Source organism: Candidatus Zixiibacteriota bacterium (assembly GCA_022865345.1).
Classification (GTDB): domain Bacteria; phylum Zixibacteria; class MSB-5A5; order MSB-5A5; family RBG-16-43-9; genus RBG-16-43-9.
On sequence record JALHSU010000261.1, the window covers coordinates 1 to 53,415 of the forward strand.

The 53,415-nt window shown below is 43.7% G+C and carries 49 protein-coding genes and 1 tRNA gene; 39 read left to right on the forward strand and 11 right to left on the reverse strand.

Annotated features, from left to right (window positions below; translation table 11 throughout):
- The 6 genes from MUP17_12375 to MUP17_12400 all read right to left on the reverse strand — a co-directional run.
- Positions 1 to 273 (reverse strand): hypothetical protein (locus MUP17_12375; GenBank protein MCJ7459767.1); only part of this gene is annotated, 273 nt, incomplete at its 3' end.
- 359 nt (positions 274 to 632) lie between these two features.
- Positions 633 to 1,400, reverse strand: a complete 768-nt coding sequence (locus tag MUP17_12380) for a glucose 1-dehydrogenase (protein MCJ7459768.1) — start codon at positions 1,398 to 1,400, stop codon at positions 633 to 635.
- A gap of 234 nt (positions 1,401 to 1,634) precedes the next feature.
- On the reverse strand, positions 1,635 to 3,800 hold the full coding sequence (locus tag MUP17_12385) for a prolyl oligopeptidase family serine peptidase (protein MCJ7459769.1): 2,166 nt from the start codon (positions 3,798 to 3,800) through the stop codon (positions 1,635 to 1,637).
- A gap of 66 nt (positions 3,801 to 3,866) precedes the next feature.
- Entirely contained in the window at positions 3,867 to 4,415 is a 549-nt protein-coding gene (locus MUP17_12390; protein MCJ7459770.1) for a hypothetical protein, read from the reverse strand.
- 331 nt (positions 4,416 to 4,746) lie between these two features.
- Complete coding sequence (locus tag MUP17_12395; protein ID MCJ7459771.1) at positions 4,747 to 5,229, reverse strand: pyridoxamine 5'-phosphate oxidase family protein; 483 nt, start codon at positions 5,227 to 5,229, stop codon at positions 4,747 to 4,749.
- 191 nt (positions 5,230 to 5,420) lie between these two features.
- Positions 5,421 to 6,071, reverse strand: a complete 651-nt coding sequence (locus MUP17_12400) for a lactate utilization protein (protein MCJ7459772.1) — start codon at positions 6,069 to 6,071, stop codon at positions 5,421 to 5,423.
- 357 nt (positions 6,072 to 6,428) lie between these two features.
- Here MUP17_12400 and MUP17_12405 point away from each other — a divergent pair, with 357 nt between their 5' ends.
- The 15 genes from MUP17_12405 (at position 6,429) to MUP17_12475 (ending at position 19,982) form a co-directional block, all read left to right on the forward strand.
- Positions 6,429 to 6,632, forward strand: coding sequence for a cold-shock protein (locus MUP17_12405; GenBank protein ID MCJ7459773.1), 204 nt, complete (start codon positions 6,429 to 6,431; stop codon positions 6,630 to 6,632).
- A 623-nt stretch (positions 6,633 to 7,255) separates the two neighbouring features.
- Positions 7,256 to 7,765: a DUF177 domain-containing protein gene (locus tag MUP17_12410; protein MCJ7459774.1), complete on the forward strand. Its 510-nt coding sequence runs from the start codon at positions 7,256 to 7,258 to the stop codon at positions 7,763 to 7,765.
- A gap of 60 nt (positions 7,766 to 7,825) precedes the next feature.
- Complete coding sequence (gene rpmF / locus MUP17_12415; protein ID MCJ7459775.1) at positions 7,826 to 8,011, forward strand: 50S ribosomal protein L32; 186 nt, start codon at positions 7,826 to 7,828, stop codon at positions 8,009 to 8,011.
- 51 nt (positions 8,012 to 8,062) lie between these two features.
- Positions 8,063 to 9,079, forward strand: coding sequence for a phosphate acyltransferase PlsX (plsX, locus tag MUP17_12420; GenBank protein MCJ7459776.1), 1,017 nt, complete (start codon positions 8,063 to 8,065; stop codon positions 9,077 to 9,079).
- A gap of 2 nt (positions 9,080 to 9,081) precedes the next feature.
- The gene (locus MUP17_12425; protein MCJ7459777.1) at positions 9,082 to 10,074 is read left to right on the forward strand and encodes a ketoacyl-ACP synthase III; all 993 of its coding nucleotides are present in this window, start codon (positions 9,082 to 9,084) and stop codon (positions 10,072 to 10,074) included.
- 244 nt (positions 10,075 to 10,318) lie between these two features.
- On the forward strand, positions 10,319 to 11,266 hold the full coding sequence (fabD, locus tag MUP17_12430) for an ACP S-malonyltransferase (GenBank protein ID MCJ7459778.1): 948 nt from the start codon (positions 10,319 to 10,321) through the stop codon (positions 11,264 to 11,266).
- 3 nt (positions 11,267 to 11,269) lie between these two features.
- Complete coding sequence (gene fabG, locus MUP17_12435) at positions 11,270 to 12,013, forward strand: 3-oxoacyl-[acyl-carrier-protein] reductase (GenBank protein MCJ7459779.1); 744 nt, start codon at positions 11,270 to 11,272, stop codon at positions 12,011 to 12,013.
- Between the two features lie 142 nt (positions 12,014 to 12,155).
- Positions 12,156 to 12,401 (forward strand): acyl carrier protein, encoded by a 246-nt coding sequence (acpP, locus tag MUP17_12440; protein MCJ7459780.1) that lies wholly within the window; start codon positions 12,156 to 12,158, stop codon positions 12,399 to 12,401.
- Between the two features lie 59 nt (positions 12,402 to 12,460).
- Positions 12,461 to 13,702, forward strand: coding sequence for a beta-ketoacyl-ACP synthase II (fabF, locus tag MUP17_12445; protein MCJ7459781.1), 1,242 nt, complete (start codon positions 12,461 to 12,463; stop codon positions 13,700 to 13,702).
- Between the two features lie 19 nt (positions 13,703 to 13,721).
- Positions 13,722 to 14,471, forward strand: a complete 750-nt coding sequence (gene rnc / locus MUP17_12450; GenBank protein MCJ7459782.1) for a ribonuclease III — start codon at positions 13,722 to 13,724, stop codon at positions 14,469 to 14,471.
- Between the two features lie 2 nt (positions 14,472 to 14,473).
- A complete protein-coding gene (locus MUP17_12455; GenBank protein MCJ7459783.1) occupies positions 14,474 to 15,631 on the forward strand; it encodes an acyl-CoA dehydrogenase family protein in 1,158 nt (385 codons plus the stop codon).
- 309 nt (positions 15,632 to 15,940) lie between these two features.
- Positions 15,941 to 16,014: transfer RNA gene (locus MUP17_12460), tRNA-Arg, on the forward strand.
- Between the two features lie 68 nt (positions 16,015 to 16,082).
- On the forward strand, positions 16,083 to 16,424 hold the full coding sequence (locus MUP17_12465; GenBank protein MCJ7459784.1) for a hypothetical protein: 342 nt from the start codon (positions 16,083 to 16,085) through the stop codon (positions 16,422 to 16,424).
- A 588-nt stretch (positions 16,425 to 17,012) separates the two neighbouring features.
- Positions 17,013 to 17,840 carry a DUF1848 domain-containing protein gene (locus MUP17_12470; protein MCJ7459785.1) on the forward strand — a complete coding sequence of 276 codons (828 nt, stop codon included), beginning with the start codon at positions 17,013 to 17,015 and terminating at the stop codon, positions 17,838 to 17,840.
- 225 nt (positions 17,841 to 18,065) lie between these two features.
- Positions 18,066 to 19,982 (forward strand): tetratricopeptide repeat protein, encoded by a 1,917-nt coding sequence (locus MUP17_12475; protein MCJ7459786.1) that lies wholly within the window; start codon positions 18,066 to 18,068, stop codon positions 19,980 to 19,982.
- A gap of 172 nt (positions 19,983 to 20,154) precedes the next feature.
- Here the strand turns inward: MUP17_12475 and MUP17_12480 are convergent, their stop codons facing one another.
- Both MUP17_12480 and MUP17_12485 read right to left on the reverse strand, forming a co-directional pair.
- Complete coding sequence (locus MUP17_12480; protein ID MCJ7459787.1) at positions 20,155 to 20,988, reverse strand: methyltransferase domain-containing protein; 834 nt, start codon at positions 20,986 to 20,988, stop codon at positions 20,155 to 20,157.
- 27 nt (positions 20,989 to 21,015) lie between these two features.
- Entirely contained in the window at positions 21,016 to 21,453 is a 438-nt protein-coding gene (locus tag MUP17_12485; protein ID MCJ7459788.1) for a chromate resistance protein, read from the reverse strand.
- A 528-nt stretch (positions 21,454 to 21,981) separates the two neighbouring features.
- Here MUP17_12485 and MUP17_12490 point away from each other — a divergent pair.
- The 8 genes from MUP17_12490 (at position 21,982) to MUP17_12525 (ending at position 28,792) form a co-directional block, all read left to right on the forward strand.
- Complete coding sequence (locus tag MUP17_12490; GenBank protein MCJ7459789.1) at positions 21,982 to 22,455, forward strand: universal stress protein; 474 nt, start codon at positions 21,982 to 21,984, stop codon at positions 22,453 to 22,455.
- Positions 22,456 to 22,690: 235 nt separating this feature from the next.
- On the forward strand, positions 22,691 to 23,326 hold the full coding sequence (locus MUP17_12495; protein MCJ7459790.1) for a DUF2953 domain-containing protein: 636 nt from the start codon (positions 22,691 to 22,693) through the stop codon (positions 23,324 to 23,326).
- A gap of 5 nt (positions 23,327 to 23,331) precedes the next feature.
- On the forward strand, positions 23,332 to 23,709 hold the full coding sequence (locus tag MUP17_12500) for a sporulation protein (GenBank protein MCJ7459791.1): 378 nt from the start codon (positions 23,332 to 23,334) through the stop codon (positions 23,707 to 23,709).
- A 151-nt stretch (positions 23,710 to 23,860) separates the two neighbouring features.
- Positions 23,861 to 24,778, forward strand: coding sequence for a GNAT family N-acetyltransferase (locus MUP17_12505; protein MCJ7459792.1), 918 nt, complete (start codon positions 23,861 to 23,863; stop codon positions 24,776 to 24,778).
- A gap of 200 nt (positions 24,779 to 24,978) precedes the next feature.
- Complete coding sequence (locus MUP17_12510; protein ID MCJ7459793.1) at positions 24,979 to 25,125, forward strand: hypothetical protein; 147 nt, start codon at positions 24,979 to 24,981, stop codon at positions 25,123 to 25,125.
- A complete protein-coding gene (locus MUP17_12515) occupies positions 25,122 to 25,739 on the forward strand; it encodes an outer membrane beta-barrel protein (protein ID MCJ7459794.1) in 618 nt (205 codons plus the stop codon). Before MUP17_12510 ends, MUP17_12515 begins: the two co-directional genes overlap by 4 nt.
- A 183-nt stretch (positions 25,740 to 25,922) precedes the next feature.
- Positions 25,923 to 28,547: an insulinase family protein gene (locus tag MUP17_12520; GenBank protein ID MCJ7459795.1), complete on the forward strand. Its 2,625-nt coding sequence runs from the start codon at positions 25,923 to 25,925 to the stop codon at positions 28,545 to 28,547.
- 23 nt (positions 28,548 to 28,570) lie between these two features.
- Complete coding sequence (locus MUP17_12525; protein MCJ7459796.1) at positions 28,571 to 28,792, forward strand: DUF2892 domain-containing protein; 222 nt, start codon at positions 28,571 to 28,573, stop codon at positions 28,790 to 28,792.
- Between the two features lie 149 nt (positions 28,793 to 28,941).
- Here the strand turns inward: MUP17_12525 and MUP17_12530 are convergent, their stop codons facing one another.
- Positions 28,942 to 29,370 (reverse strand): hypothetical protein, encoded by a 429-nt coding sequence (locus MUP17_12530; protein ID MCJ7459797.1) that lies wholly within the window; start codon positions 29,368 to 29,370, stop codon positions 28,942 to 28,944.
- On the opposite strand from MUP17_12530, the gene MUP17_12535 reads away from it, so the two are divergent.
- From MUP17_12535 to guaA, 16 genes are all read left to right on the forward strand, one after another.
- Entirely contained in the window at positions 29,324 to 30,133 is an 810-nt protein-coding gene (locus MUP17_12535) for a DMT family transporter (GenBank protein ID MCJ7459798.1), read from the forward strand. The genes MUP17_12530 and MUP17_12535 overlap by 47 nt on opposite strands.
- A gap of 145 nt (positions 30,134 to 30,278) precedes the next feature.
- Complete coding sequence (cysK, locus tag MUP17_12540; GenBank protein MCJ7459799.1) at positions 30,279 to 31,199, forward strand: cysteine synthase A; 921 nt, start codon at positions 30,279 to 30,281, stop codon at positions 31,197 to 31,199.
- 392 nt (positions 31,200 to 31,591) lie between these two features.
- Positions 31,592 to 32,287 carry a cytidylate kinase-like family protein gene (locus MUP17_12545; protein ID MCJ7459800.1) on the forward strand — a complete coding sequence of 232 codons (696 nt, stop codon included), beginning with the start codon at positions 31,592 to 31,594 and terminating at the stop codon, positions 32,285 to 32,287.
- A 284-nt stretch (positions 32,288 to 32,571) separates the two neighbouring features.
- Complete coding sequence (locus tag MUP17_12550; GenBank protein MCJ7459801.1) at positions 32,572 to 33,972, forward strand: bifunctional UDP-3-O-[3-hydroxymyristoyl] N-acetylglucosamine deacetylase/3-hydroxyacyl-ACP dehydratase; 1,401 nt, start codon at positions 32,572 to 32,574, stop codon at positions 33,970 to 33,972.
- 37 nt (positions 33,973 to 34,009) lie between these two features.
- Entirely contained in the window at positions 34,010 to 34,780 is a 771-nt protein-coding gene (lpxA, locus tag MUP17_12555) for an acyl-ACP--UDP-N-acetylglucosamine O-acyltransferase (GenBank protein ID MCJ7459802.1), read from the forward strand.
- Between the two features lie 263 nt (positions 34,781 to 35,043).
- On the forward strand, positions 35,044 to 36,111 hold the full coding sequence (locus MUP17_12560; GenBank protein ID MCJ7459803.1) for a cytochrome-c peroxidase: 1,068 nt from the start codon (positions 35,044 to 35,046) through the stop codon (positions 36,109 to 36,111).
- An 11-nt stretch (positions 36,112 to 36,122) separates the two neighbouring features.
- Positions 36,123 to 37,397, forward strand: coding sequence for a hypothetical protein (locus MUP17_12565; protein MCJ7459804.1), 1,275 nt, complete (start codon positions 36,123 to 36,125; stop codon positions 37,395 to 37,397).
- A 584-nt stretch (positions 37,398 to 37,981) separates the two neighbouring features.
- Positions 37,982 to 38,980: a Gfo/Idh/MocA family oxidoreductase gene (locus tag MUP17_12570; GenBank protein MCJ7459805.1), complete on the forward strand. Its 999-nt coding sequence runs from the start codon at positions 37,982 to 37,984 to the stop codon at positions 38,978 to 38,980.
- A complete protein-coding gene (lpxB, locus tag MUP17_12575) occupies positions 38,977 to 40,110 on the forward strand; it encodes a lipid-A-disaccharide synthase (GenBank protein MCJ7459806.1) in 1,134 nt (377 codons plus the stop codon). Before MUP17_12570 ends, lpxB begins: the two co-directional genes overlap by 4 nt.
- A gap of 8 nt (positions 40,111 to 40,118) precedes the next feature.
- Complete coding sequence (locus MUP17_12580) at positions 40,119 to 40,775, forward strand: lysophospholipid acyltransferase family protein (GenBank protein ID MCJ7459807.1); 657 nt, start codon at positions 40,119 to 40,121, stop codon at positions 40,773 to 40,775.
- 1 nt (position 40,776) lies between these two features.
- Positions 40,777 to 42,054: a 3-deoxy-D-manno-octulosonic acid transferase gene (locus MUP17_12585; GenBank protein ID MCJ7459808.1), complete on the forward strand. Its 1,278-nt coding sequence runs from the start codon at positions 40,777 to 40,779 to the stop codon at positions 42,052 to 42,054.
- Positions 42,041 to 43,114: a tetraacyldisaccharide 4'-kinase gene (lpxK, locus tag MUP17_12590; protein MCJ7459809.1), complete on the forward strand. Its 1,074-nt coding sequence runs from the start codon at positions 42,041 to 42,043 to the stop codon at positions 43,112 to 43,114. Before MUP17_12585 ends, lpxK begins: the two co-directional genes overlap by 14 nt.
- Positions 43,115 to 43,191: 77 nt before the next feature.
- Positions 43,192 to 43,923, forward strand: a complete 732-nt coding sequence (locus tag MUP17_12595; GenBank protein MCJ7459810.1) for a hypothetical protein — start codon at positions 43,192 to 43,194, stop codon at positions 43,921 to 43,923.
- Positions 43,923 to 44,192 carry a hypothetical protein gene (locus MUP17_12600; protein ID MCJ7459811.1) on the forward strand — a complete coding sequence of 90 codons (270 nt, stop codon included), beginning with the start codon at positions 43,923 to 43,925 and terminating at the stop codon, positions 44,190 to 44,192. The genes MUP17_12595 and MUP17_12600 overlap by 1 nt, the downstream gene beginning before the upstream one ends.
- A 180-nt stretch (positions 44,193 to 44,372) precedes the next feature.
- Positions 44,373 to 46,004 (forward strand): L-aspartate oxidase, encoded by a 1,632-nt coding sequence (gene nadB, locus MUP17_12605; GenBank protein MCJ7459812.1) that lies wholly within the window; start codon positions 44,373 to 44,375, stop codon positions 46,002 to 46,004.
- A gap of 15 nt (positions 46,005 to 46,019) precedes the next feature.
- Positions 46,020 to 47,561: a glutamine-hydrolyzing GMP synthase gene (gene guaA / locus MUP17_12610; protein MCJ7459813.1), complete on the forward strand. Its 1,542-nt coding sequence runs from the start codon at positions 46,020 to 46,022 to the stop codon at positions 47,559 to 47,561.
- Between the two features lie 75 nt (positions 47,562 to 47,636).
- Here guaA and MUP17_12615 read toward each other — a convergent pair whose 3' ends face one another.
- Complete coding sequence (locus tag MUP17_12615) at positions 47,637 to 50,561, reverse strand: protein kinase (protein ID MCJ7459814.1); 2,925 nt, start codon at positions 50,559 to 50,561, stop codon at positions 47,637 to 47,639.
- 21 nt (positions 50,562 to 50,582) lie between these two features.
- Positions 50,583 to 53,415 (reverse strand): protein kinase (locus MUP17_12620; GenBank protein ID MCJ7459815.1); only part of this gene is annotated, 2,833 nt, incomplete at its 5' end.

A 53,415-nucleotide genomic window follows, 5' to 3' on the forward strand; every position in this document is an offset into this window, starting at 1 on the left:
GAAAAGGTCATTCGAGACCAGTCTCCAGTTTCTCTTCTTCATAATAAGCTGGAGTTTGTGAAAATCGATACAGACAGTGAACAAAAGGGGAGCCCTGAAAGGATTTTTCTTTTGATTCCGTGAGAGTAACAGACTATAAACCTGCGAAGAGAAAGGAGCCTGCTGTCCTGCCCGAACGATTGTCCTTATTATCTCATTCGTGGGGGATTTCGGTTTAAACCGGCGAATAGATTTGTGATTGATTATGGCTTTGATTACCTGATTTTTCTTCATTGATTCTCCTTGTCTAAGAGTATAGTCAAGCTGTAGGGGCATCCCGCCGCAGAAGGTGATGGGTGGAGGCAAGCTCCACCCCTACGCGATATCTGTTTAAATAACAACACCTTCTTAAATATGATTGCGATTTCATTGTTCTCCACCTTATTTCCAATTTCTTTCTTAGAGCATTTTTTATAATAAACCGTTACCGAAATACTGAAAAACTACACGCGCGGGACTGTACCCCTACAAATTTCTTCTCGTTCAGGTTATCAACGTACAAATTTTGTCAAGCAAAAATGCAGAGGAAACCTTCAGGTTTCCCTGAGTCAGACAGGGCGAGGGGACCTCGCCCCTACTGAGCCCTAATTGCGTTACCTGGCGGTATATCCGCCATCGATGACCAGTTCGCTGCCAGTGATAAATTTGGATTCATCTGATGCCAGGTAGATAATCCCGTAGGCAATATCCTCCGGTTCGCCTATATGTCCAACCGGCTGTAAGCTGTCTAACATTTTTCTACCTGCTTCGAAATCTCCCTGGGATTTTAGGTAGTTTTCTACCATTGGTGTCCAGATGAAACCGGGATGAATTGAATTTACCCTTATTTTATCCTGCGCATAAAGGAAAGCATCGGTTTTGGTCATTATCCTGACCGCACCTTTGGAAGCATGATATGGCGGTACATCCGGTGCACTCACGATGCCGTAAATAGAGGAAAGATTGATTATGCTTCCGCCTCCGGCTTTTCTCATATAGGGTATTACGTGTTTGGTACAGAAGAATACTCCTTTGACATTGACAGCCATAACCCGATCCCACTCCTCTTCAGTGATCTCGTGGGTTGGCTTGCTTACTCCGGCTATGCCTGCATTATTAACTAAGACATCGATTTTCCCGAAGGTTTTCTGAATATCTGCAAAAACTTTCTGGATTTCTTTTTCATTTGAGACATCCAGATGCCAGAACTTCGCAATGCTGCCAGATTTTTTTATCTGGTCTGATACACCTTGTCCTTCTCTGTCTAAAATATCGGTCACTGCAACCTTTGCTCCCTCTTCTGCCAGGTAAATACAGGCTGATTTGCCGATTCCCAAAGCCCCACCGGTTACGATGGCAACCTTATTCTCTACTCTACCCATTTTTGTCTCCTTGAATTTTAGATTTTTTGTCAAGCAGTAGCCCCACCTTGCCCTCAAGGCGGGATATTCACCCACTTTGAGGCAACGTGGGTCCACCGGTTAGGAAAGATCATGGTAGGCGCAAGCTTCAGCTTGCGAAGTGTAGGGGCTGGGTTGCCCAGCCCAAAATCACTGGGCGAGGGGACCTCGCCCCTACAGGTCAGACAGGGATGTCTGGCCTACCGAATGTTATCTTTACTGTGACTGACCCATCCCGAATATCTTGAATAAAAAAGCATAGATATCGGACTGTTCATCAATAACTTTTGACGTCGGTTTTCCACCGCCGTGCCCGGCTTTGGTTTCCACCCGTAGTAGAATTGGATTATTGCCTGCATTTACGGCTTGCAGGGCAGCGGCGAATTTCTTAGCATGCAAAGGTGCGACCCGGTCATCAGTATCTGCGGTGGTGATTAGAGTTGGAGGATAAACCGTTCCCTTTTTGACGTTTTGCAGAGGAGAATAAGCATAAATGTAGGTGAACTCCTCCGGGCTTCTGCTCGCATCCCCATATTCAGGTATCCAGTAGCGACCCACTGTGAATTTCTGATACTTTAACATATCGGTAAGTGGCACCTGACAGATGACTGCTCCGTATAATTCCGGGCGCTGGGTCATACAGGCAGCTACTAAAAGTCCGCCATTGCTTCCTCCAATGAGAGCTAACTTGTCAGTGCTGGTGAAACGGTTCTGAATCAGCCACTCGCCTGCGGAGATAAAATCATCAAACACATTCTGCTTTCGGTTAAGCATCCCTGCCTGATGCCAGGCTTCGCCATATTCGTTCCCCCCGCGCAGATTGGCTAAAGCAAACACACCGCCGTTTTCCAGCCAGACCAAACGGGAAATAGAGAAATAAGGTTGCATGCTCGCGTTAAAACCTCCATAACCAGTAAGCAGAACTGGATTGGAGTAGTCAAACTTCAGCCCTTTTTTATGAACGATGAACATCGGCACTTTGGTCCCGTCTTTTGAGTCATAGAATATCTGCTGGCTTTCATAAGCTGAGAAAATGAAATTGATCTCTGGCTGGTAAAAAGTCGAGACTTCCCCTTTCTCAAAGTCATAGCGTAAAATGGTTGTGGGATAAAGAAAAGAGGTAAACTCAAAAAACATCTCCTTATCAGTGCGTCTGCCAGAGATGTAGCCAACTGAGCCTAAATCAGGCAAATCGATTTCCTTTTTGAATTTTCCGTTAAAGTCATACAGTTTAAGCTTGTCGTGTGCATCCTGCATGGAAACGACCACAAGCTGGCCATCCACCATTCTGGCGTCTGAGAGTACCTCGGTTGTCTGAGGAATGACCTCCTTCCAGTTCTTCGGGTCTGGATTTTTGATATTGATCTGAATGATCTTGCCATGCGGGGCATCTAAATCGGTGCGGAAATAGAAGAGAGTATCTAAATTACCAACAAAGGCATAATTGGCATCTGCTTTATCTAAGAGTTTGATAAAGGGGTTCTGACTCTCGACTTCACGATAGTAGACCCGGTTTTTCGGGTCTGTTCCAAGCTCCACATATAAGACCAGATATTTCCCATCCTCAGTGATGAAGGGTGTGAAGGAAAGCTCTTTGTGCTCTGGGTCTTCAGAGACTAACTGATCCTCGGCTTGAGAAGTGCCAAGCTTGTGGAAGTAGACTTTGTTGTAACTATACTGGTCCTCTTCCGGGACTGAGCCCGGCTCAGGATACCGGTTATAGAAAAAACCAGTGCTGTCATTTTTCCAGGCCACATTGGTGAACTTACACCATTTTATAGTCTCAGGAAATTCCTTCTTAGTGTCGATATTTAGAATCTTGATTTCCTGCCAGTCGCTTCCGCTTTTAGATATACCGTATGCCAAAAGGGTTCCGTCCTTACTGTAAGCCAGAAGCGAAAGGGCAATGGTCCCATCCGGGCTAAGTTTATTCGGGTCCAGCACTACCTCCGGTTCACCAGTCAGAGTTTTCTGCATATAGAGGACTGACTGGTTCTGCAGTCCATCATTTTTGGAGAAAAAGTAGCGCCCGCCTTCTTTTTGGGGAGTAGAATATCTGGGAAAATTCATTAATTCGGTCAGCCGGGCTTTGATTTTCTCCCTTGCCGGGATAGCGCCAATATAAGTATGGGTAAGCTTATTCTCAGCCTCCACCCAGGCTTGCGTTTCAGGTGAATCAGGGTTTTCCAGCCAGCGATAAGGGTCAGGCACCTTGGTGCCAAAATAGTCATCCACGACATTGTCCATCCGGGCAGGTGGATATGTGAGCTTTTGGGCGTTGATTATCCCAAAGAACAAAATTGTCAGAAGGCAAACTGCTAACGAAGTCAAAAGAAAATGAACTTTACTTACTTTTGTTAATTGGTTGAATCTTCTTTCCATGTAGATACTCCTTTCTTAAGTTTCTATTTTGAACTTATGACTAATACATATAATGAAAATCTTAATTCACTCTTGAAGAATTTGGCTAATTACAGTTGATAAAGTAAATATATACTCTGATAGGTCAAGAACAGTAGTAACAAAGTCATATTTTAATAAAGGTCTTTTAGATTCATTGAATCTATTTGAAATTACATTCTTCTTTTGTCCCGTATGGAATAGAAGTTCATTCAACCAATAGTGGAGGTTTTCTTCAGGATTAAATTCCTTATCAATAAAGGTCTGACCTATATAGGATTCTTCTAAGGCTGTTTTAAAAGATGCTCGTATCTCAGCTATTTGCTTTTTCAGTTCGTCACTTTCTAACTTTGTATGAAGAAGATTACATATAGAATAAAAATGATTTGGCTCATCCTGTAGCAAAAAAGTTCGAAAATCGATTAACATTGAGCGGAAATCGTCTTCATCAGGGAAAATTGTTTTATATCCAATCTTTTTACCAATGTAAACCTCTAGAAAATGTTTTGGATATCCATCTTTGAATAATCTTCTATTTTTTAATTCCTGAGCGCGGTACAAAAATACCTTTAGTTTTTGTTTCTCTTCTTCTATCAATTTCGCAGACATGGTTTTCGGTTACGCTACTTTGAGTTTAATTGTTCATTTCTTAGTCCTCATCCTATTGTTCTTTTTGTCCTTATTTTATTCATTATCTTCCAAAAGTCAAGTCATCTTTTATTTTCAAAAAAATACATAGAGACGCATTCTATGCGTCTCTACAAATGTAGGAGCAATTCATGTCCATTTGGATCCATCTGGAAATTGCCCCTACAAGAAAAAACTGGAGGTCTGAAGACCTCCGCTACAAAAAACCTGTAGGGGCGTATTGTGTAATACGCCCCTACGCAAAAAGACAAGGGCGGGGAAACCCCGCCCCTACAGGAAACTACATTCTTTTCTTGCCGATCAATTCCTTTATGTCCAATCTCAATATCCCTACGTCTTGGTAGCTTTGTTCGCTTTTGATAGATTTTTCCTTTACCTTGCCCGGATTTTTTTCCAAATGGTTTATCAACACATCTATTCCATGCTTCTTTTCTCCCAGATTCTCCACAATAAACATCTCTCCCCAGAACACCACTGAACGATATTTCTGTTCGCATTCATCCGTTACATAGCCCAGGTCTTCTATTATAGTTCCGCACACCTGAGGATTTTCATTAATAAAATCAATCTTCAATCCCTTTTTTGCGCAATGGAAATAAAGAGCATTTTTGTCCTTGTCATAACCGTAATTCAAGGCAACGATGTAAGGTTCATTTTTCCGGCACATGGAAATCGTTGCATACTTCCCTCGTTTCAGAATTTCCATCAATTCATTTGAATCGGTTATCTCCCGGTCCTTTTTTTTCATATGGTATCTTGCCATTATCTATGTCCTCCTAAAATAATTTATATTTACCAAGTTTGAGATAGCGTGGATAACCGGTTTTTGTAGGGGCGAGGTTTCCTCGCCCTCCACCCTCGGGTTGGTAGCCGCAGACTTTAGTCTGCGCTTTTATGATTCGCAACCTGAAGGTTGCGGCTACCAAGATAAGCACGGACGATGTACTCCATATATTAAAACCCTAACTCCTCCCCTACTAAAATCACGGTTATCCTTCCTTTTTCCCTTTCGCCCTCGATCACTAAAAGCTGATTGCACATCCGGTCGAATTCTGGAGCACGGCACAGATCATAATCGCAAAAACCTGTTTCCCTGCAAGGGGTATTAAAATCCAGCCTTTTAGCATTCATCGGGGCAGATAGATTCCTGGTCCGGTCTATCCCCTCTTTTATATCTTTGACGATTTTGTTTACCCCGCAAACGATTATCACTTTTTTTCCATAGCAAAGCCCCGCGATCTTATTTCCCATACCGCTGATATTGACAAGCTCTCCGTTTAACGTAACCGCATTGGTTCCGGAAAGAAAATAGTCAGCGCTAACTCCTTCTTTTCTTATTTTCAAACTTTCTTCTTTAGAAAGGTCCGGGAGATATTGATTGTATAGTTTATAATTTCCTTTCATCAACTCATCTAATATCCCCAATTCTTTTAAGGTAACCGAGCCAGCTAAGCCAACAGATGCACCCTCTGGAATTAAACTCAAGACTTTTTCCCTCGCCTCTTTTCCGGTTTTGAAATAAAAGGCTTCGATGTTGTTTTTTTTCAAACTCTGCAGGACTTTAGCCGACAGCTTCTCATAATACCAGAGCTTGTCTTTATCCATTTTACCTCCATCTTTAAACTCCCAATAAATGAATGTGGTTGATTTCGTCAAGCAGGTTTTTCAGGGGAATCAGATTAAAGGCTTGTGATTCTTATGAATCTTGAGCATTTGAATTTTTCCCTATACCTTTAATTCATTTCTGCCGATAAGTATAATAGTATTTTTTGAATTTTTTACTCGCTATTTTTATTTATTTACGTATAACAATAAGCAGTTGGCTTTTGAAGGATTAAGTAAGTGGATTTTAGAGTAATATAGAAAAGAGCGTAATTGACCACGAAAGCCTCTGGTTTTTAGTGGGTTTCTTCGTGGTTTTTGTTTTTAACATTTTTTTCAACGGAAGGTGGTGAGAAAGTTTTGGCAGAAGGGAAAGTAAAGTGGTTTAACGAGGCTAAGGGTTTTGGCTTTATCGAGCCGAGCGATGGCGGAAAGGACGTCTTCGTGCATTTTTCAGCCATCAAGGCAGAGGGATATAAGTCCCTGCAGGAGGGAGACCAGGTTGGCTTCGATATCACCCCGGGTCCCAAAGGACCACAGGCAATTAATGTAGTTAAATTATAAAATAAGATTTAACCGCATTATAAGCTCTCCCGCAGAAATGCGGGAGGGTTTTTTTATTTTTTGTAGGGGCGATCCGTCGAAGGCGGACTCGCTCTTGGTCTGCCAATATTCTAAAAATCGCTATCTGAAGACCTCCGCTACAAATGTGACAAAGGTCACCCTCAAACTCGTTTGAGGGTGCCACCCCATTAAGACAAAGTAATAGTAAAGGGTGCCATCCCCAATCAAGATTGGGGATGTTCTTATTTAAAAAAGCTGTGCGAACCGCAGGGGCGAGGTTCTCTCGACCTCATTGTTTGTTGACAGTAGCCTGAGTTGTCTTCGACATAGGTCTGTTATAGGGGCGTATTGCTCTTCGACTTCGCTCAGAGCAGTGAGCCGGTCGAACTGCAATACGCCCCTACATGAAAATTGCATGCATAGTCCCGCAAAGACCTGATGTCCTTGCATGAATTCCATTAATGAAATCATTTTTATTTTCAAATCATTCCAAACAGAACGGTAATCAAGGCTGTAATATTCAATAAAGGCTTTAGGTTTTTAACCTAAGGTCTTTTGTTTTAATCTGGATGTAGGAGATTTTCCTTGACAAGCGGGGTTTAATTTTTTATTTATCTTAGTTTATGAAGATTGACCTGAAATCTCTCAGGGATGAGGTAAATTATTTAGACTTAGAAGGAACTGCTGACTCCCTGGGGCTTAAAATCGAATGGGTGGAGTTTCCCCACCCGGTCAAAGTGAACCTGAGGGTCTTACGCTCCTGGAAGAATTATATCGGCGAGGGAAAGGTCGAAACCGTAGCCTTATTCGAGTGCTCCCGCTGTCTGAAAGAATACTCTCAGACCTTGAAAGCAGATATCAGATTCCTGCTCAAGGAAGAAAAAGACCAGATAATCCTGGAATCCGACGACCGGGAAAACCAGGTCCAGACTGGAAATTTCTTCAAGCTGGATGACCTGGTGAGAGAAAGCTTGATTTTATCCATACCTTTGAAGTCACTGTGCCAGGAGGACTGTAAGGGGCTTTGTCCGACCTGCGGAACAGATTTGAACGTAACAACCTGTGAATGCAAGAAAGAACAGATCGACCCGCGCTGGGAGAAACTAAGGGATTTGAAAACTGAAAAGAAGTAAAAAGGGAGACGGAATACCTAAGAAGTATGACCATAAGAAAAGATAATTCAGGAGAAGAAAATGCCACTGCCTAAAAGAAGACATTCCAAGACCAGAGGAGCCAAACGAAGAACTCACTGGAAACTCGACGCTCCGAATGTTACCAGATGTTCTCATTGTCACCAGCCAAAACTGCCCCATCATGTCTGCCCGCATTGCGGATATTATGATGGCAAGGAAATCATAACCCCAGAAGAGACAACCTGAGCCGGGAGTCCCGCTTTTAGCGGGAATACGGCAAGCAGGGAGGAGTAAGCTTTGATCCGGATCGCCTTAGATGCCATGGGAGGAGATTATGCACCTGGATCAGTAGTGGAAGGTGCATTTTTAGCCTACCAGAAGAAAACCGACGATTTCAAGATCACCCTGGTCGGGGAGAAAGAAAAAATCGAAAAGGAGCTTTTGAGGCTCAACCTGCACAACTCTTTTTTCACCATAGAAAACGCAACCGAAAATGTGCGGATGGAGGAAAGCCCGACTGAGGCACTTAAGGAAAAGAAGAACTCCTCCATCGCGGTTGGTACCAGGCTGCAGAAGGAGAACAAGGTGGATGCTTTTATCTCCAGCGGTAATACCGGCGCGGTGATGGCTACCTCTCTTTTAACCTTAGGCCGATTAGAAGGGGTTTCCCGGCCGGCGATTGCCACCTGCCTTCCCACTGAAAAAGGGGTGGTGGTCTTCTTAGACGTTGGAGCTAATGCAGAATGCAAAGCCATAAACCTTTACCAGTTCGGGGTGATGGGAAGCATCTATGCCTCCCATGTTTTGAAAAAGGAATCTCCCAAGGTAGGTCTGCTTTCCATCGGAGAGGAAAGCACCAAAGGGACTGACATAGTTCAGGAGGCGCACAAGCTTTTGGAAAAGGGCCCGGTTAATTTCGTAGGCAACGTTGAAGGGACAGACGTTTTAAAAGGGACCTGCGACGTGGTGGTCACGGATGGTTTCGTGGGTAACATCGTTTTGAAGTTTACGGAAAGCATTGACGGATTTTTAACTTCTTTGGTTCACAAAAGGGTTAAGCAGAGCCTGCTTTTCAGATTCGGAGCTTTTCTTTTGAAAATCTCTCTCCGGGATTTAAGAAAAGTTTTAGACTATGCTGAATATGGCGGAGCCCCCCTTTTAGGGGTGAATGGAGTTTCTATAATCTGCCACGGAAAGTCTTCTCCCAAAGCCATCCAGAATGCTGTAAAAGTCGGAGTCGATATGGTTAAGGAAAAGGTAAATGAGATGATCCAGGAGAAACTTGCGAATAATAATAATCTGATGAAGGGGTAAAGATGTCTAACCGATATGATGCAGTTATCACCGGAACGGGCTCCTTTACTCCGGAGAAGGTTTTGACTAATGCGGATTTGGAGAAGATGGTCGAGACCACGGATGAATGGATAACCGCCCGCAGCGGGATCAAGGAAAGAAGGATTGCAGATAAAGAGACAGCTGCCTCCGATCTATGTCTCGAAGCTACAAAGAAAGCCATGGCAGAGGCAAAGATAAAACCAGAGGAGCTCGATTTGATCCTGATCGGGACCGTTACTCCGGATTATCTTTTACCCTCGACTGCCTGCATCCTTCAGGATAGATTGGGGGCGAAAAATGCCGCGGTGATGGATATAGTTGCTGCCTGCAGTGGTTTCATTTACGGGCTTTCAGTGGCTCAGGCTTTCATCTATTCCGGGAAATACAAGACCATCCTGGTAATCGGGGTCGAAGTTTTATCCAAGATCACCAATTGGAATGACCGGAACACCTGTGTTCTTTTCGGTGACGGAGCTGGTGCAGCTATTGTTCAGAGGACTCAGGAAAATAATAAGGGCATATTAGCCACTTATATATGCGGAGATGGTTCCCTGGCTAATCTTTTGCATATTCCGGTTGGCGGAACAAGGACGCCTCTGACCAAAGAGAATATCGATAAAGGGGATCAATACATCAAGATGGAAGGAAGCGAGGTTTTTAAATCAGCCGTTAGGTCGATGGGGGATGCAGCTTTGAAGGCTTTAAAAGAAGCCAATATCTCCTCGGAGCAGATTGACCTTCTAATTCCGCATCAGGCAAATATAAGGATTATCGAGGCAACTGCCAAAAGGTTAAAAATGCCTATGGAAAAGGTTTTCGTCAATATAGATAAATACGGGAACACCTCTGCTGCCTCTATCCCGATTGCCTTAGACGAGGCAAGGAAATCCGGCCGGATAAAACCAGGTGACATCACTCTTCTGGTGGCTTTCGGGGCAGGATTCACCTGGGGCTCAGCAGTGATTAGATGGTAAGAAAAGCAGGTAGCTCGTAGCAAGGAGCATGTAGCAAAAGAAGAGAGAAGATTAAATTGCTCTCCGTTGGTGTCTTCACCAACGGAGCCTTGTTGGTCAGGAGACCAACAAGGAGCAAGAATGATAACTGTCATTCTGAGCCCGTAGGGCGAAGAATCTGTTTTCAAGTAAAATTCAATTGATTCTTCAGTCGTCCATTTGGACCTCTTCAGAATGACAAAGAGAATGTCGCACAATAAAATTTATGGATAAAAAATTTACCTTCGTCTTTCCCGGTCAGGGTTCCCAGTATGTGGGGATGGCTAAAGATTTGTATGAGTCCTCCTTTGAGGTAAAAGAGCTTTATGCTAAAGCCTCAGATGTTCTGGAATACGATTTAGCGAAAGTCAGCTTTGAAGGACCAGAAGAGCTTTTAGTTCAGACCAAATATACCCAGCCAGCCATCTTTGTTCACAGTGTGTCTCTGTGGCAGTTTCTAAAAAAAGAAGGAATTCTCCCCTCTTTTGTAGCCGGACATAGTTTAGGTGAGTATTCAGCCGCAGTTTGTGCTGGATTTTTTTCGTTTGAAGACGGGCTCAAAGCAGTCAAACACCGGAGCCTTCTGATGCAAAAGGCATGTGATAAAGAAAAAGGGACTATGGCGGCAATTATCGGCTTGTCCAGAGAAAAGGTTCTGGAGTTGTGTAAACAGGCGTCTAATTATGGTATAGTTCAGCCAGCCAATTTCAATTCCCCTGACCAGGTAGCCATAACCGGTGATTTAAAAGGTGTGGAGAAAGGGGCTGAGTTAGCTAAGGAATTCGGTGCAAAAAGGGTTATGCTGCTCTCGGTAGGTGGTGCTTATCACTCCCCTTTGATGGCTTTGGCAAAAGAAGGGATGGCAGAGGTTCTGAACAGCATGAAAATCAATCCAGGACAAGCACCATTGATTGCCAACGTCACTGCCACTCCAACCAAAGATCCGGTTGAGCTGAAATATCTTCTGATAGAGCAGATAACCAGCTCGGTTCTGTGGCAACAGTCGATAGAATATCTTTACAGTCAGGGGATAAGAGATTTTGTTGAAATAGGTCCGGGGAAAGTCCTGCAAGGGCTTTTGAGGAGGTCTTTTAAAGAGGTCAACTTATACGGGATAGATAAGCTTTCCGAGCTTGAGCAGTTCGTAAAGGAGTATAAGGCAGTTGAGGCCTAAGATATGGGTTTAAAAGGGAAAGTTGCTTTAATCACCGGTGCCGCACAAGGGATAGGAAAAGCTATCTCTGAAAAGCTTGCTTCATCCGGTGTAAATTTGATTCTCTGGGATGTAAACTTGGAGTTAGCTGAAAAAGTGGCATCTGAGCTGCAAACCGAGAAAAATATAAAAGCCCTGGCCCAAAAGGTGGACGTATCAAATTACTCTATGGTGGAAGCAGGTTTAAAAAAAGCGCTGGAGGAATTTTTGCAGATCGATATTTTAGTCAACAATGCTGGTATAACCCGGGATGAACTTTTGATACGAATGAGCGAGGAGGACTGGGATAAAGTTATAGATGTGAATCTCAAAGGCACATTTAACTTAAGCAAGGCGGTTTCCAGGATTATGCTGAAACAAAAATCCGGAAGAATCGTAAACATAAGCTCGGTTGTGGGGTTAATGGGGAATATCGGGCAGGTGAACTATTCTGCCTCCAAAGCTGGGCTTTTGGGCCTGACCAAGTCTTTAGCTAAGGAGTTAGCTTCAAGGGATATAACAGTCAACGCAGTAGCACCTGGATATATCAAGACCGAGATGACGGAAAAGATTCCGGAAGAGGCGAAAAAGGCTTTTCTTTCTTCCATCCCTTTGAGAAGAGAAGGGTTGCCTGAAGACGTGGCAAATACTGTTGCATTTTTGGTTTCGGATGAAGCGAGTTATATTACCGGACAGGTGATGCAGGTGGATGGTGGATTGCTGATGTAAAAAAGCTGGTAGCAGGGAGCGAAAAAACGTAGCGTCAGGCTTTACGCCCGACGTAAAAGAAAAGTTCAAAGGTTTAAAGGTTCAAGGGAAAAAAATAAAGAAAAGAATCAGGGATAACAATTAAAAAGGAGGAGGTGAAAAAATGGCATCAGTGGATGAAAAGGTAAAGGAAATAATCGTGGAGCAGTTGGGAGTGGACCCGGCTCAGGTTACGCCGGAGGCTTCTTTTGTAAACGACTTAGGAGCTGATTCCTTAGATACGGTGGAGTTAGTAATGGCTTTAGAGGAGGAGTTCAACCTGGAGATACCGGACGAGGAGGCTGAGAAGATCACGACTGTGGGACAGGCGATTGAATATATCAAGCAGAACAGTTCCAAGGAAGCATAAAAGCTCTATTTGAAAATGGTTTTTGCATTAGTAAGAAATCATAAAATCAGGTGAGTTAAATGAAAAGGAGAGTAGTTCTCACCGGGTTGGGGGTTATCTCTCCGGTGGGTAACAGTGTGGAGGAGCTGTGGGAAGCTCTGAAAAGCGGCAAATCCGGAGCAGGTAAGATAACCAGGTTTGACGTTTCGAATTTTACCACCCGGATTGCGGCTGAGGTAAAAGGGTTTGACCCTCTGCAGTATATCGACAAGAAGGAAGCCCGCAGAATGGGTTTGCACGAGCAGTACTCTATGTCCACTGCTTTTCAGGTAATGCAGGATGCGAAGCTGGACTCCAACTCATTCGACCCGGACAAAGCTGGAGCAGTTATCGGAAGCGGGATCGGAGGGGTAGACGTTATGGAAACCCAGCATTCGGTCCTTCTAAAAGACGGGCCGGGAAGGGTAAGCCCTTTCTTTGTTCCTATGATGATCGTGGACATGTCTGCTGGCCTGGTTTCCATACGTTACAATCTGAAAGGTCCTAATTATGCCACAGTCTCTGCCTGTGCCTCCGGCGCGCATGCGATTGCAGATTCCTTCAAGATCATTCAGAGGGGGGATGCGGAGTTAATGGTTACCGGAGCAAGCGAAGCTTCCATCACCCCGCTTGCCTTGGCCGGGTTTTGCTCTGCCAGGGCCTTATCCACCAGAAATGAGGAGCCGGAAAAAGCTTCCAGACCCTTTGACAAATTAAGAGATGGCTTTGTTATGGGCGAAGGATCAGGAATGCTGATTCTGGAGAGTTTAGAGCATGCGCAAAAAAGAGGGGTTAAAATCTATGCGGAGATGGTGGGGGTCGGAATGACTGCAGATGCCTATCATATCACTGCCCCGGCCCCAGACGGGGATGGAGCTATTCGCTCGATGAAATTAGCTCTTCAGGATGCCGGGCTAAACCCGGAGGAAGTGGATTATATCAACACGCACGGCACCTCCACAGATTTAGGTGACATCGCCGAGACCAAGGCAATAAAAAATGTGTTTGGAGAAAGGGCTTACAAGATTCCGGCTAATTCCACCAAGTCGCTGGTCGGACACCTTTTGGGAGCAGCCGGCGCAGTTGAGCTGATTGCGACCATAAAATCTATGGAGCAGGGGATTTTGCATCCTACTATAAACCAGGAGGTGCCTGACCCGGAATGTGACTTGGACTATGTTCCGAACCAATTTCGAAAGCACCAGATCAGGGTGGCTTTAAGCAACTCCTTCGGATTTGGAGGGCATAACATAACCCTGGCCATAAAAAAATTCGAAGAATAAACCCTTCTCTAATTTTCCTATGAGATTTGAACCGGGCAGGTTTATCAGGAACTTATTTTTTAGATCAAAAGCTGGTTTAAAAGAAGGGTTAGAGCAAAGGCTGGGGTATAAGTTCAGAAACAAAGCTCTCTTAGAAGAGGCACTGATTCACCGCTCTTTCTTAAAAGAGGCTGGCAAAGAGAGAACTTCCTCTTATGAAAGACTGGAGTTTTTAGGTGATGCGGTCTTGGGACTTTCGGTCAGCCTGTATCTTTTTGAGAATTTCCCGGACAAAGATGAGGGGGAATTAACCAAGCTCAAAGCCACTTTGGTGAGCGAGGTAAATCTTTCCCGCCGGGCAAAACTGATCTCCTTAGGGAAATATCTTCATTTAAGCGCAGAGGAGGAAAAATCCGGAGGAAGGTCCAGGCCTTCTATCCTGTCTGATTCGTATGAAGCCCTGTTAGGTGCTATTTTTTTGGATGGTGGTCTGGCAGCAGCAGAACAGTTTATCCAGGCACATCTCCTGAAAAATTTAAAGGAGACGGCTGAAGATAAATCTATGCATAACTACAAGGGTGAGCTTCTGGAACTGCTGCAGGCTGAAGGTGAGGGGATTCCCAAATATGAGGTTTTGGAGGAGGAGGGACCTGACCATCAGAAGATGTTCACCATCGGGGTTTATTCCAAGGGAAAACTTTTAGGAACAGGGAAAGGGTTAAGTAAAAAAGAGGCTGAGCAAAGTGCCGCCAAGATGGCTTTAGAGGAACTCGAAAAGGAGACAAATTAGAAATGGATTTTCTGTTGACTGAAGAGCAGAAAAAGTTAAGAGAGCTGAGCAGGAAGATAGCTTTGGAAAAAATTCTCCCGAAGAGAGAATATTTTGATGAGACTGAGGAGTTCCCCTGGGAGATAGTAAAGGAGTTAGCTTCAGCCGGGCTGTTTGAGGTTTACATTTCTGAGGAATATGGAGGAAAAGGCGGTGGGGTTACTGAGCTTGCTGTGGTGGCTGAGGAGCTTTCCAGGGTCTGCGGTGGAATCGCGCTTTCCTTTGCCGGAACTGCTTTGGGAACTTATCCGATCCTGCTTTTCGGAAATGAAAAGCAGAAGAAAAAGTACCTTCCACTTATAGCTAAAGGTGAAAAATTAGCCGCTTTCGGGTTGACCGAGCCGAATGCGGGTAGCGATGCCTCATCCATTCAGACCCAGGCAAAGAAAGTAGAGGGTGGGTATCTTTTGAACGGGACCAAACAGTGGATCACCAACGGAGGAGAAGCGGAAGTTTACACCATAGTCGCAGTCACAGATAAAAGCAAAGGAGCAAGAGGCGCATCTGCATTCATAGTGGAGAAAGGGTACGAGGGTTTTTCCTTTGGCAAAAAAGAAAAGAAAATGGGAATTAGGGCATCTGCCACCCGGGAGCTTAATTTTTCGGACTGTTTTGTGCCAGAGGAAAACCTTTTGGGAAAAGAAGGGGGCGGGTTTATCGTGGCGATGAGAACTTTTGACAAAACCAGACCCGGTGTTGCAGCTCAATCCTTAGGTATTGCCCAGGGGGCTTTGGACGAAGCTCTGGTTTATTCCAGAAAAAGGGAACAGTTTGGACAGCAGATCTCCTCTTTTCAGGACATTCAGTTTAAGTTAGCGGATATGGCAACCCAGATCGAGGCAGCCAGAGCACTGGTCTATTCAGTTGCACTTCTCATCGACTCCGGAGCAGAAAAAGTCTCCAAGGAATCCTCTATGGCTAAGATATTCGCTTCAGACGTAGCAGTCAAAGTGACCAGTATGGCTGTGCAGATTTTTGGAGGATATGGTTACCTGAGAAACTATCCAGTCGAAAAGATGATGCGGGATGCCAAGATAACCCAGATCTACGAAGGCACAAATGAGATCCAGAGGGGAATTATCGCGCTGAACCTCATCAAAGAGATAGTTAGTAAGAAATAAAAATGTAGGGGCGGGGTTTCTCCGCCCCGAATTACGGATGCTGGGACAGGGGTTGTACCCCTGTCCCCTCTTTTTTACGGGCAGGAGTCCAACTCCTGCCCGAGCAACGAATAGTGTCATTGCGAGGAGGTCATTTGACCGACGAAGCAATCCTCTGTCAGAGATTGTGAGGGTCAGCACCAACACCTGCGTGATTCTTGTTTTAGATCTCCCCTATAATTTCGCCTTTTTTTCAAATTAAACATTTGACTTGGGTTTTATAAAATTTATATTAGGGCTGAACATATTCTCATATTGTCTTAATTTTTTGCGCCCATAGCTCAAATGGATAGAGCGCCTGACTACGGATCAGACGGTTGGGGGTTCGACTCCCTCTGGGCGCAAGAAAGACAGTGATTAGTGATTAGCAGAGAAAGTCGAGTTTTCTAGAGGCATGACCGGGAGGGCTAAGATGTATAAGAAAAAACTCCTCTTGCTGATAGTCAGAATCATATTTCTGGTTTTACTGGTTAATTTTTCTTCCTTGGTCCTCAGTTGCGTCAACCCTCTTGGATTTGGCGATAAAGGCGGACTAATTATGGTAACCGGAAAAGTGCAAGCAGGAGTGGAGTCGGATTGCTGGATTTTGATTTCAAATGCAGGAAAATCTTATGAGCTTTACGGTGAAAGGTCTTCAGAAATTAAAAAGGAAGGTGTTAAGGTAAAGGTCGTGGGGAAAATATTGACAAATACAGTTAGTTTTTGTATGCAAGGCACCCCTTTAGAGGTTATCAGTTATCAAAAACTGGATTGAGCAAATGGGGACAGAGTCTGAGGAGTGTAGTTTTTTAGTATTTGGGACACGGTTTTTTTTGGCCCTCGCCCTGATCTTTTTGGTTTCAGTGACAAGCTGCACCAAACCAATCCCGATCTACGAAGTGCCGCCTCCGGTTCCAAGTAAGGTGAATATATATGACAATTTTTTTGATCCTCCTACCTTTACAGTTAGAGCAGGCACAAGAATAACCTTTACAAACCTTGGATACCACAATCATTCAGCCACCAGCGACCAGGGGGTTTTCGATTCCGGAACCTTAGCTCCAGGACAAAGCTTTTCTTTTACTTTTCAGGATAAAGGGGAATTTAGTTTCCACTGCAAGTTCCATCCAGAAATGCTTGCGGAAATAATAGTTCAATGAAATTGTCTACCCGGGTTGAGAACAGCTTGGGAATGCAAATTGTAGGGGCGTATTGCAATACGCCCCTACAATCAATTTTGATTATAATCCGTTGCTAAAATAATCGTATACTTTTGGATTTGAGTCATGAAGGGAGTCGATTGCTCTGTCATTCCTGCGGAAACTCCTCGCCATGACTGAGAAGATAGTTACTTGTATCGAATATGAACCAGAAACTTAAGAAAGTCATCTCTGCCAGCCGGAGGGTCGATCTTCTAACTTTCTATCCGGATTATTTGATGAAAAGACTGGAGGAGATCGGGAAAGAAAACATCCATACCCTGGTCATCTGGACCAAAAATCCCCGTAATATTTTAGAGAACAAAAGTCTGAGGAAAAATCTTAAGTCGATTGACCAAATCTATCTTTTATTGACCGTAACCGGCTTAGGCGGTACTCCTCTGGAGCCTGAAGCACCAGAACCAGACAGGGTGTTAAAAGCACTGCCTGATTTAATAGAGTTTCTTGGCTCGCCTTTAAGAATTGCCATAAGATACGATCCGCTGATCGAAGTCTTTTATGCTAAGAAAATTCACCTCACCAATATAGACTCAAAACTTTTTCAAGATATTTTGAGCTCAGTTCATTCCTCAGGTATCAAAAGAGTGATCACCTCTTATGTCACCCTTTATCCAAAGGTAAAAAAACGCCTGGAAAAGTACGATTTCCAGATAGCGGAACATCCGTTAAACGAACTCAGGGATTTCGTCCTGAAGAAAATGATCCCACCAGCTGAAAAGCTGGGCATGGAACTTTCCACCTGTGTTCTGCCAGAGATCACTAAAAAAGGGTGTATAGACGGTAATCTCTTCACGGAGCTTCATCCTCGAAAAAAGCCCTGCTCCAGAATTAAAGATAAAACCCAGAGGGAAAGTTGTCACTGCACAAAATCCGTAGATATTGGTATGTGGTTTCCCTGCTACCATAATTGTTTTTATTGCTATGGTAACCCTACTTTTCAAAGTCAAGATTCAGAGAAAAAAGATTCCTAAAACTGTTTTTGTAATTTCCGGTTAGTCCTCTGACCAACGGTCATCTCCTCTGTTGGTGAGGACACCAACAGAGAGCATTTGCCTGCTGGTGGCTGGTCTCCTGACCAGCCACAAATTCTTTTTACTGTTAAAGATAATCCTTTTAAAGTCGATAATAAAATAGAAGATTTTTCTTGTATTATTAAGGATAGTCCCCAAAGCAAAAGTTTTTTAAAGAGGTGAGCTGTGAGCCAAGAAGAGAATAATTCTTTGGAAAATTCTCAGGAGATTAGGGACAACTCCGAATCGGCATCCTCAGGAAATGAGGAGACCAAAGTTGCCATCAAGGAAGAAATAGAAGAGACTCCTGCACCCCCTCAGGCTGCATCTGAACCTGCATCTTCCGGAGAAGAGAAGGTAGAGGATAAAACCGACAAGGTAAAAATCTCAGACATCGAGATACAATCGCCAATTGATGCCATGATTGAAAAAACCCATCTCGATTCTCAATGCCCTGAAAATATGACAGGACAAAAATTGACGGAGAAAAAACCTAAAAGAACCAGAAATTCCAGAAAAAGATCAAAGGCTGAATCTGCATCCACTGGATCAGATCCTGAAACCGGATACAGAATTCCAAGTGAACTAAACAAGCTTGAAGCTGAACCAACCAGGCCGGATACCCTGTCCAGGACTAGACCCTTGGAGGAGCAGAAGATCTCGTGCAAAGGGGTGGCTCATTTTAAGGACAACGTCATAAAGATCGCCGGCGGGTTCAGGCTGCATGCCGGGGATGAGATGAAAATCGGAGATCGGGAGTTCGAGCTAAAGCACCTCGAGCCCAGCAAAAAGCCCTTATACTGGGGGATCCTGGCTTTAGGGATAATCGTATTATTCTTCATTTTTCAGTCCAGCTTTACCGGGCCCAAGGATTCAGGCAAAATGGTAGGAGTGGTAGTGGAAAAAGGAACAGGCGTATTTCTCCCCAATGCCATGATAGAACTTAAAGAATTAGGTAAGAAGGTCCAGTCAAATGACCTGGGATTTTTCATAATTGATCTTTTGCCAGCAGGCACCTACCAGATGCAGGCACAACTCAAAGGTTATACCCCGGTGAGCGAGAATGCGGCGATAGTGAAGAAGCAGATCACCACTACTGTAGTGGAGCTTTCACCTCAAACCGCCTTATCTTCTCCAGCCAAGGCTGAGCCTGAAAGATCCGAACCCAGGACCAGGCCGGTTGCTCCGAGCCAGCCCAGATCTACACTCGGCTCAGTTAAGATAGAAACCAACGTACCGGGTGTGATTGTTTATTTAGATGGCAGATATTTAGGTGTAGGGAATAATTTGTATGCAGATATCGCACCCGGCACTCATTCTATCAGGTTATCCAAAGACAGTTATCAGGACTGGACCGGTAGCGTGGCAGTCAGCGAAAGATCGACCTCCAGGATAAAGGTAAATCTTAACTCCATAGAGAGCACCTCCGGCTCCTCAAGCTCTACCAGGGGACAGACAGATTTCATGAGTTCAGCTCAGAAAGAATATGACATTGGTAACTATGCTGGAGCAGTGGAGAACTACACTAAGGGACTGCTTTTGGATCCGGGTAACCCTGAAGCCTACCTGGGCCGGGGAAGCTCTTATGCGAAGATCGGTGAAAAAAGTAAAGCTATAGCAGATCTCTCCCAGGGAGCCAAGCTTTTTGAAAATAAAGGAAACTATAATAAAGCGGTTCTCTGTTACTCTCAGGTTCTGAATCTGACTCCGGGAGATTTAAATTACCTCTACTCCCGTGGCCAGGATTATGTCCATACAGGAGAATATGATAAAGCCACTGCAGACTTGAAGAAAGTTACTGAACAGAATCCGAAATATCTTAACGGCTTCATGGAATTAGGGAATGCCCAGTATAATGCTCAGGATTTTAAAGGAGCAGCAGAAAGTTACACCAAGGCAAGAAAGCTAAGCCCTAATTCCAGGCAGATTTATGTGAATTTAGCCATGACCTACACGGCACTGGAAAACAAGTCTGAAGCTAAGAAAAATTACGGGAAATTCAAAGAGCTAACCACCCTGGCAGACCGGGAAACAATGAAGGATGACCCGGAATGGATCAAGGTTTTGAAATTCTTAGGCGAGAGTACGGAAAAAGAATTCTAAGAAGTCATATGATTAAAAAAAGACCCTCGTCCTACGGACGGGGGTTTTTTGTTTTGCTTTTTTGTAGCGGAAACCTTCAGGTTTCCATCTTTTTTGAATAGAGAAAAGATGGAAGGCTGAAGCCTTCCGCTACCTACTTTTCCCCTGAGCTGTCGAATACAAAAACCTGAAATTACTCTGGTTTTCTTCCTTTGATTACATAAAAGAAACTTGGTCCGCAAGCAGTATATTTACTTTCCTCAATTTGCTGTTGAAGAATGGGTTTGAGTCTTTCGGATATTTCCCGGAAACGCTCATACTCTTCCGGGTTACCGCCTCCTGCTAAGAATTCTTCTCCTGTCCTTTCCATCCAGAATTCGTGCTCATCTAACTGAGTTTTCTTAATCATTTTTAAAAGCTGCTGTTGCTTCGGATCTTCATAGGGCGGGATCAGGAAATGGACTTTATCGTTCATCCGAGTGTCAATCCCGATAAGTCCCAGCTTTTTCATCATTGCAGGAACCTTAGAACCTATGCTATTGTCACCCCGGCCCAGCTTAATGTGGCCCTTGTGGCAGATCAAATGGACTTTCTTGATTAATAGCTCCTCCTCGATGTCAAGTTCCGGCATTGACCAATAGGGTTTTATCAGCATTACCGACAGGTTATCCGGCTCGTTGCACATGATCAGTCCTCCGGGTTCAGCTACCCGTATCATTTCAGCCAGAGCAAGCTCAGGTTTTTCCAGGTGCATTAGAAGAGTCTGGCACATAACCCAGTCCGCGAAGTTGTCTGAAAACGGTAATTTATAGGCATCGCCTACCATAAATTTTGCCTCCCCACCAACTGCCCATTCCTTAGCCGCATCTGCCGCTTCCCTGACCAATTCCTCAGAGACATCTACACCTAAATAACGTCCGCCTTTACCGAAATAGGTCCAGTAGGTGTAACCTAAATTACCCAGACCACATCCGACATCCACTGCGGTCATTCCGGGTCTTAGTTCCAGCCAGAGCTGTAGGGGCACGGCACGCCGTGCCCCTACTAAAAATTTCTAATTTTCCATCACCTTTTGTTTGCAGTAAGCATATAGTGCATCGTAAACGATGAACTCTTTGGCTAAAACCTCATGATCATCTTTCAAACCTAAATGCCCGAAACCTTCAGATATGGCTTTCAATCCTACTGCCTCGGGCTGGAGATTGAGATCTTTAGAGACATCTGTGCTGTGAACAATTTTAGCCATGAGTTGGATGGCTGGGTCTTCGATCTTATATTTTGACACAATAGCTTCAAAACTGCATTTCCCCTCGTTATGGCCTAATTCCACTCCCGGAGCGTCAAATGGTATTGCTTTTTCACGCTCGGCTATCTTCATAACCTTATCAGCCGGTACAAAAATAAACTCCGCATGCGGGTCGATGAATTTTTTTATCAGCCAGGGGCATGCCACCCGGTCGACTTTTATTTTTTCGCGGGTGATCCATTTCATTTTTTTATCTCCCTGATTAGACGCGGTGAACTATGTATCTTTTGTCATTCTGAGGGAGTTCCCTACGGGGACGACCGAAGAATCTCTCGAATCTGATTTTGAAGTTGATTCTCCTCCACGCCAGAGACGGGCTCAGAATGATAATTCTCGTTCTGTGCTGGGAGGGGGATTGTATATCTCTTCCCTATATCGGGAGGGAGTACAACTCCCGCCTTAGCAAGAGTAATCAATCTACTTCGAAGATGTCAAGGTTTTTTTATGAAAATTTGCCCTTCTCTCCATAAGCAGATTACATTTGACGCACGATCCTGGAGGGTGCAGTCGAGGACAGAGAGGTAGAGTTACCACAGCCTGAGGGCGACTGACTACTCCCTTAACTTTCCTTGATCATTTCATCAAACTTAACGATTTTTCTTGACTGAACCTTGTCATTATGCTTTAATTGTCCAGATAAACTGCAGAATAAATTTTACTTTTTGATAGGATTTCAGAACTGTTTAGAAAATTTACTCGAAGGAGGGAAAACAAATGCTGCCTTTTAAAAAAATTCTCTGTCCTACTGATTTCAGCCAGCCTTCTTATGAGTCTCTGAAAATGGCAGGGGAACTGGCATTACACTTCTCATCTGAGCTTTATCTTGTTCATGTGCTTGCTCCGATTCCGGTAATAACTGCTGCGACTACTCCGATGAGCGCAGGAGCTCCGACCACCAGTTTTGACGTTGTTTTATATGAGAAAGAGCTGAAAGGCTCGGCAGAGAAAAAGCTTGAAGAGATAACTGATCAGAGACTATCAAAAGAACTCAAAGTCCAGTCATTTCTGGCATACGGAAAAGCCGCAGATGAGATCGTGCGGATTGCCGAGAAAGAGAAAATCGATCTCATAGTCATATCAACCCACGGCGAGACTGGCTTCAGGCATCTCATTTTCGGCTCGGTGGCTGAGAGAGTGGTAAGGCATGCTCCCTGTCCGGTGCTCACTATCCGGGCAGCTCAAAAATGAAGGAGAACTGGGTTCTGACTGTCATTGCGAGGAGGTCATTTGACCGACGAAGCAATCCGTCAGGTCACACGACACTCGACAGGGCTGGCACCCTCAAACTCGTTTGAGGGTGATACCGGAGTATTTTTCAATGAGTAGACCCATCTTGCCCTCAAGATGGGTTTCCATTCCCGCCTTGCGGGCAAGGCGGGAATACCAGATTTGCTTTTTTTCTTCTGAATGAGGACTTTTTAAAATGAGCCCCTGGTTTATTCTAATTTTAGCACCGGTTTTCATACTCTTGTGGATATTGTTTTTCTCGCACATCTTTGTCCATCTGACGCTGAATGACAAAACAAGAAAGTTTTCCCTTAACTGGTTAGGTTGTGGTTTCTATCTGGACTGGTCTGCTCAGAAGATTGGCTTTTACCTATTTAACCAGAAGGTCTTGACAAGCTCCGTTAGAAAGAACCCGGTCAAGGTAAAAAAAGCTGGAAAAACAGGAAAAGTAAATTATATTATCCTCTGGCAGAAAAAAGATACTGTCATTAAGACTTTGAAAATAACCCTGCGATCTTTTGTCGATATGCTCAGAAAAACTAAACTTGAGAGATTCTCGTTGAGCTTGAGAGTAGCCACTCCTGATCCAGCCTTGACCGGGATACTATATGGAGGGCTTTCAAGCCTGAGTTATTCGCTCGACTCTTATCTACCAGCCGGGTCAGTTTACTTTTATCCTGATTTTCAAGCTGAGACTCCAAGAACGGATCTGGAGATATCTTTAAAGACCAGGTTTTTCTATATGCTCTGGGTTGGGGTAAAAACTTTTTTGCTTTTGCCAAAAATATCCCTGGTAAAAACTATGAGAAAACTTTTCATTAAAGGGAGGTGAAAAATATGGAGAATCCAGCACAGGAGCTTATAAAATCGATCCTGGATGAGCTGAAAGCGATTGCCAAAACCGAGACCATCGTGGGAGAGCCGATCACCATCGGGGATAAAACCATCGTTCCGGTCTGCAAGATAACCTTAGGGTTTGGAGCAGGCGGTGGGACTGGAGGAGCAAAGGATAAAGGAGAGGGAACTGGAAGCGGAGGCGGGGGCGGCGTAGCCATTTTCCCTGCTGCCTTTATCGTGATCAAGGGTGACGAAGTATCGGTATTAGGGGTAAAACCCGGTAAATGGGAATATATTCTGGAGGCTATTCCCGGAATCATCGAGAAATTCAGGGAAGGGAAAAAAGGTAAAAAGGAAAAAGAGGAGAAAACTGAGTAAGTTCTGAACTGATGCCCAAAACAGTTTTTGGAGTATAAACCTTTAGGTTTATCTGTTAAGCCCTGTTATTTTTTCTATGCATTCAGGTAAAGCTGAAGTCACCAGGATCTTGAGACTTTACACTCCGACCAAACATTAAAAAAGAGATGAAATGATGAAAGTTATTACCTATCGGGAATTAGAACCCAAGGACCGGTTCATGCTTTTGATGGACCAGGCTTTCTGGTGGCCCCTCTCCCCTGCTCAATTAGAGAGATTGATCAATCTGGATATCAGGCTAAAAAATAGTCCAGTGGGATTCTGTGCCGTAGAAAATGGAACACTTGCTGGTTATGTTGGAGTTATGGACATTCCCACAAAGACAGTTTCTGGAAATGTAGAGACCGTCGGCGGGATCTGGTGCGTTGCAACCAATCCCCGTTTTGCCAAAAGAGGGATATGCAAAACCTTAATGGATAAAGCTCACCAGTACTTCCAGCAGAAGAAATACCCCTTCTCTTTTCTGTGCACCAGCCGAACCATAATCGCCTATGCCATTTATGTGAGAATGGGATACGTTGAGGTGGAGAAAGTAAATAGCTATGCGGAAGCATACAAAGTTTTAGGTGAAGCGAAACCTGAAAAAAAATCTGAGACAGAGTTAGACCAGAATAAAATCTTCAATCTCTATCAGGAATTCGTCAAAGATAAAACTGGACTTGCAGTCAGGCAGAAGAATTTTCTTGAAGTCTTGTCTGAGCGAAAGAAATTCGACGATAAAAAGTCAGTTCTTATGCAAAAGGGATATGCCCTGGTCTCAGGACCAAGAGAGGTTTCCAGAATAATGGAGCTAATAAGCTCGGATGAGCAAACCTATCACCAGCTACTTGACCAGGTTGAATCTTTTTCCCCCAACGGTGTAATCGACCGGATGATCACAGATGAGGAACTCCATCAGGTATATAAAGACAGAGGATACTGTATCGAAGAAGCCGATCATGGAGTGGTGATGGTCAAAAAATTAGCCCGGTCTGAATTTGAAGAGAAATACGGAAGTGCCTTTCATATAGGGATGATGGATATGTTTTAGTCATTGCGAGGTATGGACCTAAGTGGTGCATACCGAGAATGTCATTTGACCGACGAAGCAATCCACTGAAAGTGAGTAGGTTCTGTTCAAACTGACTTTAGTCAGGTTTGTTTTTCCCTCTCCTTTTTAAGGAGAGGGTCAGGGTGAGGTCTCCTCATCAAGCTATCTGCAGATTTTTCATCCTTTCGCAGGAGGTATTTGTGTCAACTTTTAAAAACTTCAAACTTGCCATCATATTTTTCCTCCTTCTCTTTTTGCCTCTCCCCTGTTTTGCCTTACCTGGCTCACCAGTAAAGGTTCATTTCTTGGACAATGGGATGCAGGTAATCACCAAGGAGGAGAAATGAAAAAGATAGTTTTACTGCTCGCCTGTCTAATGCTTTTGTTTTCTCAGGCTGAGGCGAAAAAGGGGATCAACCTCTCGCTTGGCCTGGGACACACATGGGCTATTGGAGAGATGGATAAAGCTACTCGTGGCAAAAACAATTTTAATCTGAGTGGTGATTACGAATTCGCTTCAGCGGGTGCTAATCAATATTTTGCCTTTTTGGTCGGATTAAAATTTAGCTTGCCACGTTTTGATGGCGAAGGAATTTATTACGCCGTTGATCCAGGTGGCCCTAAGACAATCACCAGCGATTGGCGTTGGGTCGCACTGACTCCATACTTCAAAATATTGATTGACAAAAATGATAAGCCGTTAGTCCCGTATTTCAAATTCGGGGTTGGGCTATATCATCTGTCGATCAAGTATAATCCAACTACATACCTTGGAGATATTTCCAAGAATTATCTTGGTTATGTAGTAGGTTTTGGCGTGGAATACAATATCGGTCGCCTGGCTTTTACCGGCGAGCTTGAAGGAAATTTCGTGCCGCATACTAATCTTGAGTTGTTAACTCATAAAGTGCGGAATTGCAATTTCATCAACCCCATGGCTGGAATGACTTTCAGGTTTTAAGTAATTTTTAGGCAAAGGTGGCGAGTCGCAGCTTGTTACTGTTGTCATTCTGGGCACGCAGGGCGAAGAATCCCTACAGATTCTTCGGTCGTCTCGCCTCCGGCGGACTCCCTCAGAATGACTCGAGGAAATAGAACCTGCTGATAACGTCGGTAATGAATAAAGATTCCAAAGGAGGTTTTCGTGCCAACTCTCAAAAATTATAAACCGTTAATCCTGTTTCTCCTCCTCCTCTTTTTACCTCTCCCCTGTTTTGCCCTACCCGGCTCACCAGCAAGGGTTCATTTCTTGGATAACGGGATGCAGGTAATCACCAAGGAGGAGCATTCCAAAAATTTGATTGCTCTTAATATCTATGTAAAAGGGGGAAGCAGGACTGAGACACCGGAATTGAGCGGGTTGAGCCATTATTATGAGCATCTCATTTTTAGAGGAGGGACTGATAAGCAGAAGGAGCTGGAGACCAGGAAGGTTTTCCAGAGCCTGGGACAGTTTTTCGGATTCACCAGTGAGGATGTGACCTGTTATTATATGGTCGCTCCAAAGGAGAACCTGGATGAGGCTTTGTGGAGATATGCAGATGCAGTGATGAATCTCAAGGTTACCCAGGAGAGGATTGAATCTGAAAGACAGGTGGTCTTAGAAGAGTTCAATATGGATGAAGACCAGCCGGGTTATGCAGTCTGGCTACTTCTGGAGAAGAATGCTTATCGGACTCACCCGTATGGACAGACGGTTTTGGGCTCAAGAGAAGTTATCAAAAATGCCGATTTGGACCGGTTCAAAACCTTTTATCAGGAAAGGTATGTGCCCAACCAGATGGTGATGGCAATAGTGGGAGATTTCAACACGGATGAGATGATGACGAAAATCAACTCCCTTTTTGGAAAATATCCCAGGGGAAAAGAATCGTTCGAATTAGAAAGACCTGAACCAGAACAAACAAAATTCTGGCAGGCTTTTAAAAGGATGAAATCCAGCTCCAGCTATCTTAACATCGGTTTCCACATCCCGGAGGCAACGCATCCGGATATCCCGGTTTTAGACGTGCTGAACGTGATCTTAGGCCAGGGCGAAAGCTCCCGGCTTTACCAGGCATTGAAAAAAGAAGATAATCTGGCATATTCTGTAGGCTCTTCAGTTGACCAGAGGAAAGATCCCGGTCTTTTTGAAATCTATACTCAGTTAGACCCGAAAAATGAAACAAAGGTTGTGAATATTGTCTTTAAGGAGTTGAGCAAATTGTGGCAGAAAGAGGTTTTGCCAGAGGAAATAGATAAAGCTAAGTCCAAGATCGAGAATTCATATTATTTCGATAACCAGACCTATCTAAGCCAGGCACAGCGTTTATCTTATTATGCGGCAAATAGCGACCTGTTGCTTGAGTCTTCATATTTAGACCGGATCCGAAGCACCACACCTTCTGATATAAAAAGGGTAGCTTTGAAGTATCTGAAACCCTCGAATGCAACTTTAGCTGTAGTCGAACCAGAGGATGCTCCAGAAAACTCTTTTATTGACATAGCGGAAAAATATGATTCTCTTTTACCTGCTCAGGCAAAAGAGGAGATAAAAGCCAAACCTGAGAAGATCGTCCTTCCAAACGGCTTGACACTGCTTCTAAAAGAAGACCATTCCTCAAAAACCATTGCCCTGGAAGGTTATATCAAAGGAGGATTATGGTTGGAAGATGCGAAAAATGCCGGCATCTGCAATTTTGTAACCGAGATGCTTCTCAAGGGAACAAAAGAATATTCCTTAGACCAGATTGCCCAAAAGATCGACAGTCTGGGAATCGAGCTTTATGCCCAGAGCACTCCTGACTATGCCCGGGTTTCCCTTTTGGCTACTCCGGAGACATTTAAACCTGGACTGGACCTTTTCTCTCAAGCCCTGTTTTATCCTGTTTTTCCGGAAAAAGAAATGGAGAACACCAGAACCGACATCATCGCTCAAATCCAGAAAGTCAAAGACTCAAGTTATGATCTGACCAACCAGGAGTTTGCCAGAGATATCTACATCAAATCACCTTACAAAAGGCCAGTGTTAGGGTATGAGGAAACCGTGAGCAAGCTCTCCCCTGAAGAACTCAGGAGTTTTCATAAACGGGTTTTCGTCCCTTCTAATATTATTTTATCTGTAGTCGGAGATTTCAATTCAGAAGAGATAAAAAATCTTCTTAAATCCGAATTCGAAAAAGTCCCGGCCGCTCCTGCTCAGAAGTTTTCGTTGATAGATGAGCCAGCCCAGGAAAAGGGAAAATCGCGGATAATTACCCAGGAAAAGCTTCAGACCACTTTCAACCTGGGAAGAATGGGGGTTAAAATAACCAGCCCTGACTATTTATCTTTGAAATTAGTGGAAAGGATTTTAAGCTCCCGGCTGTTTTTCAAATACGTTTATGAGGAGGGCATGGCTTACCGGATGTGGACTTATATGCAGCCCCACCTGGGCTCAGCCCCTTTCACTTTTGAGATGGGTGTATCCCCGGAGAATTTCACCAAAGCCAGAACCGGAATTTTGAGTGAAGTCCAGACCTTGCTGAAGTCTCCATTGTCTGAAAGTGAGGTGCAAACTGCAAAAGCCAACCTGATCTCCGGATTCTATCTTTCCCAGCAGACCAATACTGACCAGGCAAGGACCATGGCTTTCTACGAGATGGCAGGTTTAGGGTATCTGTATGCTGAGAGCTATCCGGACCTGGTAAATCGGGTGAAAACCTCAGAGATAGCCTCTGCGGCGAAAAAATACTTGGAACCAGATAAATTCACTCTGGTGGCAGTTGGTAAAACCGAAGAGAAAAAATAAACTCTTAAATCAAGGAGGAGCAGATGAAAACCAATGAAAGCGGTGCTGACCGGCTGATCCGCATAATAGTCGGCATCCTTCTTTTCATATTAGGCTGGCTGGTCTTAAAAAACCGCGTTCTGGGGATAATCTTTGATATCCTCGGTATAATCCTTTTTATCACCGGCATAACCGGCTTTTGCGGGTTGTATAAGCTCTTTTGCATCAATACCAAAAAGGAGGAGACGCCGCAAAAACCTGCTTGAGATTATGCTCTGTGCTCTTGGCGGATGTTATCATCCACCAAGGAGGTCAGAGAGGATGATAACATCCTCGCTGATTGAGCAGACAAATGTCATTCTGAGCCCGCAGGGCGAAGAATCTGTAGATTCTTCGGTCGTCCATTTGGACTCCCTCAGAATGACAACAGTCGGGTGACACCCTCAAACTTGTTTGAGGGTGATGCAGATGTGTCGTTCTGAGCCCGAAGAGGCGAAGAATCTATAGTCAACCTGTACACCCAGGTTGCCCTCAACCTGGGTTCATATTCCCACCTTGCGGGCAAGGTGGGAATACCACTGACGTTCGAACTGACTTCAGTCAGGTAATGCTTACGCAGTGAAAATCTTTTGAGCCTTTGAGCAATTAAACCAACGAGGGTTCCACCGTTATACCTTTCAAATAGACAAAGCCTGATGAATTCTTCTTCTGCCAGAAGCAGTAATTTTCTCCCCTCTTTTTTGTTTGCCGTTTTATGCCTGATCTGGGGCTCAACCTGGTTGGGCATAAAGATAGGATTGGAGGACTCTCCTCCATTTTTGTCTGCTGGCTTCAGGTTTCTCATTGCTACGCTCTTCCTCTTTTTCTGGGCGAAGAAAAAAGGGATAAAATTTTCTGATTATAAAAGCCAGGCATTCAAAATCCTCATCCCTGGCTTTTTTATGTATTATCTTTCCTATTCCCTGGTTTACTGGGGTGAGCAGTATATAAATTCGGGGTTGACCGCAGTTCTATTTGCCACCCTTCCCTTTTTTGTGTCTATCTTTGCCACCCTGTTTTTAAAAGAAGAAAAGCTCACCTGGTTCAGATTGTTCGGGCTTGTAGTAGGATTCTCCGGCATTCTTTTAATCTTCCGGGATAGCCTAAGCCTTGAAGGAGAAAACCTGCTTCACGGAATGATTGGGATTATATTGAGTGCTGGTTTTTCAGCCTACGCTTCGGTCAGGGTTAAAAGAGACCTGCATTCAGTCGAGCCGGTAGTCATCTCAGTCTTTCAGATGGGATTGGGAACCATGCTCCTGTTAGGTTCAGGATTTCTATTTGAGAAAATCACCGATTTCAAGCTAACTTATAAATCCATCGGCGCATTGTTTTATCTATCCTTTTTTGGCTCAGCTTTCGCTTTTATGTCTTATTACTGGCTTCTGAAGAGAATAGAGGTTACCAAACTGTCCCTGATAGCTTTCATCACCCCGATCGTGGCTTTGATCTTAGGCTGGCTGGTCCTGGGAGAGAGTATCAGCGGATACTTGATTTCCGGAACGGTTTTAGTTATAATAGGTATTTGGCTGGTCTCAAGATATGGCATAGCCGGACGGAAAAAGTAAAAGGTATCATGCTTGCGAGGGTGGCACCCTCAAACTTGTTTGAGGGTGATGCAGGAGATTTATACAAATGCCTTTGATTTATATTCCCGCCCTGTGGCAAAGGTGGGAATACCGATTGACAACCAAGAAAACGGAAAGGTAAAATATGAGAATGGCAAAAAGCATTCTGGAACTGATCGGGCAAACTCCGATAGTCAGATTAAACCGGGTTACCAGTGAAGTCAAGCCAGAGATCTGGGCTAAATTAGAGATGTTTAACCCTACCGGAAGCGTTAAGGACCGGATTGCCCTTTATATGATTGAACAGGCAGAAAAAAAGGGGATCTTAAAAAAAGGCGGAGTTATTGTAGAGCCTACTACTGGAAATACTGGCATAGCTCTGGCGGCTGTAGCAGCCATTAAGGGGTACAGGATGATAGCGGTTATGTCCGAGGCGATGAGCCTGGAAAGAAGAAGGATCATCAAAGCTTTTGGAGGAGAGGTGGTCTTAACCCCGGCTATAGAGGATGCTGCCGGAGCTATTAGTAAAGCCCGGGAAATAGTAAGAACTACTCCTAACTCCTTTATGCCGGATCAGTTCACCAATTTCGACAATATCCAGGCACATAAAGAGACTACTGCCCGGGAGATCCTCGAACAGACTGAAGGTAAATTAGATGTTGTGGTAATTGCGGCTGGAACCGGCGGGACTTTTTCTGGGGTAGCCGAGGTTTTGAAGAAAGAGATACCAGAGATCAAATGCGTAGTAGTGGAGCCGGCTGGCTCTGCAGTCCTTTCCGGATGTGACCCGGGACTGCACAAGATCCAGGGAATCGGAGAAGGGTTTATTCCAGAATGTCTCAAGACCCATCTGTGCGATGAGGTCATTCCGGTTGGAGATGATGAGGCAATCAACATGGCAAGAAGATTGGCTAAAGAGGAGGGAATCTTGGCCGGGATATCATCCGGTGCCAATGTGTTTGCCGCTCTACAAGTAGCCACCAAAATGGAAAAGGGGAAAATCCTGACTTTCATCCCGGACAGTGGCCAGCGTTATTTGACTAATGAGTTATTCGCCAATATATAGGTCAAACTTTGTTCTAACTGACTTTAGTCAGGTCTCTCCTTCTCCTTTTTAAGGAGAGGGATTAAGGGTGAGGTTATTGTCCTGACTGACTAAGCTCCTGGTGGATGTTATCATCCATCAGAAAAGAGTCAGCGAGGATGATAACATCCTCGCTGAGCAAGGTTCCCCTCTCCTTACAGGAGAGGGTTAGGATGAGGTCACCGTTCTAATTTCGGCAAACCCATCTTGCCCTAAAGATGGATTTATAAGACCCCGCCTTGAGGGCAAGGCGGGGCTACGTGGGTTATTCTGATTTAGACGGTAAACCCACAGCCTGCCCGTAGGGCTACCCTCAACCTGGGTAGCGGGCGGGATTACCTTCAACAGGAGAACTCAACTCTTCAGGAGACAAAATGACTAACTTAGAAAATATAATCGACCGCCAGATAAAAAGATGGGAATTAGAGAAAAAGAAGAGAGAGGAAGAGCAAAAAGCTCAGGTTAAAGAGATTTTCCCGGGACCTGTGATAACCGTATCCAGAGAAAGGGGGAGTCGAGGGAGTTATCTGGCAAGGATTTTGGCTGAGAAACTCAACTATCAGCTTGTTCACCGGGAGATAATAGATTATATGGTCAAGGATACCGGAGTAAGACGCAGGTTGATAGAATCCTTGGATGAAAAGGTTAAATCTGAAATAGAGCTGTGGGTGGAGGGACTTTTGAAAGGAAAATATTTAGGCAAAAGCGATTACCTTTATCATTTAATGAAATCGATTTTAGCTATAGCCCAGCATGGCGAAACTGTAATTATCGGTAGAGGCGCAAATTTCGTCCTGGGCTTGGAAAAAGGTTTTCATATCAGGATTGTCGCTCCAATTGAAAAAAGAATCGAAAACCTGATTGTCTACAAGCATTTCAATGCAGCCCAAGCCAAAAAGGAAATCGAGCGTGGAGATAAAGAGCGAAAAGAATTTATTCATACCTTTTTTGGGAAAAATATTGATGACCCTTCTTCTTATGACCTCATCTTAAACACAGCTAATTTCCAGATCGAAGAAGCTTTGGACTTGATATTAAAAGCTTTTGATTCAAAATTCAAAAAAACGTAGAGACGCATCGTCTGCATCTTTCTTTTGTCATTCTGAAGGAGTCCCCTACGGGGACAACTGAAGAATCTGGTTTTCCTTCACGACCAGATGCTTCGCTAAGCTCAGCCTGACACCGACCGCTACACTTCACTTCGGCATCATCACGGATTATGCATTCATATTCCAGTAAACTAACTTCCCTTTTTCCATCTTTCGTTTTTCACCCCATTTTCTCCTTGACAACTCCTACAAATACCTTAATATTACTCAAAAATTTTGAAGCAGATCTCAACTAAGATAGATATATGGAAAAATATCAGAAAACCATCAAGAAACCAGCCACTTACACCGGCGTGGGACTACATACCGGAAACAAAACCACTGTGACCTTTAAGCCTGCTCCGGTTAATCACTGGATCAGCTTTGTCCGCAAGGATCTGCCTGATTCTCCGGAAATTCCGGCTGACATTGAACACGTGGTCGATATGACCAGGGGAACCACACTGGGCAAAGGAAATGTAAAAGTCTACACGGTGGAGCACGTCCTGGCCGCAGTAGTGGGACTGGAAATTGACAATCTGACAATCGAGTTAGATAACGATGAGCCTCCAGTAGGAGACGGCAGTTCACTCCCCTTTGTCCAGGCACTGAACTCAGCTGGCATACAGGAACAGGATGTTCCGAAAAATTTCATCCAGGTTGATACTCCCTTGATCCACTCTGATAAGGAAAGAGGAGTTGATATAGCCGCCTTCCCGGCGGATGATTTACGAATTACCTTTATGATTGATTATCGCAACCCTGCTTTGGGTACCCAGTATACTTCCCTGATTTCCCTGAAAGATGAGTTCGTCAAGGAGTTTGCCCCGGCCAGGACCTTTTGTTTTCTGCACGAGTTGGAGATGCTCAAAGAAAAAGGGTTGATCAAAGGCGGGGGATTAGAAAGCTCCATAGTGATCTGTGATAATGATATGGGTCAGGAGGACCTGGAAAAGCTTAAGGCACTGTTTGGTTTGAAAGATAAGGTTTTCGTGGGCAAAACCGGCATCCTGAATGACGTTCCCCTGAGATTTTATAACGAGCCTGCCAGGCATAAGGCTTTAGACCTTTTAGGTGATCTCTCCCTGATCGGCGTTCCATTAAAAGCCCATATCTTGGCTGCCAGATCAGGCCATGCAGCTAATGTGGCTTTAGTCAAGAAACTGCACCAGCTTTATGAGAAGAAACTTATAGCCAGCAAATATCAGGAGAAAATAAAGAAAGGGGATTATCTTTTAGATGCCAGGGCTATCCAGAAAATAATGCCTCACCGTTATCCCTTCCTCCTGGTGGACAGGGTCATAGATTTAATCCCCAAGGAAAGAGTGGTGGCAATCAAGAACGTTACCCTGAATGAGCCTTTTTTTGCGGGACATTTTCCGGATCATCCTATTATGCCTGGGGTGTTGATAATCGAGGCGATGGCTCAGGCAGGTGGAATCCTTTTATTGAACACAGTTGATAACCCGGAAGAAAAAGTGGTCTACTTTATGGGAATGGATGAGGTTAGGTTCAGAAAGCCGGTCCTACCTGGGGACCAGTTGCGTTTTGAGCTGGATATGATTCAATATAGAAAAGGAGGAGCCTGTAAGATGCAGGGAAAAGCCTTCTTAGGCGAGGATCTGGCAGCAGAGGCAATCCTTTTAGCAACCATAATGGATAAATAGCCTTTAAGCTTAACCCTTCTTCCTTTTTTCATCTCTAATGAATATTCATCCAACCGCTATAGTCGACCCTAAAGCCGAATTAGGCAAAAATATCTCCATTGGTCCTTATACCATAATCAATGAAGGCGTCCGGATCGGGGATAATGTGCAGATAGGCTCTAATGTTCTGATCGACTCAGGCGCGATTATAGGAAGAAACTGCAAGATTCATCACGGCGCTGTTTTAGGGACCCCGCCTCAGGATTTGAAATTTGGAGGAGAAAAAACTATTCTGGAGATTGGTGAAAATACCGTGATCCGGGAATATGCCACCATAAATCGCGGGACCAGACATCGGGGTAAGGTCACTGTTGGCTCTAATTGTTTCATAATGATGTATGCTCACATAGCTCACGACTGCATAATCGGAAACAATGTTATCTTAGCTAACTCGGTCAATTTAGCAGGTCACGTGGAGGTTGAGGATTACGCCATCATCGGCGGAGTGGTTCCGGTTCACCAGTTCACCCGAATCGGAGCCCACTCCATCATCGGGGGAGGGTTCCGGGTTCCCAAGGACGTTCCTCCTTATATCTTAGCTGGAGGGTATCCTTTACGCTATATAGGACTAAATATCATCGGTCTAAAAAGGAGAAATTTCTCCGCAGATACCATTCTGGCTTTGAAGAAAGCTTGCAGGATCCTGTTTCAATCACAGTATAATACAACCCAGGCAGTAGAGAAAATCAAATCCGAAATCGAGCCTCTTCCTGAGATAAAACACCTCTTGGAATTTATTGAAAAAAGCGAAAGAGGAATTATAAAATAACCATGTAGGAGCGGGGTTTCCCCGCCCCTTAGGTTTTTTTTATATCTGCTTTCGGTTGGTCTCCAGACCAATTGAGGGCTTTGGTAGGGGCAATTCATGAATTGCCCCTACACTGAAAATTCAACTTCATCGAAGCCATTTTAGAATCACCTGTTCATTCTCCTCCATACAAAATTTTTACAAAACTTCTTGACAATCGGGATCTCTTTGTTTATAAATAGATAAGTTGAACACCATTTAAACTTATATCAAAAGGAGGTTATATGAACAAATTTATATTTATTTTGTTTGTTCTCATCCTGTTTCTCCCATCTTTTGCTACAGCTGAAAACTCTTCCCCTACACCCGTAACCGCAGTAAACGTTCATCTTCTCGGCCCTGAAAAAATAGGCAACCTTATGCCTGTTCCTGTTCCGGTCAATAATCCGCAAACCAGTATGAAGATTCTCCTTGGTAAACAGCTTTATTTCGATGCCCGCTTATCTGCAAACAATACCATAAGTTGTGCCTCCTGTCATAATCCGGCTATGGGCTGGTCAGATGAAGGACCTACCAGCGTGGGGCATGAGGGAAAAAGGGGCGGAAGAAGAGCACCTCCTGTCTCCAATGCAGCTTATGCCCCGCTTCAGTTCTGGGATGGCAGAGCACCTACTTTAGAAGAACAGGCAAAAGGACCAATCGAGAATCCGGTGGAGATGGCAAATACTCATACTGCTATGGTCAGAACATTAAACGACGTTCCCGGATATGTTGAGGAGTTCAAGAAAGTGTTCGGAACAACTCCCATCACGGTTGACCAGGTAGCAGAGGCAATTGCCGCTTTTGAGCGCACAGTCGTGACCACAGACTCTCCTTTTGACCGTTTTGTAAGAGGAGACAGAAATGCTCTTACCGCGCAGGAGAAAGAGGGGCTGGAAATTTTTAATGGAAAAGGGCATTGTACTGCCTGTCACTGGGGAGGCTATTTGAGCGATGGAAGATTTCACAACCTCGGAGTAAAACCAACTGACCCTCAAAAACCGGACGATGGAAGGTATGTTATAACCAACAATCCTGAAGATAAGGGCGCATTCAAGACCCCGACTGTAAGGGATGCGGCACTCCGTGCTCCATACATGCATAACGGCTCCGAAAAGACCTTAGAGGCAGTAGTGGAATTTTACAACCGAGGCGGCGGAAATGACCCGAACCTTGACCCCCTGATAGTCCCGCTTGGGCTTTCTAAAGAAGAGGTCAAGGCACTGGTTGCCTTTATGAAACGGGCAATGGTCAGCACTAACCCCGAAGTGGCGGATGTAAAACCGATACCATCAAATGAGCTACCTAAATGAAGGAGGGTGATATGAAAAAGTTCTGCTTGAGCATAACCATTTTAATCGGATTGTTTTTTATCCTCCCTGAGAAGGGTCATTCAATCCCAGCCTTTGCCAGGAAGTATGGTTTTAACTGTAATATGTGCCATACCTCCTTCACCAAGTTAAACGACTTCGGTCAAATATATAGAGACAATGGCTATCAGATACCAGGCCAGCAGGGATTGGAGAAGAACGTGTTTGAAATAGCACCACCTGTATCCATCCGGACTTCAACTGGATCATCAATTTATCACACGGATGACCGCACCACCTTCGGTGCCAATATCTATGGGTTTGATTTCCTTTCAGCCGGAGTTCTGCATAAGAACGTTTCGTTCCTCTTAATCTACAAACCCAGAGTGGATGAACCAGCAGCAGATTTCACCGGTCCTGGTCTTTATGGGTGGAAAGGAAGGAATCCCTCTCAACTAGGCTCTCTGGAATCGGTCAATATCGTCTTCAGCAATCTCATCAGGGACAAATTAAGTGTAAGAATAGGTCGATTCGAACCAGCGTATCAAGCGTTCAGCTCCAAACGCTCCTTTTATTTTTTCGAGCCTTATGAGGTCTATGCTTTCACGACTCCGGTGAATACCTTTACTTTCGAGGATAATCAAATAGGCCTGGAGATGACAGGTCATCTGAGAACTGGTTTCAAATATGCGTTGGGTGCCATAAATGGCACCGGAGCAAATCCAGATAACAACACCTATAAAGATTATTATATCAATCTTCTTCAGGTTCTTGGTAAAGGTGAAGGTCAGAGTGCTGGTCAGAGGATAGGGGCGTTTGGCTACTTAGGGTATATGCCTGTGTCAGGGCCACCTTCTTTCATTTCTCCGACAGGCGAAACTGACGGGTACCGGAATCAGCCTTTCTACAGATTTGGGGGAGATTTAAGCCTGAACTGGAAGACGCTCAACCTCCAAGCTTTCTTCTTGGCTGGAATAGATGACAAGGCTTTGAATTATCTGCACGACCGTACGAAGGATTACAAATACACCGGCGGGTTAGCCCAGCTTGATTGTGCTGCTTTGTTCAACAACCGGTTTATTGCTTCGGTATTATACAACTGGGTTACGCCACCCTCTTATGATGATGACAGAACAATCAACGCTTATTCAGCCCTGGTGCGATATTATCTTGGTGACTGGACCGCGGTGAACGTGGCTTTGCATGCGGAGTTCACTCACAAACGTACAGGGAAAACTGACCCGTTGAAGGAAAACCTGTTCTCCTTGCTGGTCGATTTTGATTTCTGACAAGTAGGGGCACGGCGTGCCGTCCCCCTACAAAATTCGTAGACCCATCTTGCCCTCAAGATGGGTCTTGTTTTTTTGTAGCGGAAGGCCGTCAAGTTCTTGTCCACAGGATCCTGGCGAAGACTTCAGCCTTCCATTTCTTTATTGTAGTTGCCCAATTTATTGGGCAAAGCTCGATAAATCGAGCAACTACAATTTCGTAGATGGTAGACTCACGCTGCCCTCAACATTGGTCTGGTCATAAGTTCTTGAGAAATGAAAGGTGGATCAGGCATTCTTGCCTGACTAAAGGAACAGGCAGGATGCCTGTTCCACCAATCCTGTGAAGCTGAGGACTTTTAGCTTTCGACTTTTTAAAGGGATGGAAACCTAAGGTCTCCGCCACTACCTGAAAGTTAATTGACTAATCCACATAGATTTGTTATATATTAGCAACTTGTGATGAAGACATCGTCCGTCATTGCGAGGAGTTCCGCTTCTGGCGGAACGACGAAGCAATCCCTATACAATAAGCAGATTGCTTCGCTCCCTACGGGAGCTCGCAATGACGGATGATCTATAGTTTTCCTTTTTGAGGAATAGAGATGCCAAAGATAAAGGTCGGAGTCATCGGAGTAGGTCATCTTGGCGAGCATCACGCCCGGATATATTCTGAACTTCCCCAGGCTGAGCTTGTGGGGATATTTGACCTGGACTTAGAAAAAGCCAAAAGCAAGGCAGAAAAATACAAGACCACAAGTTTTGATGATTTGAATCAGCTTCTTGAAAAAATGGATGCAGCCAGCCTGGTGGTTCCCACTTCCTCCCATTATGAGGTCGCCGGAAAAATCTTGGATAGAAATATCCACCTCTTAATCGAGAAACCGATCACCGAAACAGTTGAACAGGCTGAAGAGCTTATCCGGATAGCCGAAAAGAAAAAACTAACCCTGCAGGTGGGACACATCGAGAGGTTCAACCCGGCACTACGGGCCATAGAGAATATCAGGCTGGAGCCAAAATTCATCGAGTCCCATCGTCTGTCTTCGTTCAAAGAAAGAGGAACTGATGTGGCGGTCATTCTGGATTTGATGATTCATGATCTGGATTTAGTCCTTTATCTGGTTAAAGATAAAATAAAATCCGTGGAAGCTTCCGGGGTGTCAGTTATCGCGGAGACTGAGGATATCGCCAATGCGCGGATAACTTTTGAAAAAGGATGCGTGGCTAATATCACTGCCAGCCGCATCTCAGCCCGGCCTATGCGTAAGCTGAGGATATTTCAGAAAAACGCCTATCTTTCCCTGGATTTTTTAGAGAAATCCGCGGAGATTTATAAATTAGTCGAAGTCCCCAGAGCAGAATTACCCATCCAGAAAACTTTGGTTGGAGAAATCCCCATAGAGAAGCTCGGAAAAACCATAGTTTATGAAAAACTGGAGACTAAAAAAGAGGATATGCTAACCTCTGAGCTTTCCTCTTTTCTTCGGGCAGTAGCTGAAAAAACTCCTCCTCTGGTCACGGGCGAACAGGCAAAACAGGCTTTAGAATTAGCTCTGCTCATCAGGGAAAAAGCAGCTCTTCATCTCCAGAGCACAAGATGAAGAAAAAGGTCTTGATAATAGCTGGCGAGCCTTCTGGAGACCTACATGGGGCTGGCATGGTAAGGGAACTTAAGAGAATAAATCCGGACATAGAATACTCCGGAGTCGGAGGAACCAAGTTAAACCAGGAAGGAATGAACCTCTTATTCAGTATAGAAAAACTTTCTTTTATGGGATTTTACGAGGTTTTGAAAAATCTAAAAGTCATCCGGGAGCTCAAAAAAAAACTGCTTGATTTTATAGACCGGGACAAGCCTGATTTAGCGATACTGATAGATTATCCCGGCTTCAACCTACGCTTTGCCAAGGAGATCAAAAAGAGGGAGATTCCAATCCTGTATTATATCAGCCCACAGGTCTGGGCCTGGGGGGGAAAAAGGATTGAAACCATAAAAAAATTAGTTGACAGAATGGTGGTCTTCTTCCCTTTTGAGGAGAAGCTGTACAAAGATGCAGACGTTGAGGTAGATTTGATAGGTCATCCTCTTTTAGACCTGGTCAAGCCTTCTCTTTCAAAAGAGGAATTTCAGAGAAAATTAAAGCTGACTGGCAAAGAAACTCTTGTCGGGCTGCTACCTGGCTCAAGATGGCAGGAGATTGAGAAGGTATTGCCAGTGATGGTACGGGCCTGCCTTATCTTGAAAAAAAGATTTCCAGACTTGAAAATCGCCATTGGTTTGGCACCTAATATTAACCAGGAAAGGTTGCAGATTTTCTTGAAGAAGATGAACTTAGAAGCAATTATCCTGGAAGATTTGACTTATGACCTGATGTGCTATTCAGACCTTCTATTAGCCACCTCAGGCACGGCTACCTTAGAATCTGCAATCTCCGGCACGCCTTTGATTGTCTTGTATAAAACCAGTCTTTTCACTTATCTTTTAGCAAAAACTCTGGTAAAAATACCTAATATCGGGATGGTAAACATTGTGGCTGAAAAAAAAATAGTTCCGGAGTTTATACAATCTGAAGCTAAACCTGAGAGAATCGCACGAGAGATGGAAAGGATTTTGACGGACGAGGGTGAATATGAAAGGATAAAAAACGACCTAACCAGAGTCAGAGATAAATTAGGCGAAAAAGGAGCATACCATAGAGGAGCACAGATTGTGAACCAGATGTTGTCATAGGTTTTCCTATGAGTTTAAAAGAAAAATTTTATATATTTTTAATCTCGCTTTTAGGATCCGCTCTTATTTTACTTTTAGGGAAAAGTTTGAAAATAGAATGGGTCGGGGTTGAAAATCTTAATGAGATCCGGGAGAGAAAAGGAAAAGTCCTTTATGCCTTCTGGCATGGACGAATGCTGATCTTAGCCTATACTCACCGGGGACAGAAAAACCAGGTATTGTCAAGCCGGCATCGGGATGGACAGATAAGCGCCCACATCATCCAGAGGCTTGGCTTCGGAACAGTATGGGGGTCAACTACTCACGGAGGAGTTGAGGCTCTCTTGCAGATGGCTAACAAGGTCAGGGAAGGGTATGACATAGCTATCACTCCGGACGGTCCCAAAGGACCGGCTTTCAAAGCTCAGCCCGGTGCGGTTTTCGTTGCTCGGAAAAGCGGAGTTCCCATAATCCCTATTACCAACTCGGCCCGGAGAAGATGGACCCTCAAAAGCTGGGATGGGTTTATCATCCCCAAACCGTTCTCCAGGGCAGTGATCTTCATCGGGAAGCCGATCTACGTTCCGGCAGAACTGTCGAAGGAAGAGCTCGATTTGAAAAGCAAGGAACTGGAAGAAAACCTGAACCTGCTGACCGAAGAAGCAGACAACTATTTGAAGGAATAGGATGTATTTCGCTTACAGTCTCTTATACTCCATAGCTTTTATTCTGCTTTTCCCTTATCTTTTCTTAAGGGGATTATTCGGACGGCATGGCATTTTAGAGCGCCTGGGGAAAATCCGCATACCTGAAAAAATATCCTCTCCCCTGCTCTGGTTTCACGCGGCTTCAGTCGGTGAGATCAAAGCCCTATCTACGATCCTGCCCAGGCTGAAAAGCTTGAGGCCTGATTTCTCCATAGCCGTTTCAGTGGTTACCAAAACCGGCAAAAAAGAGGCTTCAGGAACCCTTTCCCATGTGGATTTGATTTTCTATTTTCCCCTGGATTTTCCTTTTATCTGGAGAAGGGTATTCAGGAAACTAAATCCCTCGTTTCTGGCCTTAGTGGAAACCGAGTTCTGGCCCAACCTTATCCGGGAAGCCAGGAATTACGGTTGCAAACTCTGTCTGATCAATGGCCGCCTTTCCAAAACATCTTTCAAAAGATACCGCAGGATAAAAAGCTTCAGCAGTTTGGTTTTATCTAAGTTTGACCTTTTCTGTATGCAGTCCTTAGAAGATGCTGAAAAGCTCTGGAATTTAGGAGCAGACAAAAGCAAAACCGAGATTGTGGGGAATCTGAAGTTCGACCGTGCGCTATTGGGTATCAATGGATTGAATAAGACTGCTTTGCGCAGAAGGCTTGGTCTTTCAAAAGATGATCGGCTGATAATAGCAGGGAGCACGCACCAGGAGGAGGAAAGGATGGTTCTCTCCGTTTTCAAAAGGCTGAAGCAAGAACAAACATGTCTGGTTCTCCTCTTAGCCCCCAGGCATCTTTCTCGCCTGAGTGAAATTCAGGAACTCCTCTCAGAGCTAACGCTAAAATATGTTAAGAAAAGCGCACCTAAAAAAGGTCAAGGGGCTGAAGTAATTCTTCTGGATACTATGGGTGAGCTGGAAAACCTTTACAGCATCAGCGAAATAGCTTTTGTCGGAGGAAGTTTAGTTCCCACTGGTGGTCATAACATACTGGAGCCGGCAAGCTATGGGATACCTGTGCTGTTCGGTCCTTACATCGACAATTTCAAGCCTTCTTCTGACCTGCTCTTGAAATTCGAAGGCGGAATAATGGTAAAAGACCAGGAGGAGCTTTATCAGAAAATGTCAGAGCTTTTGGAAGACGATGCCCTGCGCAAAAAGATTGGGGAAAATGGGAAACAGGCGCTCCTTTCACAGACCGGAACGTCTGATAAAACCGTGCAGCTCCTCTTAAAGCTTCTATCCGGAGATGAAAAAAAATAGACTTTTCCATTACTGGGAGAAAGAAGATAAGAGGAGCATCATCTCCTTTTTCTTGCGATTCCTTTCGCTTCTATACCTTACAGGATACCTAATCCGGAAATCTCTTTACGGCCTGGGGTTAATAAAGCCAAAAAAGTTAAGCGCAAAGGTCATAAGTGTCGGTAACATCACTGTTGGAGGCTCTGGAAAAACACCTTTTGTCCTCTACCTAGCAAAAAAGCTTCAAGAGAAAGGAATAATTTTTACCATCTTAACCAGAGGATACAAAAGGTTATCAAAAGAAACTTTGGAACTAAAAAAAAGTGACTCTTTGCATATGAAATGGGAACAGGCTGGTGACGAACCTTATCTTTTAAGCAACCATCTGCCTGGAGTCCCGATAATTGTTGACAAGGACAGATTTCATTCTGGAACAATAGCTCAGGATAAATATAAAGCTGATTTTTTGCTCTTGGATGATGGTTTCCAACACTGGAGATTGAAACGAGATCTGGATATCGTGATGATCGATTCCTCAATTGATCTGAAAAAAGAAAAACTGTTGCCCGCTGGCAGGCTCAGAGAGCCTCTATCCTCTCTCAATAGAGCAAACCTCTTCGTTCTCACCAGAGTCGATCAATCTGAACACAGGGATAAAGTGAAGAAGTTATTGCAGAAATACAACCCCCAGGCTCCGATTGTAGAAAGTATCCTGCAGACAAGTTCAATCCAGAACTGGAAAGACAAAACTGAAATCAGCCTAATCCAGTTCAACGGGAAGAAAGGTTTAGCTTTCTGCGGCATCGGAAACCCTTTTTCCTTTGAGAGGACCTTGAAATCTCTGGGTCTGGAGATTTTGAATGCTTTTTTCTTTTTAGACCATTATATTTACACCCGAAAAGACCTTTTATTACTGCAAGAGGAAGCAAGAAAATCAGGAGCTGAATACCTTATCACTACTGAAAAAGATTCGATAAGGCTTCCGGATACAGGCGAATTGACTATCCCTCTGCTGGTGGTAAAAGTAGAATTAAAAATAATCTCCGGAGAAGAAAAGCTCTGGGAGGTATTGAATATTTAAAAGTTGACATGCGGGGAAGTTTGTAATAAAATAAGGTCAAAGATAAAAGGAAAAATAATTCAATAGGAACTTTTAAGATGCAGCATAAAGAGGACTTGACGTATTCAGAAGCGATTGAGCAAGTAATGTTACATAATGGATATTTTGCACCATTAAAATTGCTTTACAAAGAAATCTGGAAGTATAAAGACCAATCAAAAATTGTTGGAAAGACACCGCATATGACAATACAAGAAAGAGTTCAGAGAGATGCAAGATTTACAAGAATTGGACTTGGAGTATATGCACTTGCCAAATTTCTTGATAAATTACCAAAAATAACTTTACCAAAAACCGAATCCGAGAAGAAAGAACGACTACATGCAAGAATTCAAGGAATGCTTATTGAAATTGGTAATAACAGAAATGAAGTCGAAAACACTTATACAAATGATAAGAAATGGATTTTTGATAATAAGACTTTGGGAAGTTTAGCAACCCTTGCAGAAGTCCCGCCTTTTACTTTCGAAAACATTATAAATGAAACTGTTCGTTTCTTTGACGTAATTTGGTTCAATCGTAGAAATTTTCCAATTCAGATTTTTGAAATAGAACGTTCTACTAATTTTAGAGATGCCCTTGTAAAGTTTATGGAGTTACAAGATTTCAGAACTACATTCTGTTGTATTTCAAATGAAGATAAAAAACAAAAGTTTCAAAGGGAATTAAGTAAAACTGCTTTTGAGGCATTAAGAAATATATGTAAATTCTTTTCTTATGACCAAGTTGAAAGTGATTATAAAATAGCATTGAGTGAAACATATTTGTGATGATAATTGATGGCTATGAAATAACTGCTTTTACCAATCTGAGCGAAGAAATTTGCACAAAGATTCTTGACATTGTACAAAGAGAATTTGGCGAAATTGGAGATTTCTTAATTCAGGATGATGAAGTCGGTTTTCGAGTCTACAGAGGTTATTTTGAAAACGCACCTAAACTGATTACAGCAGAGGAAATAAAATTAAAATTGATTGAAAAATCCGATTACCATTTCGCGCTTGGTTATGAAATTTATATAAGGAATGTAAAGGATTAAGCTGCTTTTTCTTGCATAAAAAACATTCAAAAGTAATTTCAGCAGTTGAATGGAAAGCCATTGGAAAAAGCCTGGTGTAAATTATCCAAATTCAAAGATATATTGAGTATGAGTTGCAAAACGATAATTTGAAGTTCGATGAAATAAAATACTAATAATCTACAAGCCTTTAAGAATCAGATGTTTCACTCCGCACAAACAGACATAGTAGACTTTTTGATCATCGGCTCAGGCATAGCTGGACTTTCCTATGCTTTGAAGGTCTCAGAGTTAGGAAGCGTTGCCATAATCACCAAGAAAAAGGACTCAGAATCTAACACCAATTATGCCCAGGGAGGGATTGCTGCGGTTTTATCGCCGGATGATTCTTTTGAGCTTCATATTCAGGACACTCTGAAGGCTGGAGACGGGATTTGTAATCCAGAAGTGGTCAAGAAAGTGGTACAAGCAGGTCCTTTGGAAGTGCAGGAGCTCCTTAATATCGGTGTGAATTTCTCCAAAACGAAAGACCAGTTTGACCTGGGAAGAGAGGGCGGGCATTCACGCAAGCGGGTGGCTCATGCGGCTGACCTGACCGGAAGAGAGATCGAAACTGCACTTATCCAGTCTGTAAAGACCAGAAAAAACATAAAAATCTATGAAGACCACATAGCTGTTGACTTAATCACCCAACATCATCTCAAAGATTACCGGAGAAAACCGGGAGATAGAATAATATGCTGGGGGGCTTATGTGCTGGATGTGAAAAAAGGGAGAGTGGATAAATTACTGAGCCGGATTACCCTTTTAGCTACAGGAGGTGCCGGCAGGATCTACCAGCATACCACTAACCCGGATATTGCCACAGGGGATGGCCTTGCTATGGCTTACCGTGCAGGCGCCCGGGTGGCAAATTTAGAATTCATCCAGTTCCATCCCACTTCTTTATTTCATCCTAAAGGCGACTCTTTTCTCATTTCCGAGACGGTTCGGGGAGAAGGAGGAAAATTGAAATTGAAGTCCGGAAAAACCTTTATGGAGAGCTACCATCCTCAAAAAGAGCTTGCTCCCAGGGACGTGGTTGCCAGGGCAATAGATGCGGAGCTTAAGAAAAGCGGAGACTCCTGCGTATATCTGGACATCACTCATCTGGACAAGGAATTCATCCTGCGAAGATTCCCCAATATCTTTGGCCGCTGCCTGGCTCTGGGGATAGACATTACCAGGGACTGGATACCGGTAGTTCCGGCAGCCCATTATATGTGTGGAGGAGTCGTCACCAATCTGGATGCGGAAACTGACATTGACAACCTCTATGCCTGCGGTGAAGTGGCGATGACCGGAATGCACGGTGCCAACCGGCTGGCATCCAATTCCCTGCTGGAAGCAGTTGCTTTTGCGAATTTTGCCGCTGAAGCCTCAAGAAGGAAATTTGAATCTGACAGGAGTTTTGATTTTCCCCGGATACCTGAATGGAGCACCAAAGGAGTTTTTGACCAGAAGGAATGGGTGATAATCTCCCATGCCAGGCAGGAGATACAGTCTTTTATGTGGAATTTGGTGGGTATTGTCAGATCAAACAGCCGTCTGGAGATGGCTAAAGCGAGGATCGACATTCTGCTTGAGGAGATAACCGAATTCTATCATAAAAATCCAGTGACCTATGAGGTCATAGAGTTGAGAAACATCTCTCAGGTGGCAGAGCTTGTCATCCGCTCCGCTCTTTTGCGTAAAGAAAGCAGAGGCTTGCATTATAATCAGGATTACCCGAAAAAGGATGACCAGAACTGGAAAAAGGATACGGTTCTCCTTGAAGTTGAATCTGAGGAGTAAAAGGAGTTGATCTGAATGCTAAAAAAAGAAGAGACCATCGTCATTCTCGATTTCGGGTCACAGTACACCCAGCTTATTGCCCGGCGAGTCAGGGAAAGCAAAGTCTATTGTGAGATTTTACCTTTTAACGCCAATCCTGATTCGTTCAATGATAAAAATCTCAAAGGGATAATCCTTTCCGGCGGACCATCCAGCGTCTTTGATGAAGGAGCTCCAGTCTGCGATATAAAAGTATTTGAATTGAATGTCCCGATCTTAGGCATCTGCTATGGACTTCAGCTACTGGCATATCTATTTGGTGGGAAAGTGGAGAAAAGTAAAAGCCGGGAGTACGGAAAAGCAATAATCAGAATCGAGGAGCATAAAGACCTTTTCAAAGGTTTCAAAAAAAAGCTGCAGGTCTGGATGAGCCATGGGGATTTCGTATCTAAACTTCCTAAAGGATATAGAAAATTAGCCTCATCTGAGAATATCCCTTTTGCCGCAGTTAAAAATCCAAAAAAGAAAATCTTCGGTGTGCAGTTCCATCCTGAAGTTGCTCATACCCAGAACGGAATAAGGATAATTCAAAATTTCCTCTATGACATCTGTGAATGTCACGGCGAATGGACCCCCAAATCGTTTATCCAATCAACGGTAAAAGAGATAAAAGTAAAAGTCGGAAATGAAAAAGTCGTCCTGGGATTAAGCGGAGGAGTTGATTCCTCTGTTTGTGCGCTCCTGGTGAATAAAGCACTTGGAAAACAGCTCAACTGTATCTTCGTGGATAATGGCCTGTTGAGAAAAAACGAAGCCCAGCAGGTTAAGGAGGCTTTTAAAGATTTTGATATGAACATAATCTTCGTGGATGCTTCGGAGAAGTTCCTATCACGCTTAAAAGAAGTAATCGACCCGGAAGAGAAAAGAAGAATCATCGGCAGGATATTTATTGAAGTTTTTGAAGAGGAAGCCAATAAGATAGGTGAGGTGAGATTTTTAACCCAGGGTACTTTATATCCGGACGTGATCGAATCAACTTCTTTTAAAGGACCTTCTGCTACCATCAAGAGTCATCATAATGTTGGAGGTCTGCCTGCAGAGATGAATTTAAAATTGATTGAACCCTTAAGAGAGCTGTTCAAAGACGAGGTGCGCAGAATCGGAAAGGAGCTAAAACTGCCGGATAATATTATTGGAAGGCACCCCTTCCCTGGTCCCGGCTTAGCCGTGAGGATTTTAGGCGAGATCACCAGAGAAAGGTTAGATATTCTGAGAGAAGCGGACGACATTTTTATTCAGGAGCTAAAAAGCTCAAAACATTACCAAAAAGTCTGGCAGGCTTTCTGCGTTCTTTTGCCAGTCCAGTCAGTTGGGGTGATGGGGGATGAAAGAACTTACGAGAATGTCGTTGCCTTAAGAGCTGTTACCAGCTTAGACGGGATGACTGCAGACTGGGCACATCTCCCTTATGATTTAATAGGAAAAATCTCCAATCGAATAATTAACGAGGTCAAGGGAATAAACCGAGTAGTCTACGACGTCAGCTCCAAACCCCCAGCCACAATCGAGTGGGAATAATCAGTAGAGACGCATCGCATGCGTCTCTACCCAGCAGTTCGCCTTTTTCCCTGTCTACTGTCTGCTGTCTACTGTCTACTTTTTTAGTTTTTTTAGCCTTTCCTTCGCATCTGCAACTTCTGGAATCCCCGGGTCAGCATTCTTCCAGATATCCAGAAACTCCTCATATTTCTCAATCGCTTTGTTGTTCCAGCCCGATTTCTCATAAGCCAAACCCAGAAGATAATAAGCTTTCACTGCTTCTGTACGCCATACCCTGTCATTATCATATCTCGAAAGTGCCTTTTCTAATTCAGCTACTGCTTCGTCCAGTCTGCCTATCTTTAAGTAAATTTCCGCAAGATGAGTACGCCTGTAAAAAGATGGGGTCGGGGCATCTTTCTCTGCCTTTTCAAAATAATCTATTGCCGTCTTAATGTTTCCTTTAGCCTGTTCAATGTCACCTAAGGTCCACCAATAAATATACATCAGGGTTGGATTCTTTTGCTCAATATCCTTTTTGAAAGCCCGGGTGAGTTCTTCAGCTTCACTGATTTTTCCACTCTTTGCCAGAAGACTGGCATAATAATCCTTCCCATTGTCCGGGTCGTTAGGTGTTACCTTTTTAAGAATTTCTATGCCAATTTCTGCTTCTTTTAGTGCTAAACTCCACTTTTTCTTATCCTCATAGATTGATGCCTTCATGAGATGTTTATATGCATTCGCCTCTTCCTCAACCTGTTCCATTCTGTCTGCTGCAATACCATCGTCTAAAGTCCTAAGGGCTTCTTCGAGCTTTCCCTGGTATAGGGGAATCAAAGCTAAGCAGAGCCTGCCTCCTGACCTGTAAACCTTCTCGTTGCTGGAAGAAAGTGCCTCATAACAGCTTTCCGCATGAGCATAATCCCTTTTGAAAAGATACATATCCCCCAGTTTGAACCGAGACATATAGAAGTCCGGTTTTATCTCTAAAGCTTTTTTGTAAGATTCAATTGCCTGGTCGAGCTTACCATTCCAGGCATATAAATCAGCTCTTGAATCGTAGGGATTAGGTTCATCCGGGGCTAATTCTATATACTTATTTATAGCCCAGATGGATTTATCAAAATCCCCGATTTCATTGTAAGCATAGGCAAGGGCATTATATGCAACCTTATAGAGAGGATCTATCTGAATGGCTTTGTTAAGGTAATAAATTGCCTCTTTGAACTCGTGGAGCTTATCAGCATACATGTAAGCCCCTAAAATATAAAATGCCTCTTTTTCGTCGGGATAGCGTTCCACGATCTTTTGTAGTTCTTTAATCGACTCACTGTAATTCAGTGATACATACGCGGCCCAGGATTTTATTTGATATTTTTCCTTCTGACTGGCTTTGTCCGAATATTTCACTGCTTTAGCCGTTAATCTTTTCTTCTCCTCACCCCTTTTTGAGGAAGCCAACCTGTAATATGCCATCGCAAACGTGGAATCATATTCCAGAGCTTTCATAAAACTTTTCTCCGCCTCTGTAAAGTAATATTTATTAAAGTTATCCATCCCCTCCAGATAGTAACGATATGCCTGCTGTGAATGAGTGGTAACATCTGCTACTGGTTTTTCCAGTTCTTTTTTCGCCTGTTCCGGCAAAGTTAAAGCATTTGCTATCTGTGCACTTAACTTGTCAACAACTGAGAATAGGTCCTCACCTGCTGCGCTGCTGACCTGTTTGGTAGCTAACAGCTTACCACTTGTGGCCTCGGATATCTCCGAGATCAAAACCATATTCGGTTTAGTCTGAAGTACCGTTCCGGTCACAATCCATTTCACCCCCGCTTTTCTTGCAACCTCTGAGGCAACGGTTTTATCTATTACATTCAAATTCTCTTTGCCTAAAAGCTTTAAAATGTCATATAATCTTTGACTGCTCACCACTTGCAGATATTGAGGTGATTCAGAGAGACCTGCTATCAATAGATGGGTAATCATCCGTGCAATTTTATCTTTGTCCTCAGGATCTTTCAAATTTTCAAAATACATTATGGCTAAGGAGTTCTCTTTGGCTACTGCACCTTTTTCCGGACCAATCTCAAATTTGAAAGGTCTGAGAATTAAGAAAAGTAAAACTAAGATAAAAACAACTGATGCAGGAATTGCAATCGGAAGAAATCTCCTTTTAGGCTTGGGTACTGTTACCTCTTTAGGAATCTGTCCAGTTTTCAGATATTCCAGAGTCTTCTTTTCGTGCCTCAAATCTGCTAATAAATCATCAATATGCTGGTATCTTTCCTCTTTATCTTTTGCCAGTGCTTTGAAAACTGTCCGCTCCAACTCTGATGAAACTTTATTGTTATATCTGGCTACTTGCTGGGGCTCTTCGTTGATTATAGAATAAACAATAGCAGCTTGATGTTCTCCTCCAAAAGGAAGTTTCCCGGTCAAAAGCTCATATAAAACCACTCCAAAAGAGAATATATCACTTCTGGAATCTACTTCCTCGCCTTGAGCTTGTTCTGGCGACATATAGGCAAGGGTACCTATGGTTGAACGAGTCTTGGTTAGCTTGGTGGCTCCTTTCAGTTTAGCTAAACCAAAGTCCATTATCTTAACCTGTCCCTCTTTGGTAACCATTATATTGTCTGATTTTATATCCCGATGAACTATCTCCTTCTTGTGAGCGGCGGTTAAACCTTCACAGATCTGAATTCCGATGTCTAAAACCTTTTTTATAGAAAGGGGCTCTTTTTCGATTATCTGCTTTAAAGTCTTACCCTCGCAGTATTCCATCACTATAAACATCTGCCCCTCAAATTCATCAATCTCGTGGATGGTAGTGATGTTAGGATGATTCAGGGCAGAAGCAGACTGCGCCTCGTGGATAAAACGTTCTTTTTCTTCTCCACTTTCAGAAATGTGAGGAGGCAGAAATTTCAAAGCCACGGTGCGTTTGAGCTTAGTGTCCTCTGCTTTGTACACCACGCCCATCCCACCTTCGCCAAGCTTTTCTAAAATCTTGTAATGAGAAATTATTCTGCCGATCATTTTTTTTACCCTATATACTGTCTACTGCCTACTGTTTGCTTTCAGTTTCTTCAGTCTTTCCTTTGCATCCGCAATTTCCGGTATCCCAGGGTCAGCATTTTTCCAGATATCCAGAAACTGCTCATATTGCTCAATTGCTTTTTTAGTCCAGCCTGATTTCTCATAAGCCAAGCCTAAAAGATAATATGCTTTCACTGCCCTGGAAGACCATACTCTGTCATCATCATATCTTGAAAGTGCTTTTTCTAATTGAGATACTGCCTCGTCCAGTCTGCCTTTATTCAAGTAAATTTCTGCCAGATGACAACGGAGATCAAAAGACGGAGTTGGTGAGTCCTTATACGCCCTTTCTAAATAGCTCAATGCCATGTTTGTGTCCCTTTTGATTAACTCAATGTCGCCCAATGTCCACCAGTAAGAAAACATCAGCTTTGGATTCTTCTCCTCAATATCCTTTTTTAAAGCCTTTGCTAATTCCTCAGCTTCAGCGATTTTTCCACTCTTAGTGAGAAGAAAAGCGTAACCATCCCTCCCATATATTGGATCATCAGGTTTGGCTTTTTTGTATATTTCCATGCCTATCTCTGCTTCCTTTAACGCTAAACCCATCTTTTTCTGCCTTTCACAGAGAAGAAATGCCTTATCGAAATGTTTATAGGCGTTCAATTCTGATTCAAACTGTTCCATTCTGTCTGCGGCAATGCCATCGTCCAGAACCTTGAGGGCATCTTCAAATTTCCCCTGATAAAAAGGAATATGTTTTAAGTATAACCTTCCCATCGACCTGTAGAACTTTTCACTGCTGGATGAGAGTGCCTGAAAACAGCTTTCCGCTTTAGCATAATCCTTCTTGAAAACATACATATCCCCCAGTTTCCAGCGAGATAGATAAAAATCTGGTTTTTTCTCTAAAGCTTTTTTGTAAGATTCAATTGCCTGGTCGAGTTTTCCGTTCCGGGCATAAAGGTCACCTCTGGTATCATAGGGATTAGGTTCATCCGGGGCTAATTCTATATACTTGTTTATAGCCCAGATGGATTTATCAAAATCCCCCATTGCATCGTAGGCATAGGCAAGAAGATTGTAAACCATCTTGTAGAGAGGGTCTATCTGGATGGCTTTGTTAAGGTAATGAATTGCTTCTTCGGACTGGTGTAGATTGCGATAATAAATATGCCCTAAGGTAAAAAATGCCTGTTTTTCATCAGGATAACTTTCCACTATCTTTTTTAGTACCTTTATAGCTTGAGGATAATCACCTGTTACATATGCCTCAAAGCCTTCAATATAGAGTTTCTCCTTGTGGGTTATCTTATCTGTGTATTTTGCAGCTTTGGTAATAGACTCTCTTGCTGCCCGAGTATCGCCTTCATAGTTTTTAGTCACTGCCAGCCAATAATAAGCCATAGCAAAGGTAGAATCAAGTTCCAGAGCTTTATTGAAACTTCTCTCTGCCTCTGCAAAGTAAAGTTTATAACAGTAATCAGTGCCTTCGAGATAGTAACGATATGCTTCTTGGGAATGGGTGGTAACCTTAGCTACTGATGGTTCCTTCTCCTGCTGGGCTGAGACAGGAAGCGAGAAATCTTTTTTTAATGCTACGGTTAGTTTATCAACCAAAGAAAAGATGTCTTGTTCCTTCTCTCCGGTGATTCGCTGGGATGCTTTTATTTCACCGGTTCCGACATCAACTAACTGGGTCGTTATTTCGATTCTTGGCTTAACTTGAAGTATACTCCCCAGAAGCATCCACTTAACCCCGGCTTTTGTAGCAACCTGGGTTGCCATATTCTTATCTATCCTTTTCTCTCCTTCCCTGCCTAAAAGCTTGAGGATATCATACAATCTCTGGCTGGATACTACCTTGAGATATTGTGACTCCGATAAACCAGTGATAAGCAGGTTAGTAACAATTTCGCCAAGCTTTTGCTTGTCCTCCGGATCAACCAGATTGTCAAAATACATCACTGCCAGGGAGTTCTCCTTAGCTATTGCCCCTTTTTCCGGAGCTATTTCAAATTTGAAAGGTTTAAGAATCAAGAAAAGTAAAACCAGGATGACCACAACTGAGGCAGGAATTGCAATCGGAAGAACTTTCCTTTTAGGCTTGGGAAGAATAACCTCTTTAGGAATCTGTCCGGTCTTCAGATAATCCAAGCTCTTTCTTTCCCTTCTTAAATCTGCCAGAAGATCATCTATGTGCTGGTACCTCTCATCTTTTTCTTTTACCAATGCCTTGTAAACCATGTCTTCTAATTTAGCTGAGACCTGATTGTTGAAACGGGCTATTGGTTGTGGCTCCTCGTTGATTATTGAGTAGATAACAGCGGCTTGATGCTCTCCAGCAAAAGGAAGCTTACCGGTCAAAAGCTCATATAAGACCACTCCAAAAGAGAAAATATCGCTTCTCTGGTCAACTTCCTCACCTTGTGCTTGCTCTGGTGACATATAGGCAAGAGTCCCTAAGGTCGAGCGGGTCTTGGTAAGCTTGGTAGCTCCCTTTAGTTTTGCCAGTCCAAAGTCCATTATCTTAACCTGACCGCTAGGAGTAAGCATTATGTTGTCTGATTTGATATCCCTATGCACTATACCCTTCTCATGAGCCATCGCCAGACCTTCGCATATCTGTATCCCGATATCTAAAACCTTCTTTATAGAAAGAGCTTCTTTCTCAATCGCCTGCTTTAAAGTCTTACCTTCTACATATTCCATCACTATAAACATCTGCCCTTCAAACTCATCTATCTCATAAATGGTGGTGATATTGGTATGATTCAAAGCTGATGCGGCTTTGGCTTCGTGGATGAATCTTTCTTTCTCCTCAAACTCAGAGGTCAGGTGAGGTGGCAAAAAC

What these genes read in the sequence shown, in the direction of transcription:
- MUP17_12380 (MCJ7459768.1), bottom strand. Translation starts at nt 1,400, where the DNA reads ATGGGTAGAGTAGAGAATAAGGTTGCCATCGTAACCGGTGGGGCTTTG.
- MUP17_12385 (MCJ7459769.1), bottom strand. Translation starts at nt 3,800, where the DNA reads ATGGAAAGAAGATTCAACCAATTAACAAAAGTAAGTAAAGTTCATTTT.
- MUP17_12395 (MCJ7459771.1), bottom strand. Translation starts at nt 5,229, where the DNA reads ATGGCAAGATACCATATGAAAAAAAAGGACCGGGAGATAACCGATTCA.
- MUP17_12400 (MCJ7459772.1), bottom strand. Translation starts at nt 6,071, where the DNA reads ATGGATAAAGACAAGCTCTGGTATTATGAGAAGCTGTCGGCTAAAGTC.
- MUP17_12410 (MCJ7459774.1), top strand. Translation starts at nt 7,256, where the DNA reads ATGAAGATTGACCTGAAATCTCTCAGGGATGAGGTAAATTATTTAGAC.
- rpmF (MCJ7459775.1), top strand. Translation starts at nt 7,826, where the DNA reads ATGCCACTGCCTAAAAGAAGACATTCCAAGACCAGAGGAGCCAAACGA.
- MUP17_12425 (MCJ7459777.1), top strand. Translation starts at nt 9,082, where the DNA reads ATGTCTAACCGATATGATGCAGTTATCACCGGAACGGGCTCCTTTACT.
- fabD (MCJ7459778.1), top strand. Translation starts at nt 10,319, where the DNA reads ATGGATAAAAAATTTACCTTCGTCTTTCCCGGTCAGGGTTCCCAGTAT.
- fabG (MCJ7459779.1), top strand. Translation starts at nt 11,270, where the DNA reads ATGGGTTTAAAAGGGAAAGTTGCTTTAATCACCGGTGCCGCACAAGGG.
- acpP (MCJ7459780.1), top strand. Translation starts at nt 12,156, where the DNA reads ATGGCATCAGTGGATGAAAAGGTAAAGGAAATAATCGTGGAGCAGTTG.
- fabF (MCJ7459781.1), top strand. Translation starts at nt 12,461, where the DNA reads ATGAAAAGGAGAGTAGTTCTCACCGGGTTGGGGGTTATCTCTCCGGTG.
- rnc (MCJ7459782.1), top strand. Translation starts at nt 13,722, where the DNA reads ATGAGATTTGAACCGGGCAGGTTTATCAGGAACTTATTTTTTAGATCA.
- MUP17_12455 (MCJ7459783.1), top strand. Translation starts at nt 14,474, where the DNA reads ATGGATTTTCTGTTGACTGAAGAGCAGAAAAAGTTAAGAGAGCTGAGC.
- MUP17_12465 (MCJ7459784.1), top strand. Translation starts at nt 16,083, where the DNA reads ATGTATAAGAAAAAACTCCTCTTGCTGATAGTCAGAATCATATTTCTG.
- MUP17_12470 (MCJ7459785.1), top strand. Translation starts at nt 17,013, where the DNA reads ATGAACCAGAAACTTAAGAAAGTCATCTCTGCCAGCCGGAGGGTCGAT.
- MUP17_12485 (MCJ7459788.1), bottom strand. Translation starts at nt 21,453, where the DNA reads ATGAAATGGATCACCCGCGAAAAAATAAAAGTCGACCGGGTGGCATGC.
- MUP17_12490 (MCJ7459789.1), top strand. Translation starts at nt 21,982, where the DNA reads ATGCTGCCTTTTAAAAAAATTCTCTGTCCTACTGATTTCAGCCAGCCT.
- MUP17_12495 (MCJ7459790.1), top strand. Translation starts at nt 22,691, where the DNA reads ATGAGCCCCTGGTTTATTCTAATTTTAGCACCGGTTTTCATACTCTTG.
- MUP17_12500 (MCJ7459791.1), top strand. Translation starts at nt 23,332, where the DNA reads ATGGAGAATCCAGCACAGGAGCTTATAAAATCGATCCTGGATGAGCTG.
- MUP17_12505 (MCJ7459792.1), top strand. Translation starts at nt 23,861, where the DNA reads ATGATGAAAGTTATTACCTATCGGGAATTAGAACCCAAGGACCGGTTC.
- MUP17_12515 (MCJ7459794.1), top strand. Translation starts at nt 25,122, where the DNA reads ATGAAAAAGATAGTTTTACTGCTCGCCTGTCTAATGCTTTTGTTTTCT.
- MUP17_12525 (MCJ7459796.1), top strand. Translation starts at nt 28,571, where the DNA reads ATGAAAACCAATGAAAGCGGTGCTGACCGGCTGATCCGCATAATAGTC.
- MUP17_12530 (MCJ7459797.1), bottom strand. Translation starts at nt 29,370, where the DNA reads ATGAGAAACCTGAAGCCAGCAGACAAAAATGGAGGAGAGTCCTCCAAT.
- cysK (MCJ7459799.1), top strand. Translation starts at nt 30,279, where the DNA reads ATGAGAATGGCAAAAAGCATTCTGGAACTGATCGGGCAAACTCCGATA.
- MUP17_12545 (MCJ7459800.1), top strand. Translation starts at nt 31,592, where the DNA reads ATGACTAACTTAGAAAATATAATCGACCGCCAGATAAAAAGATGGGAA.
- MUP17_12550 (MCJ7459801.1), top strand. Translation starts at nt 32,572, where the DNA reads ATGGAAAAATATCAGAAAACCATCAAGAAACCAGCCACTTACACCGGC.
- lpxA (MCJ7459802.1), top strand. Translation starts at nt 34,010, where the DNA reads ATGAATATTCATCCAACCGCTATAGTCGACCCTAAAGCCGAATTAGGC.
- MUP17_12560 (MCJ7459803.1), top strand. Translation starts at nt 35,044, where the DNA reads ATGAACAAATTTATATTTATTTTGTTTGTTCTCATCCTGTTTCTCCCA.
- MUP17_12565 (MCJ7459804.1), top strand. Translation starts at nt 36,123, where the DNA reads ATGAAAAAGTTCTGCTTGAGCATAACCATTTTAATCGGATTGTTTTTT.
- MUP17_12570 (MCJ7459805.1), top strand. Translation starts at nt 37,982, where the DNA reads ATGCCAAAGATAAAGGTCGGAGTCATCGGAGTAGGTCATCTTGGCGAG.
- lpxB (MCJ7459806.1), top strand. Translation starts at nt 38,977, where the DNA reads ATGAAGAAAAAGGTCTTGATAATAGCTGGCGAGCCTTCTGGAGACCTA.
- MUP17_12580 (MCJ7459807.1), top strand. Translation starts at nt 40,119, where the DNA reads ATGAGTTTAAAAGAAAAATTTTATATATTTTTAATCTCGCTTTTAGGA.
- MUP17_12585 (MCJ7459808.1), top strand. Translation starts at nt 40,777, where the DNA reads ATGTATTTCGCTTACAGTCTCTTATACTCCATAGCTTTTATTCTGCTT.
- lpxK (MCJ7459809.1), top strand. Translation starts at nt 42,041, where the DNA reads ATGAAAAAAAATAGACTTTTCCATTACTGGGAGAAAGAAGATAAGAGG.
- MUP17_12595 (MCJ7459810.1), top strand. Translation starts at nt 43,192, where the DNA reads ATGCAGCATAAAGAGGACTTGACGTATTCAGAAGCGATTGAGCAAGTA.
- MUP17_12600 (MCJ7459811.1), top strand. Translation starts at nt 43,923, where the DNA reads ATGATAATTGATGGCTATGAAATAACTGCTTTTACCAATCTGAGCGAA.
- nadB (MCJ7459812.1), top strand. Translation starts at nt 44,373, where the DNA reads ATGTTTCACTCCGCACAAACAGACATAGTAGACTTTTTGATCATCGGC.
- guaA (MCJ7459813.1), top strand. Translation starts at nt 46,020, where the DNA reads ATGCTAAAAAAAGAAGAGACCATCGTCATTCTCGATTTCGGGTCACAG.
- MUP17_12615 (MCJ7459814.1), bottom strand. Translation starts at nt 50,561, where the DNA reads ATGATCGGCAGAATAATTTCTCATTACAAGATTTTAGAAAAGCTTGGC.